We start from the raw sequence: 55,273 nt of genomic DNA, 5'->3' as shown, positions 1-55,273 counted from the left end.
CGCCTCTACCGGCTGGGCTCCCTGAACGTCCCCGACGTGCCGGGCCACGGCCGGCCCGCCGTCGAGGGCGATCTGCCCGTGCTGGTGAGCTGGATGTACGCCTTCTTCGACGAGGTGAAGCTCGGCGCGGGCGAGGACGCGGCGCAGCGGACCGCGCAGCGGCTGGCCCACGGCGAGCTGTTCGTGTGGGAGTCGGGCGGCGCGCCGGTCTCGTTCGCCGCGCTGTCACCCGCCGCCGGCGGCGTCTGCCGCATCGGCCCCGTCTACACGCCGCATTCGCAGCGCAGGAGAGGCTACGGCGCCGCCGTCACCGCGTTCGCCAGCCGGGTAGGCCTGGACGAGCGCTGCGACCAGGTCGTGCTCTTCACCGACCTGGCCAACCCGACGAGCAACGCGATCTACCAGTCGATCGGCTACGAGCCCGTGTCCGACTACGCCCAGGTGACCTTCCGCCGCTGAGGGCCTTACTCTTGGCGTATGCCGCGTTACGACTACCGCTGCCGCGCCTGCGGCTCCACGTTCGAGCTGTCCCGCCCCATGTCGGCGTCGAGTGACCCGGCGTCCTGCCCGGAGGGCCACGACGACACGGTCAAGCTGCTGTCCACGGTCGCCATGACCGGCTCCGCCGCCGCGCCCCGGCCCGCCGGCGGCGGTGGCGGTGGCTGCTGCGGCGGAGGATGCTGCGGCTAGCCGTGCTAGCCGTGCTAGCCGTGCTGGCCGGCGAAGGCCCGCACGGCGAGCCGGGCGACCTGCTCCACGGTGGCCACACCGGTGCTCATGGCCGGGCTGCGCTCTGACAGCACGGCGACGAGCAGCTCGTGCCCGGTGACGGTCAGCCGGCCCACGCTGTTGACCGTCCACCTGCCGTCGTGCTCCTCGGCGGGCAGCCAGCCGTTCTTGACCGCCACCTGTCCGCCCACCGCGCCGACCCCCCAGTCCTGCGCGGGGTGGACCGTGGACATCAGGTCCAGCGCGTAGCGGCGGTTGGCCGCCGACACCGGGCCGCCCGGGTCGGTGAGCCACTCCAGCACCCTGACCTGGTCCGAAGGCCGGCTGCGCGTCGTGCCCCAATACAGGCCGCCGCCCGGCCGGGTGTGCTGAGCGCCCACCCGGTGCAGCACCTCGGTGAGCCCGCGCCTGCCGCCGACCGTCATGTAGAGCTCGTGGGCGCAGTCGTTGTCGCTGTAGCGGATCATCCGGGAGGCCAGAGTGCGCTCGTAGCCGTCCAGCCCCCGCCGCTCCTCCTGCGCCCGCAGCAGCAGTGCCAGCAGGATGTCCATCTTCGCGACGCTGGCCAGCATGAACGGCTCCCGCTCGCGGAAGGCGTAGCGGGTGGAGGTGGTCCTGTCGTAGACGGCCACGGCCACCCGGCCGGGCCGCTGGTCCAGATAGCGGGCCAGCGCCCGGTCGAGCCGCTGCCGCCGCGCCGCGGGCAGCGCCCGCTCCTCCCGCCTCGCGACCGCCTCCGGGCCAGGCCCGGGAGGCTGCTGGGCCACCACGTCACGCCCGGACGGGTGCACCGTCGCCGCTGTTTCTCCGGCGCAGCCGGACACGGCGACCAGCACGACGCCCATGAGCCAGATCCTCCGAACGCGCATGCCCGCGAGCCTGGCACCCGGCATCCCAATGGGCGGGGGCACGGGAGGTAAAGCGACGGTCAGATTCCGGGCCCGCCGCGCGTCGCTCCCGTGCCGGGCCTCAGGCGACGACCCTGGTGCGCTTGCGGCGCTGGAAGGGCAGGAAGCGGTCGGCCAGATGCGGGCGGGACGGGGTCAGCGTGGGCTCGACCGCGAGGATCCGGTCGAACCGGAAGGCCCTGATCGCGCGGCGCATCCTGCACACGCCGACCAGATACCAGTATTCGCGGTGGACCAGGCAGGTGACCGGCTCCACCTCCCGGCTGCTGACATTGCCGGCGGCGTCGCGGTAGTGGAGGCGGACCATCATGCGGCTGGTGATGGCGTCGGCGATGAGCCGGGCCCGGGATGCCACGTCGACCGGCAGCGGCTCGGTCAGCGTGGTGAGCGTGGCGGCGATGACGTCGTCGTCGAGGTCCAGATGGTCGAAGGCGTGCTGCAGGCCGCGCCTCGCGGTGACGGCCTGGGGGCCGGAGCCCAGATGGGCGAGGGACAGGGCGAGGGCGGCGATCTCGGCGGTCGTCAGCGGGCGGGTCTGGGGCTTCACGACTGTAGCCATACCCCAAGAATAGGTAACGCCACCGACAGTTTTTCGAATACCTGTACGGCAGGCGACGTGGTCATCGCCCGCCGTGCGGGGTCGTACAGATCAGCGGGAGAGCTGCGACAGGTCGCGGGAGGCGCCCGTGGAGGCCGACGTGGTCATGGCCGCGTAGGCCTGCAGCGCGGCGCTCACGGGCCGGTCACGGTCGCGCGGCCGGTAGCGGCCCAGGTCGGCGAACAGACGCTCTCTACGTGCGGCCAGCTCGGCCTCCGAGACGCGCAGCTCCAGCTTGCGGCCGGGGATGTCGATCTCGATGAGGTCGCCGTCCTCGACCAGCGCGATCGCCCCTCCCTCGCCCGCCTCGGGGGAGGCGTGCCCGATCGACAGGCCGGACGTGCCGCCCGAGAAGCGGCCGTCGGTGACCAGCGCGCACGCCTTGCCGAGGCCCCTGCCCTTGAGGAACGAGGTCGGGTAGAGCATCTCCTGCATGCCGGGACCGCCCTTCGGGCCCTCGTAGCGGATGACCACCACGTCGCCCTCCTTGACCCGGTCGCCGAGGATGCCCTCTACAGCCTGCTCCTGCGACTCGAACACCACCGCGGGCCCGGTGAACTTCCAGATCGACTCGTCGACCCCGGCGGTCTTCACCACCGCGCCGTCGCGCGCGATGTTGCCGTAGAGGACGGCCAGGCCGCCGTCGGCGGAGTAGGCGTGTTCCAGGTCGCGCACGCATCCGTCGGCGCGGTCGAGGTCGAGGTCGTCCCAGCGGTTGTCCTGGGAGTAGGGCTTGACCGTGCGGACGTTGCCCGGAGCCGCGTGCCACAGCTCGACGGCCTCGGGCAGCACCGAGGGCGAGACCGGGTCCCAGGCGGTGATCATGTCACCGAGGCTGCCCCCGTTGACCGTCGGCACGTCGCGGTGCAGCAGCCCGGCGCGGTCGAGCTCGCCCAGGAGGGCGGGGATGCCGCCGGCCCGGTGCACGTCCTCGACGTGATACTTGCTCGTGGCCGGGGCCACCTTGCACAGGCAGGGCACGCGCAGCGAGATCTCGTTGATCTCCTTCAGCCCGAAGTCGACCTCGGCCTCGCGGGCGGCGGCCAGGATGTGCAGGATCGTGTTGGTGGAGCCGCCCATCGCCACGTCGAGCGTCATCGCGTTCTCGAAGGCGTCGCTGGTGGCGATCGAGCGCGGCAGCACCGACTCGTCGCCGTCCTCGTAGTAGCGGCGGGTGATCTCCACGAGCTGGCGGCCGGCGTCCTCGAACAGCTTCTTGCGGGACTTGTGCGTGGCCAGGATCGTGCCGTTGCCGGGCAGCGCCAGGCCGATGGCCTCGGCCAGGCAGTTCATGGAGTTGGCGGTGAACATGCCCGAGCATGAGCCGCAGGTCGGGCAGGCGTTCTCCTCCATCTCCAGCAGATCGGCGTCGGACACCGACTCGTCGGCCGCGGCGACCATCGGGTCGACCAGGTCGAGCTTGCGGCCCGGGATCTTGCCTGCCTCCATCGGGCCGCCGGAGACGAAGATCGTGGGGATGTTGAGCCTGAAGGCGGCCAGCAGCATGCCAGGCGTGATCTTGTCGCAGTTGGAGACGCAGATCATCGCGTCGGCGCAGTGGGCGTTGACCATGTACTCGACCGCGTCGGCGATCAGCTCGCGCGACGGCAGGGAGTAGAGCATTCCGCCGTGGCCCATCGCGATGCCGTCGTCGACGGCGATCGTGTTGAACTCTCGCGGGATCGCCCCCGCCTCGCGGATCGCCCCGGCCACCACGTCACCGACCTCGCGCAGGTGCACATGGCCGGGCACGAACTGGGTGAAGCTGTTGGCCACGGCGATGATGGGCTTGCCGAAGTCGCCGCCGGCTACGCCGGTCGCCCGGAGGAGGGCCCGGGCACCGACCATGTTCCTGCCGTGGGTGACCGTACGTGACCTGAGGGCGGGCATGGCGTTTCTCCCATCGCTAGCGTCCTCACATGGTACGACCCTTCGCCCGGTAGCTGAGACGCTTGTCCACAGCCCGGACAGGGGGCCGCCCGCGCGAGGACGCGCGCGGGGATCGGGCGGAGCGGGTCAGCCCTCGCCGTAGCGCGCGGGCAGCACCTGCGCGGCGATCTCGTAGATCCGGTCGATCTCGGTGTCGGTCAGGGCCCGCTCCCGCTTGGTGATCCACCTGCGGGCACGGCCGCCCTCGTAGACGTCCACGCCGCGGATCGTCATGATCTTCCAGGGCACCGGCGGCCCGTAGATGGCCAGCGATGGCACCACCGAGATCTCGCGCCCGTAGGACTTGCTGATCAGCTCGCTGGCCTGGGAGGCCTCCCACTTGGCCTCGGTGATGCGGGGCTTCATGTCGAACGGCCCGTGGAAGAGCTTCTTGCCCATCTGCACCCGCACCGGCAGCCGCTTGTCCCACTTCTCGGAGTCGACCGCGTAGACGCCCGTCGGCCCCACCACGAGATGGTCGATCTGGGCCTCGCTGCCCGGGATCGCCCTGGCGTGGAGCGTGCGGTAGCCGCCGCGCTCCAGCTTGCGCAGCTGCGCCTCGGTGCGGCGCTCGGCGATCGAGGCGCGCCTCCAGGCGGGCACCGTCGAGTTGGAGCGGGCGCGATAGACGGTGTCCAGGATCGCGGCCAGGATCGCCGCGCTCACGCCCACGCGCGCGTCGGCGACCAGGAAGCCCACGGCCACGCCGACGGCGATCGCCACCAGCGCGCGGTTGCGCAGCCGGCGAAAGCGCGGCTGCTGCATGAGGCCACGCACGGACGCGCGCTCTATCGGCGCGTACGTGGTGGTGGGCGCCGATGGCTTGGCGGCAGTGGCGGTCTGCTCACTCTCGGATCTGTCGCTCACCCAGATCGGCGAAGTGCTGTGACCGTCTTCACGCTGATGGTCGGAGTCCACGCAACTCACCGTAGCCCGCTGGTTCGATCGATTCCTAGTGTTGCCCTGTCCATAGTTTTATGGCCCAGCTCACTGTGTTCCACGCCCGATTTCCGGGTACTTATTACGTTCTTCTCTAGAGATGTCTAGGGTGCGAAGGCGTGGCAGAACTTCATGAGCTTTCGGCTCTAGAGCAGGCGCGCGCCATCCGTGACCGCGAGCTCTCGCCGGTCGAGCTCACCCAGCACTACCTGGACCGGATCGAACGCATCGATCCGGACGTGGGCGCCTTCGTGACCGTGACCGCGGAGAGGGCGCTGCAGCAGGCCCGCCGCCTGGAGAAGGACCTCCCGGACGGATCGCTCGCCGGAGTGCCGATCCCCATCAAGGATCTTAACCTGGTGAAGGACGTCCCGATCATGTTCGGCTCGGCGGCGTACCGCGGTTTCGTCTCGCCGGTGGACGACACGGTGGTCGAGCGGCTGCGCGAGGCGGGCACCGTCATGCTCGGCAAGACCGCCACGCCGGAGTTCGGACTGCCCTGCTACACCGAGACCAGTCTCTCGCCGCCCGCGCGTTCGCCCTGGGATCCCAGCACGTCCGCGGGCGGCTCCAGCGGGGGCGCCGCGGCGGCGGTCGCCGCCGGCCTCGCGCCCGCCGCGCAGGGCAGCGACGGCGCGGGCTCCATCCGCATCCCCGCCTCGGTCTGCGGCCTGTACGGCATCAAGCCCACCCGCGGCCGCATCAGCTTCGCCCCGATCATCCCGGACCTGGCGGGCATGTCCACGAACGGCCCGATCGCCAGGACGGTGGCCGACGCGGCGGCGCTGCTCGACGTCATGGCGCACAACCGCCCGGGTGACCTCTACCTGGCGCCGCACCACGACGGCACGTTCCTCCAGCACGCCGGACGCGAACCCGGCCGGCTGCGCGTCGCCCGCTACGCCGACCCCGTGGTGCCGGGCACCGAGGTCCACCCCGACGTGCTGGCCGCCTACGAGGCCGCCGCCGGCGTGCTGGGCGCGCTCGGCCACGAGGTCGTGGAGATCGAGCGGCCGTTCGGCGCCGACCTGGTGCCGAGCTTCGTCACCATGTGGTCCGTCTTCGCGTGCATGCATCCGGTCGCCGACGACCGGCTGGAGCTGCTGCGGCCGATCACCACGTGGCTGCGTGAGCGCGGCCACGCCACACCCGCCCCGGACTTCCTGCAGGCCCAGGCCGCGCTCCAGCTCGCCACCAGGCAGGCCCTCGCCGTCACCGACGCCTACGACGCCGTGCTCACCCCCACGGTGACCCAGCCGCCGCGTCCCGTGGGCTGGTTCGAGGACGTGACCGGCCCCGAGGAGACGTTCGAGCGGATGAAGCACTTCGCCGCCTTCCCCGCCATCTACAACGTGTCGGGACAGCCGGCGGTCAACCTGCCGCTGCACTGGAACGCCGCCGGGCAGCCGATCGGCGTCATGCTGGCCGGCAGGGTCGGCGGCGAGGGCACGCTGATCTCGCTGTCGGCACAGGTGGAGGCCGCCAGGGGCGGCTTCTGGGGGCAGCGCCGGCCGCCGCTGTGGTGATCCCTGGAAGGTTACAGGTGGCTCGGCCGCGACAGGAGGGCGTACAACCATGCGCATGCGTACGGTGCTCATCCAGACGGACACGGCCGTGGCGGGCCGGAGCCCAGGGGGCGCTCGACGGGATACCGGCCGATCGACTCTGGAACACGCACGGTTCTTGTTGACCTCGTCTTGGGGATCTTGAGTCAAGACTCTCATGACGGGGGTCTGGCCGGACAGGCAAACCAGGATTACGTTCTTGGTGTGGACAGCGCGCTGGAGATCCTGCTCTTCCTCGTCGGGGTGTCGCTGGGACTGTTCGTGCTGATCAGTCTGCTGGTCATGCTGCCGGGCCGGGGCTCGGCACGCAGGGCGGAGGCGGGCCCCGTGTGGATCGGTGGCCCCGCCCGCAGCGAGCGCGGCGTGAGCACGTCCGGCCTGGTGCTGGTCGACATCCCGCCACGCTGGGCCCCGCCGCCGGTCGTGGACTGGGTGGCCGCAGCCGAGACGGCCGAGCCCGGCAGGCGGGTCGGCGGCGCGTCGGCGGGATGGTGATCGGTGATGCGAACCCTCACGGCCGCGCAGGCGGACGACGTCAGGCAGGCGCTGGTGAGCGCGGAGCACCGCAGCGGGCTGCGGTTCGGCCTCTTCCTCGGCGAGCCGGTCGGCGGCCGGAGACACTTCGCCGAAAAGCTGCACGCCGCGCTGGGCGATGAGGCCGGTCGCGCGGTCGTGCTCCTCGTCGACGTCCAGGGCCGCGCCCTGGAGATCGTCACCGGCGAGGAAGCCCGGCGCAGGCTCGCCGACCCGGCGTGCAGGCTGACGGCGATGTCGATGGCCACCGCGTTCGGCGCCGGCGACCTGGTGGGCGGGCTGCTCTACGGCATAGGCGCGCTGGCCGAGCAGGCCACAGCGCGGCGGTAGGGCGTCGCCTGCGCCCCCGCGGTGGGCGACACCCTTTCCCCCTAAGTGACATTCCTAGAGGAAACGGGCGACGCGGTCAGCCTGGAGGCTTACAGGGACCTACCGCTCGATCAGCGCGACGATGTGCCGGCTGACGCCTTCGAGCAGGGTCGCCGGGGCGATCGGCGCGTCGGCCACGGCCGCGAACAGCGACGGCAGGCCCGGCAGCGGGAAGCCGTCGTCCTTCGTCGCCGCCGCGCCCACCGGGTTCTTGTCGAGCGCGGCCCGGCTGCGCTCCCAGGCTTCGAGCACCTCCTCGGGCGAGGGCACGCCGAAGCCATGGCCCACGGGCGCCGCGTGGCGCAGGCGTACCAGAGGGGTGTCGGCGAAGGCGAGCGCGGTGCGGGCGCGCACCTGAAGGTCGGCGCGCGGCTCGGGAGCGATCCAGTCCATGGCGGTGCACGGGTTGCGGCAGGTGGCCACGCAGACCGCCAGCGCGCCGGCCACCTGGCTGTGCTGCCGGTCGAAGTAGGCGCGCCAGCCCTCCGGCGGCTCGCCCGCCACCCGCAGCGTCCGGTTGGTGGCCGACTGCTCGGACTTGGTGTGGTCGCACTCGCGGTCGCCGATCACGCCGAACCTGCTCCCGGGCGCGCTCAGCCCCTCCGGCCAGCGCGCGGGGTCTCCGGCGTGGCCCACCTGCGGCTCGTACGCGAGCAGCGGCAGGTATTCGCCGGCGATGTGCACCGCGGCGATCATCGGGCTCAGCTCGCGGCGGTGCCAGCGGATGGCGATGACCTCCAGCAGCAGCTCGTAGGCGGGCCGCAGCGACTCCAGCGCGCCCCGGGGCTGCTCGCGCGGCGTCTGCGGCATGTGGCAGGCCCGCGCCTGCCGCCTCAGGCCCGCGGGCACGGCCTTGTTGTCGACGGCGAAGTCCTCCGCGTCGAGCGAGAGCAGCCGCTGCCCGAACTCGCATGCCTCGGCGATCTGCGGACTCGGGGTCAGCGCACCGAGATCGGCGAAGGCGTAGCGCCGGGCCAGGGCGACGAACAGGTCACGAGTCGTTTCCACCCGATCACCCTCTCACGGCCGGTGCCGCCCGGGCCCGGCGCGTGACCCCTGCGCGCCCGTGCCCCGGGCGGACACGCGCGGGACGGCGGCGAGGGCTCGGACGGCTCATGATGATCGCCGCGTAGTGTTGACGGATGTCCGTCGCGCGCCGTGGTGTCCTGCTCGGCGCGGTGGCGTACGTGCTGTGGGGGCTGTCCGCCCTCTACTGGCCGCTGGTGGAGCCCACCGGCCCGGTCGAGATCCTGGCGCTGCGCGTGCTCTGGTCGCCGGTGGCGATCGGACTCCTGGTGCTGGCGCTGGGCCGCCGCCGGCAGGTGGCCGCGATCTTACGCCGGCCGCGCGACCTGGCGCTGCTCTGCCTGGGCAGCGTGCTCACCTCGGTCAACTGGGCGCTGTTCATCTGGGCGACGATGAGCGGGCACGTGGTCGACGCCTCGCTGGGCTACTTCATCACGCCCCTGGTCAGCATCGCCTTCGGCGTGGCGGTCTTCAGGGAGCGGCTGCGCGGCCCGCAGTGGGCCGCGATCGCGCTGGCCGCCGTCACGGTGCTCGTCCTCACGATCGAGTACGGCGGGCCGCCGTGGATCGCGCTGGGCCTGGCCGTGACGTTCGGGAGCTACGGGCTGATCAAGAAGCGGGTGGACGTCGGCGCCGTCGAGGGGCTGATGGTGGAGACGGCGGTGCTGTTCCCACCGGCGCTGATCTACACCGTGGTGCTGCAGGTGAGCGGCCAGGCGACGTTCGGGCACGTGTCGGTGGGCAACACGCTGCTCGGCATCGGCTCCGGGTTCGTGATGATGGTACCGATGCTGCTCTTCAGCGCCGCCGCGACGAAGATCCCGCTCAGCGTGACCGGCATGCTGCAGTACATCGAGCCGATCGTGCAGTTCCTCGCCGGGCTGCTCGTCTTCCGCGAGGCCATGCCCGCGACCCGGTGGCTCGCGTTCGGGCTGCTGTGGGTGGCTCTCGTGGTGCTGACGGCCGACGGCTTCAGAGCGCGGGGTCGGAAGCGCGCGGCTCGTCCAGCTCCACCGCGCTCCGCTCGATCATCTCGAACTGCCTCATCAGACGTTCGAGATCCGGAGGGGACACGGTGAAGGTGTCGTAGACGGCCTCTCCGGCCGCCGTGTAGTTGAGCTCGTGCCCGCAGGTGCCGTCCCACAGTCCGCTGATCACCCGCATCGGCGGGGGCAGCCGGTCGGCCGACACACGGCGCACCTTCACCCCGGCCTCGGCCTGCTCCCGGGCCAGCGCGTCGAGGTCGTCGCTCCACTCGTGGTAGATGAACACGCGGCGGATCACCACGCCCCGCGCCAGCGCGTCGAGCTGCGCCCGCCAGTACTGCCTGCCGACGGGCTCGCGCCACCACTTCAGGTCGACGACGGGCACGCTGGTGACGCACATCTTGTCCCGCGCCTGCTCGATGAGGCGCAGGAACACCTCGTTGTCGCCGTAAGGCGCGCGGAAATGGCCCCGTTCGAGGTCGGCCAGCGTGCGCAGGCACTCCTCGAAGGCGCGGCGGCAGGCGTCCTCGGCGGGGGTGTCCCCGTAGTCGCGCTCGACGTGCTTGGCCGCGCGCAGCATGGGCTCCATCAGGTCGGGCAGCCAGGGGATCTTCTCGATGGTGGAGACCATGTGGCCGACCCTGGTCTCGTGGTCGATCCTGCGCTTCTCCTTGAGCAGGGTCTGGACCTGGAGGGTGATGACGCCGCCGATGAGTCCGGCCACGGTGCCGAGGGCCTGGGCGGTGTCCTCGTGCACGTAGAAGATCACCGCTAACAGGACCGAGAGGCCCGTGCCGATGATCAGGACGGGGTCGACGATGACGGAGTGCTTCTTGGCGGGCCTGTTCAAAGGGGCTCCCAGGCGCAGTCGGGGGGTGACAGTGCGCAAGAGTAGTCGATCTTGCCCTGTCTCACCCGCCGGGGCAGGGCGCCTTGATGCACTGGATGTCGCCGGGCGGCTCGGTGACCGTGGGCTCCACGGTCGGCTCCTGCGGGCCGGGCGTGCTGGGCTCCTCGGTCGGCTCCGGCTCCTTCGTGGGCTCGGAGGTGGGTGTGGTGACCGTGGGCGCCACGGTCGGGGTGACGGTGACCGTCGTGGTGGGCGTCGGGGTCGGCGTCCCGGCGCCCGGCGACGTGGGCGGCGCGGACTTCGTCGGCGGCGCGAGCCTGCTGGTCGCGGGCGGGCCGCTCGTGGTGGTGCGTGACTCCTGCTCCGTGACCGGCGGGACCACGCTGCCCTGGTCGGCGGTCTCGGCCGGGCGCATCCAGACGATCCCGGCGACGCCCGCGGTCACGGCGACGGCGGTGGCCATGGCCAGGACCGCCGCCAGCGTGCGGCGGCGGCGCGGGGCCGTCACCGAGCCGGGGGAGTCCACGGCCTTCCTGGCGGCCTGCGCCATCGCCGCGGCCGACGGCCAGCGCCGGTCGGACGTCTTCTCCATGGCCCTGGTCACCACCTGCCGTGGCCCCGGCGGCACCTCGGCGGGCAGGGCGGGGACGGGTGAGTGCAGGTGCTTGAAAATGATCTGCACGGGTGTGTCGCCCTGGAACGGCAGGTGGCCGGTCAGGCACTCGTAGGCCACCACGCCGAGTGCGTAGACGTCGACGGCGGGTGTCACCTCGCTGGCCGTGGCCATCTCGGGCGCGCAGTAGCCGGCCGAGCAGAGCATCGCCCCGGTGGCGGTGAGCTGGCCCGCCGACGCCGAGTGGGCGATGCCGAAGTCGGTCAGCGCGACCGAGCCGTCAAGCTTGATCATGAGATTGGCGGGCTTGACGTCGCGGTGCACGATGCCCTGCTCGTGGGCGGCGGCGAGCGCGTCGGCCACCTCGGCGACCAGCCGCATGGTGTCGGCCGGGCCGAGCGCGCCGCGGCGCAGCACGCGGTCGAGCGACTCGCCCTCGACGAACTGCATCACCAGGAAGCTCACCCGGCGCTCGCCGACCTCGCAGCTGCCGTAGTCGTAGACGTCGACCACGCCGGGGTGGCGGAGCGTGGCCATGGCCCTGGCCTCGTTCTGGAACCGCTGGAGGAACCTGGGATCTTCGGACAGGGCGGGCATGAGCACCTTGACCGCCACGGTGCGCCCGAGGACGGTGTCGTCGGCGCGCCAGACCTCGCCCATGCCGCCGCCGCCGACCCGGCTGGTCAGAAGGTAGCGGCCGTTGAGCGTGATCCCGGATTCGAGCACGTCATCGAGGCTAACACCGTGGCTCGGGTGCCCGAGGACAGAACGTGCGGCTGCTGATCCCTCAGAGGGCGAACACGGGGGAGAGGCGAGGCCAGTGCTCGGCCGTGCACAGGACCGGCGGGCGGTCGAGAAGGGCGGCCAGCGCGACCTCGCGGCCGCCGCCCAGCGGTCGGCCGGTCCAGACGTCGACCCAGTCGCCCTCAGGGAGATAGACGGAAATTTCTGAAATATCGGGATCGGTCACCGGGGCTACCAGCAGCGCGTCCCCCAGCTTGTACTGCAGCGGATACCGCCAGATGGCCGGATCGTCCGGATGGTCGAAGAACAGCCCGCGCATCAGCGGGGCGCCGCCGAGCGCCTGGCGGGCCTGCTCGGCGAGGTACGGCACCAGCCGTTCACGCAGCTCGGCCAGCCGCCTGAACACCGGGATCACCCGCTCGTCGCCGGTCTGCTCGGCGACGTTCCACGGGGTGCGGTCCCTGAGCGGTGTGCGGTGATGGTTGAACTCCGAGTGATACTGCATGATCGGCATGAACGCCGCCGCCCCGGCCGCCCGCAGATAGAGCTCCGCGCCGGGCACCTCGCCTGAAAACCCGGCCAGATCCCACCCCCAGTAGACGATGCCGCAGGCGGAAGCGGTGATCCCGGCCCTGATCGAGGACCGGAACGCCTCCCAGGTGGAGTCCTCGTCGCCCGCCCAGAAGGCGCCGTGCGGCTGGGATCCGGCGAACCCGGCCCGGCTGAACGTCACGGGCGCCTTGCCGTGGCGCCGCAGCAGGTCGCCGAAGGCGCGGGCGTAGTGCACCGGGAACAGCCCGTTGCCGTCCGCGCCCCCGCGGCCGTCGGCGTAGCGCAGGTCGTGGCCCCACGCGTGCTCGCCGCCGTCGGTCTTGAATCCGTCCACGCCCACCTCCTCCACCAGGTAGGCGCGCTTGGCCGTCCACCACTCCCGGACCTCCGCCGAGGAAAGGTCGGGCATCAGCGCCAGCGGGAACCACCAGCCCCGGTTCCGGTACGGCCTGCCGTCGGCCTGCCTGACCCCGTAGCCCCGCTCGACGAGCTGCCGGGCGTCCACGGCGGCCTGGTGGCGGGGGTGCGGCCGCATCTTCTGCAGCGGGATCTGCCACAGCAGCACCTTGACGCCCCGCTCGTGCAGCTCGTCCACCATGCCTTTGGGATCCGGCCACGGCCCGTCGGCGGGGAAGGCGTAGTCGGCCAGCCGGTGCGGCTCCTGCGACGCCTCGTACTCGGCGCCCCGGAACGCCGTGAACGTCGTCTCGTCGCTCCACGCCTCGATGACCAGCGCGCCGACGGGGATGCCGTGCTCGCGGTGCCGGTCCATCTCGGCCATCACGCGCTCCTGCGTGTTCCACTCGTTGCCGCTGGCCCAGAGCCTGAACACCCAGTCGGGAAGCTCCTCGGGCCGCCCCACGTCGTCGAGGAAGCGCCGCAGCACCCCGGCGGGCGCCTCCGCCTCGTACAGGTCGACGGCCAGCTCCCCGTCGGGGCCCACCTCGGCCTCGACCCGCAGCCGGTCAGGTGCGCCCGCGCCCACGTCGTACCAGGTCCGCCGCGAGGTACCGATCCGGAACCCCCAGGCGGCGGGCCCGCCCACGACCATCGCGAACGGCATCGGCAGGTACGTCCGCCCGTGCGCGCCCTGCGCCTTGTACTGCTCGAACACCACCGCGTCGAGCTCCCGCCCGCGCTGGTCCACCGCGTCGAACCGCTCGCCGAACCCCACGACGTGCTCGCCGTCGCCCAGGCTCAGGTCGAATCGCACCCGCAGCGGCCCGTCCCCGTCGGCCAGCCACCGCACGCTCCCCGGCACCACCCGGTCGCCGCCGCGCACGTCCAGCTTCCCGCCGGTCGCGGACCAGACCGCCGCCGTCACCTCGAACCACCGGCTGGTACGGCTCCCGCCGGTCCCCGTCGTGGCCCGGAACCGGTAGGCGTAACGGTGCCCGGCACGCAGGACAGGGGTACGCACGGCCCACGCCCCGGCGGCCGCCCGTTCGGCCCGGGCCTGCGCGGCGGCCAGATGCCCCCCGTCGGTCACCTCCGCCGACCGCGGCCCGGCGAGCGTGGTGAGCCGGAGCTCCACCGGCGGGCCGCCGTCGGTGACCCATTCGCACACGACCGCCGTGACCCCGGGCGAGGCCCGTACCCGCAGTTCCACCGCCTCGCCGTCCAGCGGCCGCGCGGGGACCCGCTGGTCCTCGGTGGCCGCGTACGGGTGCCCGGACCCGTGAGGCCGATGCCGGATCATTACCGCACCTCCAGCTCGTCGGCGAGGATCAGGTACATCCCGTGCGACCACAGCAGGGGCGTCGCCACCGGCCCCCACCGCTCCTGCCACTCCCGCAGCCGGTCCGGCGCGAGCAGCACGCCGGACACCTGCTCGGGCAGGTCGCCTTCGGGGGTCGCCTGGGCCGCCATCCAGTCGAGATGGCGCAGCGCCTCCGCCCGGTTCCCGGCCCGCGCGTGGTTCCAGCCGAGGAAGCCGGCCAGCAGCACCCACCGGCCGCCCCCGTAGAAGGTGTCGGCCAGATACCGGTGGACGCCACCGTCCGCCGCCAGCTGCCACTCCACCTCGGCCACGGTGGCCACACCCACCGGATGATCGGCCGCGTACAGCCCGAACGGCTCGACGCACGCCAGCAGGCTGGCATCCACGGCGTCCGTCCCCAGCCACTTCGTCAGATGCCCGGCCCCGGGCGCGGGACCTGCGACGCCCTCGGCGGCGACGAGGCCGGTGATGCCGTCCACCGCCGCGGCCGCCGCCTCGGACTCGGCCGGGCTCAGCAGGCCCAGCCCGATGGCCGCGCGCAACCCGGCGTGGACCGCGCCCAGCGTGGCCACGTGCCGCTGCTCGACGTGCTCCTCCCACCAGTCGTAACAGGGCAGGTGCCAGAACGCCGTCAGGTAGCGGGTGGCGGCCCGCACCCCCTTCTCCACGCCCGGCACCGCCCGGCCGTGCCGGAAGGCGTGCTCGCGCAGCGCCCACAGCCACGTGCCGTACCCGTCGAGCTGGAAGTCCCACCAGTCATCCGTGCCGTCGGCCCCGTCCAGGGTGAACCGGGTGGGCAGCATCTGCGCCGGTGGGACGGCCTCTCCGCGGCCGGCGCGGGCGACGAGGGAGTCCACCTGCCCGGCCCGGTCGCCGATCACCCTGGCGCACCAGGTGTGGAAGGCGTCCGCGCCGGCCAGGTCGCCGTGCCTGCTCACCCCTTCGGCGATGAACGCCCCGTCGCGCAGCCACGAGTAGCCGCGGTAGGCGGAGAAGGTGGGCGAGGCGGGGTAGGCGCCGGTGGGGGACTGAAGCCTGCGGATCAACTCGAGGCTGTGCGACACGAGGGTCACTGGAACTGTTCTCCTGAGTGTTCGGGGACTAGCCGAGCAGGGCGTCGACCTCGGACGCGGCGGCCTTGAGCGCGTCCCGCACCGACTTGCGGCCGGAGGCGGCCTCGCTCAGCTCCTTGGTAACCGCGTCCTGCATCTCCTGCTGGCGCTTGATGACCGGCGGGAGCGCGATCGACTCGAGCGAGTCGAACACGGCCTGGCGGTTGGCGGGCTCGGGGTCTTTGAGGTAGCCGGACAGCACCTGCTGGTCGGCCACCGGCGGCAGCTCCCACGACGAGCTGATGCGGGTGGTCGCGGCGGTGTCCGACGACGACAGGAAGCGGGCCCAGGCGTAGGCCTGCTTGCCCTGCTGGGTGGTGGACGAGACGGCCACGGCGTTGTGGAAGACGGCGCTGGCCTTGGCCTTGTCGCCGGGCTCGACGACCACGTCCCAGTCGAACGGCACGTCCTTGAGCCCGGCGAACTGCCAGATGCCGTTGTGCCACATGGCGAGCTTGCCGGACTTGAACAGGTTGGTGTCGTAGTCGGCGGTGCCGCCGATCTCCGCCTCGGTCGGCATCGTCTTGCCGACCTTGGAGACCAGCCACTCGGCGGCCTCCACGCCTTCGGGCCCGTCGAACGCCGACTTCTTGCCGTCGGCCGTCAGGAACTCGCCGCCCGCCTGCTTGAGGGTCTTGTAGAACTCGAAGAACTGCACCGGCTGGAAGTCGCCGTACACGCCCTTGTCCCTGTCGGTCAGCTTGGCGGCGGCGGCCCGCTCGTCGGCCCAGGTCCAGTCGGCGGTCGGCGGGGCCACGCCCGCCTTGTCGAACAGGTCCTTGTTGTAGAAGAGCACGACCGTCGAGAAGGAGGCGGGCAGCGCGTACTGCTTGTCGTCGCGCTGGAAGGCGTTCAGCGACTCCTTGGCGTACACCGAGGTGTCGCCGTCGCCCGACACGGTGCCGAGGTCCAGCAGGGAGCCGGCGTCGGCGTAGGTGACGAAGTTCTCGTAGTTGAGCTCGAAGGCGTCCGGTGCCGTGCCGCCCGCGATGCTGGTCTGGAGCTTGGTGAAGTACTCCTCGAAGGGGGCGGTCTCGACGACCACGTCGATCGCCGGGTTCTCCTTCTCGAACGCGGCCACGATCGTGTCGAGGTCCTTGACATGGTCCGGTGCCGCCGAGAACGTGAAGTAGCGCAGCGTCGTCCTGCCGCCCTCGCCGGAGGGTGCCTTGGTCGCCGAGCCCTGCGAGCAGGCGGAGGCGAGCAGTGCGGCCGCCAGGAGAGTGGCGACTCGGGTGCTTGTGGTCATGGGGGGTTCCTTTACTTGAGCCCGCTTTGCGCGACGCTGGCGATCACGTGTTTCTGTGCGAAGACGTAGAGGATGAGGATCGGGACCACGCTGACCACCGAGCCGGCCATGACCACGTCCCATTCGGTGGTGAACTGGCCGTGCAGCGTGGCCAGCCCCAGGGGCAGCGTCATGAACTCCGGCGACTTGATGATGATCAGCGGCCACAGATAGCTGTTCCAGCTGGCCATGAAGCCGAAGATGGCGAACGTCGCCAGGGCCGGCCTGATCAACGGAAGCACCACGTACAGAAAAATCCGGAAATGCCCCGCGCCGTCCAGCACGGCCGCCTCGTCGAACTCCTTCGGCACCTGCCTGATGGCCTGCCGCAGCAGGAACACCCCGAACGCCGAGGCGATCGTCGGCGCGAGCAGCGCGAAGTAGGTGTCGACCAGATTGAACATGCGCATCTCGATGAACAGCGGCACGACCAGAACGGGCAGCGGCATCATCAGCGTCGCGAGATAGACCGCGAACAGCGCGCCCCTGCCGGGGAACGGCAGCCTGGCGAACGCGTAGGCGGCCATCGCGCTGGTGACGAGCTGCAGCGCGGTGGACGCCGCGCCGATCCAGGCGCTGTTGGCCACGATCCGCCAGAACGGCAGCGTCTCCAGCAGCTTGCCGTAGGCCGCGAGACCGGCGCCGTCGGGCGTGAAGTCAGGCGGCGTGGCCAGCACCGCGTCGCTCGGCGTGATCGAGGTGATCACCGCCCAGGCGAACGGGAACAGCATCACCAGGGCGCCGAGGCCCACCAGCAGGTAGCGCAGCGTCCGATTCAGCAGGGCCTTACCCATAGGTCACCCACCGCTTCTGGCCACGGATCTGGACGATCGTCACCAGCAGCACGAGCGCGAACAGCAGCCACGACAGCGCCGAGGCCGCCCCGGCCCTGCCGTACCTGAAGGTCAGGTCGTAGATCTGCGAGACCACCACCTGCGTCGCCCCGCCCGGCCCCCCACCCGTCATGATCTTCACCTGGTCGAACACCTGGAAGCCGTTGATCAGGGAGATCACCACCACGAAGAACGACGACGGCGACAGCAGCGGCAGCGTGATGTGCCGGAACCTGCGCAGCGCGCCGGCCCCGTCGACCATGGCGGCCTCCTGGAACTCCTTCGGGATCGCCTGCAGCCCCGCCAGCAGGATGATCATCACGAACCCGAGGTCCTTCCAGGCGGACGCCAGGATGACCGACGGCATCGCCCAGTCCGGGTCGGTCCACCAGCCCGGCCCGCTGATCCCGACCAGCCCGAGCGCCCAGTTGACGAGTCCGCTGGCCGGGTTGAGCAGCCACTTCCACATGAGGGCGACGACGACCCAGCTCGTGATGACGGGCAGGAAGTAGATGCCCCGCAGCAGGCCGCGCCCCGCCATGGCCCGGTCGAGCAGCATCGCCAGCCCGAGCCCGCCCAGATAGACCAGGGGCAGGTAACCGGCGATGAAGTACAGCGTGTGCCCGAACGCCGCGCGCGTCCCGGCGTCGCCGATCAGCTCGGCGTAGTTGGCGAGCCCGACCCAGCGCATCTCGGTGATGAGGTCCCACTCGTGCAGGCTCGTCCACAGGGAGGCGAGCATCGGCGCCAGCGTGTAGAGGGTCAGCGGGATCAGGCTCGGCAGCAGGAACACGGCGACGGTGGCGGCGTGACGCCACCGCCGCCGCGGCGCCCGCCCCACGTGCGCGGCCCGCTCCCGCGGCGGGGCCGTGGTGAGGGTCATCCGGTCGCTCCCGAACAGCTGCGGCGGGCCGTCATGGCTTGGTCCCGATGAGGCGGGCACGCACCAGGCGACCCTGCTCCCCGGCGGCGCCGGCCGCGTCGAACGGGGTGGCCAGCACGAGCGCGGCGGCCCCCTGCGCCCAGCTCGTCTCGTCCCAGCCCTCGACCTCGATCGCGATGTCGCGCCGCCCCGGATAGAGCTGGGCCCGCAGCGCGAGGTCGAAGCCCTCCTGCCAGAACGGCCAGTCCGCGGTGCCCTCGCCGAGCACGACCACGACCTCGGGGTCCACCACGTTGACCAGCCCCGCGGTGGCCCGGCCGAGGACCTCGCCGGCCTCGGCGAACACCCTGCTCGCCACCCGGTCGCCCGCGGTGGCGGCCCTGCCGAGATCCGCCACCGACCCGAGCCGGTCGGCCGCGGGGGATCCGGCGGCCCGGGCCGCCGCGAGCAGGCCGGCGGAGCCGACGAACGCCTCCAGGCACCCGCGCGCCCCGCAGCCGCACAGAGGCCCCTGGGGATCGACGCACAGGTGGCCGAACTCGCCGGCTCCGCCCCTCGCGCCCCGATAGACCCGGCCGTCGGCCACGATCGCCGCGCCGACACCCCGTCCGATCGTCAGCACGAGGAAGTCCCGGTGGGTGCGCCCTCTGCCGTAGATCCGCTCGGCCGCGGCCAGCGCGTTCACGTCGTTCTCGACCAGCACGGGCAGGTTGAGCCGGCGCCGCAACCGCTCGCCGACCGGCATCGCCTGCCAGCCGAGCGTCGGCGCGTTGACCGTGCCCACGGCCTGGTCGTCCACGCTTCCCGGAACCCCGACGCCCACGCCCAGCAGGGGCGGCACGCCGGTGATCGTGGACAGCGTCGACTCGACCGCGTCGGCCAGGTCGCCGGCGGCGTCGGGGGAGCCGGGGTCGAACGGCCGCTCCCACGATCCGAGCACCACCCCGTCGAGCCGGACGTCGACCAGTACGAGGTGGTCGGCGGTCACCTTCACGCCGAGCGCCCGGCCCGCGCTGCCGACCAGGCCGAGCCGCTGGGCGGGCCGGCCGCCGCGCGACGGCTTGAGGTCGAGCTCCTCGACCATGCCGTGCCCGATGAGCTCGCGGGTCAGCTGGGTGACGGTGGCAGGGCTGACGTCCAGCTCGCGTGCGATCTCGGTGCGGCTGAGCGGCCCCACCGTGCCCAGCAGGGCGAGGATCGCGGTCCTGGTGAGATCTCCGCGGTCGCTTCCGGCCATGCCCACACTTTCTTTAGAGATAAAGTTAGTGGTGAAAATATGGCCGCCCACAGTCCCCCGTCAAGGGTGTGAAGTGACGCGGAGCACAAAAAAGCCATGCTCGGCGGGCGAGCATGGCTCTGACGCGGCCCGGCTCCGTACGGCGGGGAATCCCGCCTTACGGAGCCGGCTCGACGCTGCCCCGAAGGGGCGATCCTCAGGCGGAGGCGGCGTCCTTGGCGCGGTTGCGCAGGGCGCGGCTGACGCCGTCGGCGCCTTCCAGGATCAGCCGGCGCAGCGCCTGCGGCGGCTGATCGGCCGCCAGATAGTCCTGCGCGGCCCGCACGGTCTCCTCCTCGATCACCAGTGAGGGGAAGCAGCCGACCGCGAACGTCGAGGCCTGGTCGAACGTCCACTCGTGGTAGATCCGGCCCACTTCGGCGAAGTATCTATCCAGGTAGGGCTTGAGCAACTCGGGGTGCTGCGGGTCCTGGAAGCCGGTGATCGTGGTGCGGGCGATGTGGTTGGCGAGCTTGCCGCCCACGATCCGGTCCCACGCCGCCGCCTTGGCCTCGGCCGTCGGGACGGCCGCCCGGCACTGCGCCGCCGACCTCTCGCCGGTGGCCGTCGGGTCGCGCTCCAGCTCGGCCTCGATCTCGGCCTCACCCAGCTTGCCGCCCACGACCAGCGCGTGCACGAGCGTCCAGCGCAGGTCGGCGTCCACCGACAGCCCGTCGGGCACCTCGGTGCCGTCCAGGATCGCCCGCAGCAGCGCCAGGTCCTCCTCGGAGGTGGCGACCGGCGCGAACGCCTGCAGGTAGGCGAGCTGGTGGTCGGAGCCGGGCGGGGCGGCGGCGACCAGCGAGCGCAGCTCCCCGGCCAGCAGCGCCAGACCCTCGGCCCGCCACGCCGGGTCGGCGTACTGCTGGGCGGCCTGCCGCGCCTGGCGCAGCACCGCCTGCAGCACGGTCAGGTCCTTGACCGTGGCGATGCCCGAGATGACCAGCCTGATGTAGTCGCGGGTGGACATCTCGCCGTCACGGGTCATGTCCCAGGCCGCCGACCAGCACAGCGCGCGGGGCAGCGACTCGGTGAACGCCGCGATGCCGCCGTTGACCAGCGTGCGCAGCGAGCGCTCGTCCAGCCGGATCTTGGCGTACGTCAGGTCGTCGTCGTTGACCAGCACCAGGTCGGGCTGCTCCTCGCCGACCAGCTCGGCGACCGCCGTGCGGCCGCCCACCACGTCGAGCTCGACCCGCTTGGTGCGCGTCAGAGCGCCGTCCACGAGGGAGTAGAGGCCGATCGCGACCCGGTGCGAGCGCAGCGTCGGGTAGTCCGCCGGAGCCTCCTGCAGCACCTCGAACGAGGTGAACCTGCCATCGGCCACCTCGAACGACGGGCGCAGCGTGTTGACCCACGAGGTCTCCAGCCACTCCTTGGACCACGACGACAGGTCGCGGCCCGAGGTGCGCTCCAGCGCGCCGAGCAGATCCTTCAGCTCGGTGTTGCCCCACGCGTGCTCGTTGAAGTAGTCGCGCACGCCGGCCAGGAAGTTGTCCAGCCCGACGTAGGCGACGAGCTGCTTGAGCACCGAAGCGCCCTTGGCGTAGGTGATCCCGTCGAAGTTGACCTCGACCGCCTGCATGTCCGGGATGTCGGCGGCGATCGGGTGGGTGGAGGGAAGCTGGTCCTGGCGGTAGGCCCAGGACTTCTCCACGTTGGCGAACGTCGTCCAGGCGCCCTTGCCCCAGCGGGTGGCCTCGGCCTGGGCGAGCACCGACATGTAGGTGGCGAACGACTCGTTCAGCCACAGGTCGTCCCACCAGCGCATGGTCACGAGGTCGCCGAACCACATGTGCGCCATCTCGTGCAGGATCGTCTCCGCGCGCCGCTCGACCACGGCGTCGGTGACCCGGGAGCGGAAGACGTAGTCCTCCAGGAACGTCACGCAGCCGGCGTTCTCCATCGCCCCGGCGTTGAACTCCGGCACGAAGAGCTGGTCGTACTTGCCGAACGGGTAGCGGACGCCGAACACCTGGTGGAAGAAGTCGAAGCCCTGCCGGGTGACCTCGAGGATGTTGTCGGCGTCGAGGTGCGGGGCCAGCGAGGCGCGGCAGTAGATGCCCAGCGGGATCCCGTCGTGCTCGGCGGTCACCTTGTGGTACGGGCCGGCCACCAGCGCGGTGATGTAGGTGGACATGACCGGGGTCGCGGGGAAGGTCCAGCGCCTGGCGGCGGCCACGGTGCCGTGCTTGCCGGGCTGCTCGGGCAGCTTCTGCACCCCGGAGGCGGCGGCGTTGGAGACGACCTCCCAGTCGTCCGGCGCGAGCACGGTGAGCTGGAAGGTGGCCTTGAGGTCGGGCTGGTCGAAGCAGGCGTACATGCGGTGCGCGTCGGCGGTCTCGAACTGGCTGTGCAGGTAGACCTTCTGGTCCACCGGGTCGACGAAGCGGTGCAGCCCCTCGCCGGTGCGCATGTAGGCGCAGTCGGCGTCGATGAACAGCTCGTTGGACTCGGCGAGGGAGGGCAGCGGGAAGCGTCCCTTGGCCTCGTCGTAGCCGTCGAGGTCGAGGTCTTGGCCGTTGAGCGTGACCTTGCGCACGCGCGCGCCGTGCAGGTCGATGAAGGTGGAAGCGCCAGGCCGGGTGCTGGTGAAGCGGACCGTGGTCACGCTTTCGAAGCGTTCGTCGCCCTCGGTGAGGTCGAGTGCCACCTCGTACGACTCGACCTTCAACAGCCGGGCCCGCTCACGAGCCTCGTCCCGGGTCAGGTTGCCTGCCAAGTTGCGCTCCTTTTCACCACTTCATTGGGGTTTGTCGGTATCCTGCCACGCCAGGAATAGGACACGGACCTCTCCAGGTTATGACCCCACATGACTGAGAAGACTCCTGTGAGCCTCTGGTTCGATCCTTTCTGTCCTTTCGCCTGGGTGACGTCACGATGGCTGCTCGAAGTCGAGAAGGTTCGGCCCATCGAGGCGCGCTGGCACATCATGAGCCTGCAGGTCCTCAACGAGGGCAAGGACGTCCCGGAGGAGTACCGGGAGCGCATCGCCAAGACCGTCGGCCCGGGCAGGGTGGTGGCCGCCGCCGCGGCCAAGTACGGCGAGCAGGTCGTCGGCCCCCTCTACACCGAGCTCGGCACCCGCCTGCACAACGAGGGCAGGGGCAAGCAGCTCGACGGCCTGCGTGAGATCGTCGAGGAGTCGCTCGTGGCCGCCGGTCTCGACAGTGACCTGATCGGCGCGATGGATTCCGCCGAGTACGACGAGGCCGTCCGGCGCTCGCACGACGAGGGCATCGACCTGGTCGGCCAGGAAGTCGGCACGCCCGTGATCCGCGTCGGCGCCAACGCGTTCTTCGGTCCGGTGATCACCTCCATCCCCAGGGGAGAGGACGCCGGCCGGCTGTGGGACGGCGTGCTGCTGGTCACCGAGTTCGACGACTTCTTCGAGCTCAAGCGCACCCGCACCGGATCCCCTCGGTTCGACTGAGACGCGAGCTTTCCCCCTCGGGCGGTAGAAGTTGCCGCGCTCGCGGGGGAGAGTGCTCAACCCGTGGCGGGCGACGGCCTCGCAAAGTGGCCGCCGGCACGCCAGGATGAGGACTATGCGTCAGCTTTACATCGGCGGTGCCTGGACCGCCTCCGTCTCGGGAGAGGCGATCGAGGTCGTCAATCCGGCCACCGAGGAGATCATCGACCGCGTGCCCGCAGGGGCGCCGGCGGACGTCCAGGCAGCGGTGAAAGCGGCTCGGCAAGCCTTCACCACCTGGTCCGCCACGGCTCCCTCGGATCGGGCCAAGCTGCTGGCCGCCGCGGCCGAGCTGCTGAAACAGCGCGCCGACGACATCGCCAGGACCATCGCCACCGACATGGGCTCGCCGCTGGGGTTCGCGCTCAAGGTGCAGACCCTGATGCCCGCGGGCGTGCTGGCCTCCTACGCCCAGCTCGCCGAGAGCCACCCGCGTGAGCGGCGGGTCGGCAACTCCCTGATCGTCAAGGAGCCGGTCGGCGTCGTCGCCGCCATCACGCCCTGGAACTATCCGCTGCACCAGATCGTCGCCAAGGTCGCCCCCGCGCTCGCCGCCGGGTGCACGGTCGTGCTCAAGCCGAGCGAGGTGGCGCCGCTCGCCGCCTACGCGCTGGCCGACATCTTCCACGAGGTGGGGCTGCCCCCCGGCGTCTTCAACCTCGTCAGCGGGCGCGGGCCGGTCGTCGGCGAGGCCATGGCGGCGCACCCCGACGTGGACATGATCTCCTTCACCGGCTCCACCACGGCCGGTCGCAGGGTCGCGGAGCTGGCCGCGGAGAGCGTCAAGCGGGTCGCCCTGGAGCTCGGCGGCAAGTCCGCGAACGTCATCCTGCCCGACGCCGACCTCGGCGTCGCGGTCAAGGTGGGCGTCGCCAACTGCTTCGTCAACGCCGGACAGACCTGCTCCGCCTGGACCCGCATGATCGTGCATCGCGACCAGTACGACGACGCGGTCCGGCTGGCCGTCGAGGCCACGCGCAAGTACACCGTGGGCGACCCGTTCGACGAGGCCACCCGCGTCGGCCCGCTCGTCTCCCAGGTGCAGCGCGACCGCGTCGTCCGCTACATCAACCGCGGCCAGGAGGAAGGCGCCAGGCTGGTGGCGGGTGGCACCGACCGTCCGCTGCCGCGCGGCTACTACGTCGAGCCGACCGTCTTCGCGGGGGTCGAGCCGGGCATGGCGATCGAGCAGGAGGAGATCTTCGGTCCCGTCCTGTCGATCATCCCCTACACCACCGAGGACCAGGCCGTGCAGATCGCCGACGGCACCCCGTACGGTCTGGCGGGCGCGGTCTGGGCCGGTACCGAGGAGCGCGCCGTCGCGCTGGCGCGCAGGCTGCGCACCGGCCAGGTGGCCATCAACGGCGGCGGGTTCAACCCGCTGGCCCCCTTCGGCGGCTACAAGCGTTCAGGCATCGGTCGCGAGCTCGGCGAGCACGGCCTCGAAGAATTCTTCGAGATCAAGTCTCTGCAGCTTTGACGAGCGAGCGTGTCAGTACATGTGACCGATTGGGGATGGGAGGACGCGCCGGAGGACTACCGCGGGCCGGCCGGGGAGCCGCTGATGATCGCCGCCGAGCACCTGCGCGTCCCCGGCTTCCACGGCCCGACCACGTCAAGCTCTGGAGCAGCTAGAGGAGCAGCCCGCCGGTGGCCCGGACGCTCTCCCCGGTGATCCACTGCGAGTCCGGCCCGGCCAGGAAGGCGACCACGGCCGCGATGTCCGCCGGCCGGCCGAGCCGCCGCAGCGCGGTGAGACCGGGCACCCGCTCGAGCGCCTCGGGCGGGTTGCCCGCCCGCAGCATGTCGGTGTCGGTGGTCCCGGGCAGCACGTTGTTGGCGGTGATGCCACGCCCGCCGAGCTCGCGCGCCGCCACCTTGGCGAACTGCTCGACCGCCGCCTTGCTCGCGCTGTAGAGAGCGGTGGCGGGGGCGGGCAGCTCGGTGTTGAGGGTGGACAGGTTGATGATCCGGCCGCCGTCGCGCATGACTCGCGCCGCCCACTGGATCGCCAGGAACGTGGCACGGGTGTTGACCGCGAAGGCCCGCTCGTACTCCTCGTCCGTGACGTCGGCGATGAGCCCCCGCAGAGTCTCGGCGGCGTTGTTGACCAGGATGTCGACCCCGGGCAGCCGCGCCTCGGCCTCGGCGAACAGCCGGTCGAGATCCTGCCTGCTTCCCTGGTCGGCCCGCACGGCCAGCGCGCCGGTCTCCTTGGCGACCCGCTCGGCCGCCTCGCTGTCCTGGAGGTAGCTGAAGACCACGTCGGCGCCGTCGCCCGCCAGCCGCTCGACGACGGCCCTGCCGATGCCGCGCGAGCCGCCGGTCACCAAGGCGCCCTTTCCGGAAAGTGAGGTCATCACCTCAACCTATACCTGGAAAAGGATCTTCCGGGCTTGGCTCTTCGGCAGGCGGTCCACGTACAGCTTGCCGTCGAGATGCTCGGCCTCGTGCTGGAAGCAGCGTGCGAGCGAGCCGCGGGCCTTGACGCGCACCGGGCGCTGCAGCCGGTCGAGGCCCTCGACCGTCACGCCCGCCGCCCGCGCCACCGGGGCGAACTGCGGCCGGCCCGTCGAGCGGTCGGGCACCGACAGGCAGCCCTCCTCGTCGAGGATCTCCTCCGGGTCGTCCACGGTGAGCGTGGGATTGACCACGTGCCCCTTGCGGCCGCTGATGTCGTAGACGAACAGGCGCCGCGACACGCCGATCTGCGGACCGGCCAGGCCCACCCCGTCCACCGCGTACATCGCCTGGAACATCTCGTCGATGAGCCGGCGCAGCTCCCGGTCGAAGCCCTCGACCGGCTCGGCGGGCGTGCGCAGGACCGGGTCGCCGAGCACGCGGATCTCGCGCATGGACGCTCCCATTCTCGTAAGGGCCGGATGGCGTTTGCAGCCCTTACTCTAGCCAGAGAGAGCGGCACCGGAGCCGGGTGGGCGGGGCTGTGGAAGACTGGGCTGGTGCGTGTCTACATCGGTGCCGACCATGCCGGCTATGAGCTCAAAAACCACCTGGTGTCCTGGCTGAAGGACCACGGGCACGAGGTGACCGACTGCGGTCCCTCGGTCTACGACGCGGAGGACGACTATCCCGCGTTCTGCCTGCGCGCGGCCGAAGGCGTGGCGGGCGACCCGGGCAGCCTGGGGATCGTCATCGGCGGATCGGGCAACGGCGAGCAGATCTCCGCCAACAAGGTGCGCGGCATCCGCGCCGCCCTGGCCTGGAGCGAGGAGACGGCCCAGCTCTCACGCGAGCACAACAACGCCAACGTGGTCGCCATCGGCGCGCGCATGCACCCCACCGAGGACGCCACCAGGTTCGTCGAGGTCTTCCTCAGCACCGCGTTCTCCGGCAGCGAGCGGCACAGCAGACGCATCGCCCAGCTGCAGGCCTACGAGACCATCGGCCAGCTCCCCTCGCTGCCCTAGCTCCTGCGCTTGGAATCGCGTTTGGGCATCTCGTCACGCAGGGGCCGCCTGTCGGCGGCCTCCTGCTGCTCCTTCGACGGCCGCGAGACGTCCCGCGCGCGCATCGCCGTGATCGCAGTGATCTGCAAGCTCTGCAGGGCCATGCCCCGACTCTACGTCAGAACGTCAGGCCGCCCCAGGGCCTGGGACTCCATGACATGGCCGTGGCCAGCGCGCCGACGGCGCCCGGCGTGCGCTCGCCGAGGAGTCCGGCGCCGAGTTGCTCGACAAGCATCCCGTCGCCCAGATAGGCCGACCCGAGCGAGGCCGCCTTCAGCGTGATGTCCGGCTCGTCGTCGACCGGCTTGCACTCCGCGCCCGTGGTGTCGGCGCTGAGCCGCCAGCGGCGGGAGTTCCAGGGGCACACGTCGTCCTCGACCTCCAGCACCACGTCCACCGGCGCCGCGTAGGAGCGCGAGGTCAGCGCCGTGTCCACCTCGACCAGGCGCACCCAGAGCTCGTCGGACCAGCGGGCGCGCAGATGGCGGGGGTTGGCGACCAGCGCGAACAGCGGGTCGTCCACCGGCCGGCCGTAGGTGACGACCTTGGTGACCAGGTCACGGTCCAGAACACCGCGCCAGAGCAGCGCGTAGGCGGCCGGATCCGCCGCGAACAGCTCGTTCAGCCTCAGCTCGCCGGCGGGCAGGCCGCTCGAGTCCCACTCCGGCTTGATCCTGAACAACGCGTAGCCACGCACGCCGTGGTCGTCCTCGGCGATCACCGAGCGGAGCACGCCCGCGCCCCGCTGGTCGAACTCCTCGTCGGCCAGGACGTTGTCCCAGAATTCCTTCTTGCGCTCGTACAGGCCGGGACGCCGGCTCACGACGGTGGCGAACAACCGCTCGAACTCGCCGCGCGCCTCGGCCGGCTTGACGACCCTGAGTCTCAGCGCCGGATCCACGGGCGCGTCCTTGACGAAGCCGGCGCCGTGCTTGTCGATGGTGAACGCCATCTCGCCGGCGGCCCTGCCGTACCCGAACCTGCCGTAGATCGGCGCCTCCGACGCGTACAGCGCCGCCACCGCCTCCCCGCGCTCGCGGATGTCGGTGAGTTGCCTGCGCATCAGCGCCGACAGCACGCCCCGGCGGCGGTGCGAGGGCAGCACGCTGACGGCCGTCACACCCGCGACGGGAATCGGCCCGCCCGGCACCGTCATCCGGAGGCTGTAGATTGAGGTGCACCCGACGATGGTGTCGCCGTCGAAAGCGGCGAGGGTGCGGTCGAACTCGGTCTCTGCCTTGTAGCGCTCGGCCTGGACGGGATGCGGAGAGGAGGCGAACCCCTCGGCCAGCACGTCGCCGAACGATCTCCACTCGGCTTCGACAATAGGACGGATCGGGTACGTCATCCTTCCAAGGTACGTACGGACCAAGCGGGACGGCCACTGAATATCGGTGCTTAATGATCAAGGTATTGGTCAAGTGGGCTGCCCAAAGATGGCTCAGACCGATACAGTCAGGCGCATCATGAGTTCCCGTCCGGCGCCGCTGATCCCACCACGGCTCCGCGCGCTGCTCGTGCGGGTGCCTCTCCTGGTGCAGGCCGTACGATTCCTCCGGCGCGGGCCTTTCGCCCGTGAGCGCAACCTGCTGGTCACGCTCACCACGCTGTCACTCGTCATCGGCCTGCTGGCCGCGCGGGTGTCGACGGAGTGGTTCTCCCCCTCCCTGCTCATCCTGGTCACCCTGGTGGGCGGGCTTCAGCTGCGGGTGCGCAGCCTGATCAAGCTGCTGGCGGCGGTCGCCGTCGCGCTCGGCTACATCGCCCTCACGCTCGGCATGGGCCGCGTCGGGCTCGGCCTGATGGTGACGATCGGCTTCACCACGGTGCTGGCCGTGCTCATGGCCCGCACCCGCGGCAAGCTCGGCGTGCAGGGTCTGCGCGGCGACGCGATGCTGCTGGAGCTGCGCGACCGGCTGAGAAGCCAGGGCGAGCTGCCCCCGCTGCCCAAGGACTGGGGCGGCAAGGTGGTGCTCAAGCAGGCGGGCGGCTCCTCCTTCGGCGGTGACTTCCTCGTCTCCATGCGCGACGGGGACCAGGTGGACATCGCGCTGGTCGACGTGTCCGGCAAGGGCGTCGACGCCGGCACCAGGGCGCTGCTGCTGTCGGGCACCTTCGGCGGGCTGCTGGGCTCGGTCGACGACTTCCTGCCCGCCTGCAACGCCTACCTGCACCGCCAGCGCGGCGACGAGGGGTTCGTCACCGCCGTCCACGTCAGGCTGGATCTGGCCACGGGCGACTACACGATCACGTCGGCGGGTCACCCGCCGGTGGTGAAGTTCGACGCGGGCACGGGCAACTGGGAGGTCGCCTCGGCCAAGGGTGTGGTCCTCGGCGTCGTGCCCGATCTTCACTGCGAGCCCGACAGCGGCACCCTGCACAAGGGCGACGCGCTGCTGCTCTACACCGACGGGCTGATCGAGCAGCCGGGGCGCGACATCGACGCCGGACTCGACAGGCTGCTGGGCGAGGCCGAGCGGCTGCTGCCGTCGGGATTCCGCGACGGAGCCCGCGCCCTGGTCAACGCCATGGCCTCGGGCCACAACGACGACTGCGCGCTGGTGCTCATCTGGCGCCCGTAGTGACGAATCACATGGGTCGGCACGTGATCGCGGTCACTGGCAGCGGGCAGGGCCACCTGAGATTCTCGTAGTGCCGCCGCAGGACCCGGGCCCCGGTGGAGCGGCGCGGCTCTTCCGGGTCCCGCCTTCACAGCCAGCCGGAGTCGCTGGCGATGCGCACCGCGTCGAGACGGTTGCGGGCGCCGGTCTTGCACATGATCCGCGACAGGTGATTACGTACGGTGCCGACCGACAGGAAGAGCTGGTCGGCGATCTCCGTCGAGCGGGCCCCGCCCGCCGCGATGCGCAGCACGTCGAGCTCGCGCCTGGTCAGCGGGTTCGCGGCCGACTGCAGGGCGGCGACGGCCATTTCCGGGTCGATCGCGCGCCGGCCCGCGGCGATCTGCCTCAGCCCTTCGGCGAGCCGCTCCGGCGCCACATCGAGGCTCATGAAGCCCAGCGCGTGCGCGGCCAGGGCGTTGCGCACCTGGCCGGGGGTCGGCTGGGCGGAAAGGATCAGCACTCCGCAGCCCGGCGCCAGGTCGCGCAGGGCCGCGGTGGCGGGCAGCGCACCCGCGCCGGGCAGGTCCAGATCGACGACCGCCGCGTCGGGCTCGTGCGCCAAGGCCTCCGGCAGCACCTCCTCGGCGCTGGCGACCTCGGCGACCACCCTCAGGTCCGGCTCCGCCTCCAGTGAGGCCACCAGGCCCCGCCGCACCAGAGCCAGGTGCTCGGCGACCAAGATCCGGATCAAGACGCTCCCTCCGTCACGTCCCAGGGTGATCGTCCGGTCGCGGACTGTCAACGCGATGCCAGGATTCGTCAAAGCAGGCGCAAGCCATCCAGGTGTGGAGAGTTCGACTAGTCTGTGCCTGTCGAGACTTTCCGCCGGCCTGGAGCGCGCGTATATGGATTGGCTCTTCCTCGCGGGGATCGCCATCTTCTTCATCGGACTGATGGTGTCCATCGCGTTGCACGAGATCGGTCATCTCGTGCCCGCCAAGATCTTCGGCGTCCGGGTGACGCAGTACATGGTGGGGTTCGGCTCGACCGCGTGGTCCCGACGCAGGGGCGAGACGGAGTACGGCATCAAGTGGCTGCCCCTGGGCGGTTACATCCGCATGATCGGCATGCTGCCGCCCCGGCCCGGCGACGACCCGACCAAGCTGCGGGGCAGCTCGACCGGGCCGTTCCAGAGCCTGATCGAGACCGCCCGCGAGGCGGCGCAGGAAGAGGTGCGGCCTGGCGACGAGGACCGGGTCTTCTACCGCAAGAAGTGGTGGCAGAAGGTCATCATCATGTCCGGCGGTCCGGCGATGAACTTCGTGCTGGCATTCATCCTCTACACGATCCTGCTCGTCGGCATCGGCCTGCCGACGTACGCCCCCATCGTGTCGCCCGAGACCAACACGTGCGTGATCCCGGTCAGCGAGCAGCGCACGGCGTGCCGCTCCGGCGACCAGCCGACCCCGGCCTCCAAGGCGGGCCTGAAGCCGGGTGACACCATCGTCTCCCTCGACAACCAGAAGATCGAGACGTGGGAGGACGCCACCCGCCTGATCCGCTCGCACGGAGCCGGCGACATCGCGCTCGGCATCGTCCGGGACGGCAAGCCCATGACGCTGAACGTCACGCTCATCGCCCAGGATCGGCCCAAGCCCGACGACCCCAAGGTCATCGAGCGCAACGTCGGCTTCCTCGGCGTGCTGCCCACGCAGGTCATGCAGCAGCAGGGCATCGGCGAGGTAGTGGGCTACATGGCCGACCTCACCGGCAGGGTGGCGCAGTCGCTGCTGAACCTGCCGGAGAAGATGGTCGGCGTCTGGCACGCCGCCTTCTCCGGCGAGGAGCGCGATCCGGAGGGGCCGGTCGGCGTCGTAGGAGCGGGACGCATGGGCGGCGAGATCCTCGCCTCGGACATGACCGGCACACAGAAGCTGGCCATCTTTATCAACCTGCTGGCCGGCTTCAACCTGGCGATCGGTATGTTCAACCTGATCCCGCTGCTGCCGCTCGACGGCGGACACATCGCCGGCGGGCTGTGGGAGGGCCTCAAGCGCGGCTACGCCCGCGTCATGCGCCGTCCCGAGCCCAAATACGTCGACATCGCCAAGGTGCTGCCGCTCACCTACGCGCTGGCGCTGGTCATGATCATAATGGCCGGTCTGCTCGTCTACGCCGACCTGATCAACCCGCTCAGGCTCACGGGCTGACGTCCCCGTCGCCGGTCATCCCGTCGACCCGCTCGCGCAGCAGGTCGGCGTGGCCGTTGTGGCGCGCGTACTCCTCGATCATGTGAGTCATGATCCACCGCAGTGACAGGGCCTGGCCCTCCCGGCCGCGCTTGGCGAGCGTGTCCAGCGACACGCACCTGGCCAGCTTGCGGGCCCGCGTCACCTCCTCGCGCCACTGCCCGCACGCCTCCTCCCAGGTGGCCGTCTCCGGTACGGCGAACTCCTCCAGGTCGGAGAACAGGTGCGGGATGTCCTCGCCCGCCAGGTGGCGGCGGAACCAGGAGCGCTCCACGTTGGCCATGTGCCGCACCAGCCCGAGCAGCGACAGCGTCGACGGTGGCACCGGCCTCCGGCGCAGCTGCTCGTCGCTGAGCCCCTGGCACTTGAGCAACAGCGTCTCGCGATGCCAGTCCAGCCACTCGTCCAGCATCTCGCGTTCGCCGGCTATGTAGGCCGGATAGGGATTCTCCCGCATAGTGTCCGATTATGGACCCTCTGGATGCGCTGCGAGTGATCTGCCTCGCCCTACCCGAGACCACGGAACGGATCAGCCACGGTGAGCCCACCTGGTTCGTCCGGGGCAAGAAGACGTTCGTCACCTACGCCGACCACCACCACGACGACCGGCTCGCCTTCTGGTGCGCGGCCCCTCCGGGGGCGCAGGAGGAGCTGGTGGCCGGGGACCCGGCGCGCTTCTTCCGCCCGCCGTACGTGGGTCACCGCGGCTGGCTGGGCGTCTACCTGGACGTCGACGACGTGGACTGGGCGGAGATCTCGGAGATCGTCGCGGACGCCTACCGCCAGATCGCGCCCAAGTCCCTCGTCGAACGCATGCCCTCCCCGTGACCGAGGGCAGGAGCTCGCTCCGGCCATGCGTGGCCGCGATGGACAGATGCGATGTTGACAGGATTTATCCTGCTACCGGGGTGTTTCGATGATTCGTGTGCTGTTGGCGGAGGATGTGCGGATCCTGCGGGAGGCGTTGGCCGGGCTGCTGCGGTTGGAGGACGACATGGAGGTCGTCGCCGAGGTCGCGGACGGCGACGGCATCGTGCCCGCCGCTCTGGATCACCGGCCCGACGTCGCCGTCCTCGACATCGAGATGCCCAAGATGAGCGGTCTGGACGCCGCGGCCGAGCTGACCCGGCGGCTCCCCACTTGCAAGACGCTGATCCTGACCGCCGTCGGCCGGCCGGGCAACCTGCGCCGCGGGATCAGCGCGCAGGTGTCCGGCTTCATCCTCAAGGACTCGCGCCCCGAAGATCTCGTCTCCGCGATCCGTATCGTGGCCGCGGGCGGCCGCGTCATCGATCCGCAGCTCGCCTACGCGGCTCTCGACGCATCGGGGAACCCGCTCACCGACCGCGAGCTGGACGTCCTCCGCCTCACGGCGGCCGGCGCGTCCCCTCGGGAGGTGGCCGCACGGCTCCACCTGACCTACGGCACCGTCCGCAACTACCTGGCCTCGGCGGTGTCCAAGCTCAGCGCGCGCAACCGGGTGGACGCCATCCGCATCGCCACCGAGGCCGGCTGGCTCTAGACGGGCACCTCGGCGGTCAGCACGAACAGGTTGCCCACCGGCCCGGCCACCAGCCGCCCGCCCGCCTCCGCGGCACGCTCGGCCAGATTGTCCAGCCCAGTACCTCGTCGGGGGGAGGGGGCAGGTCCGTCGTCGAGGCCGTCATTGGACACCCGGAGCCGTGCCACGCCGTCCTCCAGCACGGTCTCGACGCTGGTGAGCCCGGCGCGGGAGTGGCGCACGACATTGGTCGTGGCCTCGCGCAGCACGGTGGCCAGCAGCGTCTCGGTCTCGGCCGGGAAGCAGGGCATCGCCGCGTCGACCGCCAGCCGGATCCCGGCGGCCTCCAGCAGGGAGCGGGCGGCGGCCAGCTCGTCGGTGAAGGCGAGCCTGGCGGGAAGGCCCGTGACGGCCCTCACCTCGCCCAGGGTGCGCTGGGCGATGGGGGAGAGCTCGCGCACCTCCTGGAAGGCCTTGTCCGGGTCGGAGCTGATGAGCCTGGCGGCGAGCTCGCCCTTGAGGACGATCGCTGACAGGCCGGATCCGAGGAAGTCGTGGACGTCCCTGGCGACCCGCAGGCGGGCCTGCAGCACCGCCATCCGGGCGAGCCGGTCCCTGGTCTCGTTCAGATGCCTTGTGACCTCGGGCAGGCGGCAGAGAGAGTAGACGCTGGTCACTCCCATGACCGCTCCGGAGAGCCAGTAGAGGCGGCTGGTGAGATAGTCGGGGTCCGGTACGAACGCCAGGCCCGCCAGGAACAGGCCGCCGGCGGCCAGGGACCATGGCGGCCGCACCCGCACCGTCACGGCGCCGACGGCCAGGAACACGGGCGGCAGCATGGCCGTGCCGTACAGGAGCAGCCCACAGGCCAGGACGACCGCGTGTGCCGCGAGGGTCCACGGCCAGACGCGCGGGCTCGGCGCGGTACGGCGAGGCGCGCCGTGATAGAGCTGCAGCCCGCTGGAGACGACCAGGACGGCGAGCGCCGCGGCCCATCCGGCCGCATCGGGGGACTGGCGCTCGTCCACGTTGACGAGCGTGACGGCGGAGACATTGATCACCACGAGGAGCAGGATCCACCAGGCGAATCTGAACATGACCGGGACCGGCACGCTCTGCGTGGGCTCGGCGGGCGCGGCGGCCTGCCGGTGCGTGTCGGCGATCTCACGGGCCGCGGAAAGGGCCCGCCGGGCGCGCTCCACGATCTCTGCCAGGCTCGCCCGGGCATCGTCCAGGCGGCGCCCCGGATCGGGCCCGGTGCCATCGCCGAGGCGGCGGGCCGTGCCGACGATGGCGGAAAGCTCCGTTCCGATGGTCGCCTGCAGGTGATGGGCGGTGCCAAGGCGGTCTCTGGCGACGGCGAGCCCGGCGAGCTGCTGCCGGTGCGCGTTCGCCAGCCGGACCCGTTCGGCGAGCCGGACCACCGCGAAGAGGCTGAGCCCGACGTTCAGGCAGGTCACCGCCCGCGCGGCGATGACCGCGGGGGAGTCCCAGTAGTACAGGCAGGAGACACCGGTGTCGGCGACCATGATCAGTGCGAACAGCAGCCAGGACGTGGGTGCCGCCAGGGCCAGCAGGACGGCCGAGCCGAGGACGCCCGCGATCGGCCCCCACGTGCCGCCGACGACGAGGTAGGGGCCGAAGGTCAGCAATGCCGTCACGGTCATCGGCAGGCCGGAGCCGAGCCGGTCGCGGAACACCATCAGCCCGTACACCGTGATCAGGGCGACGACCATCGGGATGGCGATCATCCTGTGCGGCAGGGGGCCGGCGCCGGGATGGAGGAGCTGGCCGACCCTGGCCGCGAGCAGGGCAAGGAGCGAGGCCGCGACCAAGGCCCGCGCGACCTGCGGTTTCAGCTCCATATGCCCTCCATGTGCAAAATGCATACGAAGGATACGCAAGCAGGCGGTCGGTCAGCTCGCCCGGATCACGGAGTGCGCCATCCGCCGCTTCGCCGGACGCGATCTCCCGACGTGGCCCGACGCCCCGCGGGGCTCACTGCATGGAGACGTGTACGTGGTCGTAGTGGTTCTCGGTGACGCTGCCGCGGTCCGACATCGCGCTCCAGCCGGAGCCGTGGTTGATCCGCTGCTTCCAGATGACGTACTTGACGCCGAGCTTGTCGCGGTTCTGGAGGGTCCAGGCGGCGATGCTGTCGCCCAGGACGTTGTTGACGGCACTGGGCATGCTGCCGCCGGTGCTCATCATGAAGTCGCACGCCCGGCCCAGGGGGTGCTCGCCACCGCCGCCGGAACGGAAGCAGCCCACCGAGAACGGCAGCCTGAAGTTCTTCTGGATCTGCTCGCGCATCGCCCGGGTGCGGCCGGTGATGTTGTCGGCGCCTGAGGGGAGCTGGGGGGCCCAGCTGCCGTCGGAGCGGCGGCCGGTGCTGAACGGGACGAGCTCCTGCAGCTTCTTCTGGATGTCCCCGATGACGTCCTTGGCGTCGTCGCGCTGCTTGGCCACCTCGGCGGTGTCGGCGCTGATGTCGCGGGCGAGCGCCGCCGCGTCGTCGGCGGCCTTCTTCTTCTCATCGCGCGCGTCGGCCACGCCCTGCACCACGGCCGTCTGATTGGCGGTGAGCTGCTCCAGCACGGCGGCGGCGGCGCCGTCGGGCGGCATCACGATGGTCGGCAGGGGCATGCCGCCGTTCTGATAGCGCAGCGAGGCCAGCTCGGCGACGCGCCGCTGGGCCGTGGTCAGCGCCTCGTCGGCCGTGTCCAGGCGCTTCTTGGCCGCTTCGGCGGCCTTCTGGGCCTCGGCCAGCTCGACGCGCTTGAGGTTGTAGCGCTCGATGAGTTTGTCGACCTTCTGGTTCAGCGCCTTGAGCTCGGCCCGGAGCCGGCTTTCGGTGGGCTTGGGGTCCGCGGTGGTGGTCGCCGCCGCTGGGCCGGAGACGGCGGCGGAGCCGGTCGCCGGGATGAGGGCCACCGCTGCCGCGGTGATGACGCCGATGGCCAGTTGCGCGGGGGACGCTGCCGCCACGTACGGGTTCCTCTCCCTCTGCCGGCCGGGTTAGCTGACGGGTTCGGGCAAGAGAGCTCCCTGCCACCGAAGCGGCTTCACCCCAAGTGCGGTGGGTCCCCGGCTCCCGGGCAACTCGCCCGGGATTAGGCGTTACACGACGTTACGGCCGTGCTTGAAGGGATATTAGTGGTAGATCACGAGTAATGCGACTCCAACCAGAAATCAATTAGTGATCTACCTGTGATCGAAGCATGCGCGCAGCCTCTTCCGGGAGCACGTCGTTGACGAAGGCGCCCATGGCCGACTCCGATCCTGCCAGGAACTTCAGCTTGCCGGGAGCCCGCCGGATGGAGAACAGCTCCAGGTGCAGGTAGCCCAGCTCGCGGTCCTGCCGTACCGGCGCCTGGTGCCAGGCCGAGATGTACGGCATCGCGACGTCGAACAGGCCGTCGAGCGCCCGCAGGACCGAGGTGTAGAGCGGTGCGAACGCCGCACGCTCCGCCTCCGACAGCGCCGCAAGGTCCGGCACCTGCCGGTGCGGATAGAGGTGCACCTCGAACGGCCAGCGGGCGGCGGCGGGCACGAAGGCCGTCCACAGCTCGTTGGCGGCCACCACCCGGGGCCCGGCCCGCTCGGCGTCCAGCACGTCGGCGTAGAGGTTGCGGCCGGGGTGGCGCTCGGCATAACGCCTGGCGGCGCCGAGCTGCAGCCTGGTCTTGGGGGTGACGTAGGGGTAGGCGTAGATCTGGCCGTGCGGGTGGAAGATCGTGATACCGATCTCCTCGCCCCGGTTCTCGAAGCAGAAGACCTGCTCCACGCCCTCGATCGCGGACAGCTCGGCCGTGCGGTCCGCCCAGGCCTCCATGACCAGCTCGACCTGCTCGTCGGAGAGCCGGGAGAACGAGGAGGAGTGCTCGGACGTGAAGCACACCACCTCGCACCGCCCTGCGCCCGGACGGACCTCACTCAGCCCACCAGGGTCCTGGTAAGAGCCGAAATTTCCGGAAAAGGAGGGGAATCGGTTCTCGAACACCACGACGTCGTAGTCGTGAGCCGGGATCTCCGAAGCCCTCGTGTCGGACGACGGGCACAGCGGGCACTCGTCGGCCGGAGGCAGGAACGTCCGGGTCTGCCGGTGCCCCGCCATCGCGATCCACTCGTCGGTCAGCGGGTCGTAGCGCAGCTCGGACGCCACCGGCCGGGGATCGAGCGGCCGGCGGTCGATCGCGCTCCGGTCGGCGTCGTCGCGCCGATCGAAGTAGATCAGTTCACGGCCGTCGGCCAGATGGGTGATGGTGCGCTTCACTGCGAGTCCTCCGCGATGATCAGTTCTCCGGCCCGTTCGACCAGCTCCATGCGTGCTTCCTCGGGCAACCCCGGGTCGCTGATGACGACGTCGGCCTCGGTCAGCTCGGCGATCGTGCTGATGCCGACCGTGTTCCACTTGGTGTGGTCCGCGGGCACGACCAGCCGGTGCGCGGCGCTCACCAGCTCCCTGTCAGTCTCGGATTCGAGCAGGTTGGGCGTGGTGAAGCCGGCGCGCACGCTCATCCCGTGCACGCCCAGGAAGAGGGTGTCCACGTGCAGCCGTCGGATCGCCGCCACGGCCACCGGGCCGACCAGCGCGTCGGAGGGGGTGCGGACGCCGCCGGTGAGCACGACGGTGCGGTCGGCGCGTGGGTTGCGGTGGAAGACGTCGGCGACGGGCACCGAATTGGTGATCACCGTGAGCTCGGGCACGCCGATCAGGTGGTGGGCCATCGCCCACGTGGTGGTGCCCGCCGACAGCGCGACCGCCGTGCCCGGCCGCACGAGCTGGGCGGCGCGGCGCGCGATCGCCTCTTTCTCCTGCTGCTGGCGGGCGGACTTGGCGGTGAAGCCGGGCTCCTCGGTGGAACCGGGGCCGAGCGCCGTCGCGCCGCCGTGCACCTTCTCCAGCAGCCCGCGCTCGGCGAGCACCTCGAGGTCGCGGCGGATCGTCATGTCGGAAACGCCGAGCTCGCGGACGAGATCGGCCACCCGGACGCCGCCGGCGCTGCGGACGCGTTCGAGAATCGCCTGCTGACGCTGCTGTGCGAGCACGCCCCCGCTCCTTCCAACAGATTCCACCAAATTATGACACGAATTTGTTGGGGAATGTTAGGTCATCGGAATGGCTTGTGCACAGCCGGCCGGGAAGGGAAGTTGGGGACACACGCCGTACCCCGATCATCGGAGGAGGAGCCATGGCCAAGCGAGCCCGCAAAGGCAAGGCGCGCAAGAAGAAGAAGGCCAACCACGGCAGGCGCCCCAACGCCAACTGACGGTTCAGCCGCCCGCGGTGAGCTCCCTCACCACGGGCGAGACCGCCCGGTGGAAGGCCGGATACGCGTAGATCATCTCGTCGAGCCTGCTCAGCGGGATCCGGGCGTGCACGGCCAGCGTCAGCATGCCGAGCACCTCACCGCCTGACGGCCCCGCGAACGTCGCCCCGACCAGGACACCGTCGGCCGCCACCAGCTTGACGAAGCCCTCGGCCTGCGCGATCCAGCCTCTGGTGCCCAGATCACCCACGGCCGTGCGTACGTCCAGGCCTCGCTCGCGGGCCTGCGCCTCCGTCAACCCGACGGAGCCGATCTCCGGATCGGTGAACGTCGCCCTCGGCACCGCGTGATACTCCGCGGGATGCACCGGCTCGCCCAGGATCTCCTTGACGATGATGTTCGCGTGATACGTCGCCATGTGCGTGAACGCCCCCTTGCCGACCGCGTCGCCCAGCGCCCACACCCCGTCCGTCACGCGCATCCGCTCGTCCGCGGGCACGGCGCGGGCGCTCTCGTCCAGCCCGAGCGCGCCCACTCCGAGCGCCCTGAGGTCGACCCGGCGCCCGGTCGCGACCAGCAGTTTCTCCGCCCGCACCCCGCCGAGCTCGAACAGCCCGCCGGCATGCGACACCGTCGACACCTTGGCGCCTGTCATGACCGTGATGCCCTCGTTCGCGAACACCTTGGCGAGCAGCTCGCCGGCCTCCGGCTCCTCCAGCGCGACCAGGCGCTCGGCCGCCTCGACCACCGTCACCTCGGTGCCGAACCGGGAGAACACCTGCGCCAGCTCCACCCCGATGGCCCCGCCGCCCAGCACGATGAGAGAGGCGGGCAGGATGTCGGCCTCGATCGTCTGATGGTTGGTCCAGTACGGCGTCCGGGCCAGTCCGTCGATCGGCGGTACCGCGGGCTCCGAGCCGGAGGCGATCACGATCCCCCGGCGTGCCCGAAGCACCTGGTCGCCGACCGTCACCTCGCGCGGGCCGGTGATCCGGCCGTGCCCCCGGACGAGGTGGCCGCCCTTTCCGGTGAACCGGTCGGCCGCCGTCTTGTCGTCCCAGCTGTCGGTCGCCTCGCGGATCCGCCCCACCAGCGCCTGCCAGTCGGGCTCGGCCGCGGCCGCGGCATGGATCATGATCTTCGAGGGGATGCAGCCCCAGTAGGGGCACTCACCACCGACCAGGTTCGCCTCGACCCCGGCGACCTCCAGCCCGGCCTCCGCGAGCCGCCCCGCGACGTCCTCGCCGCCCGGTCCCAGCCCCAGCACGATCACATCGACATCCATACCTCAACCTAACCCGGCAGTTCGCTGAGAGCCTCGTCGATCCGCTCCTGCGGCAGCGCGAAGTCCTCCATCCGCCCCGACAGGTAGCGGTCGTAGGCTGCCAGGTCGAAGTGGCCGTGCCCGCACAGCGCCGTGAGGATCACCTTCTCCTCGCCGCTCTGCTTGCAGCGCAGCGCCTCGGCGATGGTCTCGGCCAGCGCGTGCGTCGGCTCCGGCGCGGGCAGGATGCCCTCGGTCCTGGCGAACCGCACACCCGCCTCGAAACACTCCGACTGCGACCTGGTGACCGCCTCGAACATGCCCAGCTCGTACAGGTGCGACAGCAACGGTGACATGCCGTGATAGCGCAGCCCGCCCGCGTGGATGGGGTCCGGCACGAAGCCGTGGCCGAGCGTGTGCATCTTCAGCAGCGGCGTGAGCCCCGCCGTGTCGCCGAAGTCGTAGGCGTAACGGCCACGCGTGAAAGACGGGCAGGCGGCCGGCTCGACGGCGCGCAGCGTGGGGTTGATCTTCCCGGCCAGCTTCTCGCGCAGGAACGGGAAGACCAGCCCGGCGAAGTTCGACCCGCCGCCGGTGCAGCCGATGATCAGGTCCGGCATCTCGTCGAGCTGTCCCAGCGCCTCCTCGCCGATCACCGTCTGGTGCATGAGGACGTGGTTCAGCACCGAGCCGAGCGCGTAGCGGGTGTCCTGCGCGGCGGCGGCCACCTCGACCGCCTCGCTGATCGCGATCCCGAGGCTGCCGGGCGAGTCGGGCTCCTCGGCCAGCACCTTGCTGCCCGACATCGTCACGGGCGACGGGCTCGCGTGCACGGTCGCGCCGTACACCTGCATGAGCGAGCGCCGGTAGGGCTTGTGCTCATAGGAGGTCCGTACCATCCAGACCTCGCACTCGAGGTCGAACTGGGAGCAGGCGAAGGCCAGCGCGCTGCCCCACTGTCCCGCTCCGGTCTCCGTGGTCAGCTTGCGCACGCCCTCGCGGGCGTTGTAGTACGCCTGCGGCACGGCGGTGTTCGGCTTGTGCGAGCCGGCCGGTGAGCCGCCCTCGTACTTGTAGTAGATGCGGGCCGGTGTGCCGAGCGCCTTCTCCAGCCTGCGCGCCCGCATCAGCGGGGTGGGTCGCCAGAGCCGGTAGACGTCGAGCACCTCCTGCGGAACGGCGACGAAGCGCTCCTGGCTCACCTCCTGCCGGATGAGCTCCATGGGGAACAGCGGAGCGAGATCGTCCGGCCCCACCGGCTGCCTGGTGCCGGGATGCAGCGGTGGCGGCGGCGGAGCGGGCAGGTCGGGAACGATGTTGTACCAGTGACTGGGAACCATCACCTCAGTCTGCGCCGGTCTGCCGCCGCGTTCCAGGTCCGCCGTCAGGTGTCGCGCTCACTCCTGACGGTCTTCACGACGAGTCCCAGCTGACCGCGAGCCGGCGCGGGTGATCGGCCCGCACCACCACATCTGCGACCTCCTGCGGCCGCACCTCCCTCTCGTACCGCTCATACGCGGGCAACCGCCACCGCTCATCCTCCGCCGTCCGCCGAGCCAGCGCCGCCCCGGACAGCCACACATGCACGCTCATCTCGACCGGCAGCCCCCTGCCGAGCAGCAGCGTCCCGTCGAGCAGCAACACCCCGCCCGGCGGCAACGTCTCGTACGGCACCCGGAACGCCCGATCCACCCGGCTGTCCCACAGGGCGGGCAGCACCTTCCCCGACCGACCGGGCTCCAGCGGCTCCAGCACCTCCCGCACCAGCGCCGCCGTGTCGAGCCACTCGTCGTAGAACACGTCCGGATCCGCCCGCCCGAACTCCAGGCGCAGCGACGCGGGCCGAAGGAAGTCCGCCGCGGACACCCGCAGCACCGTCCGCCCCCGCACCCGCAGGGGCGCGACCAGCCGGTCGGCCAGCTCCTCGCCGCCCGCGACCGGCGCCCCATCCACGGCCACCCGCACCCACCCGTCACGCGGCCGCCCCGAGATCGACTCGGCCAGCTCGTCAACCAGCGATTCCATGGAGATCGGTCGCGTGCGCATCCCCACGAGCCTACGAGACGACGGGAACCGAACCCGTGCAGCCGGTCGGGAAGCGATCGGGCACACAGGCCCAGGTGAAACTCGAAGGCCAGGTCCCTCATGCGAGGTGACCTGGCCTTCAGCAGGTGGAGCGGACGACGGGAATCGAACCCGCGTAGCTAGTTTGGAAGACTAGGGCTCTACCATTGAGCTACGTCCGCGCGAACCGGTCGAACTCTGGTCTAGACTTCATCCGGTCGTCAGGGCGTAAGCGTACCGGAGTCCCGGAGCGTGTGCGTACCCGGCGCAACGGGGCGTGGCGCAGCTTGGCAGCGCGCTTGCTTTGGGAGCAAGAAGTCGCAGGTTCAAATCCTGTCGCCCCGACCAGCCCAAAGGCCCCTTCCGAATGGGAAGGGGCCTTCTGCGTGACCAACGCTCCGCAAAGATGCGGTCCATCGCCACCGCACCGGCCTGCGGGACGGGCCGGATCCGCCTCCTGTAGACGGTGAGCCGGGACTTGCGTGTCTTGGTGTCCCCGCCTGCCCGTACGGAACGCCGAACCGCCCCGGCCTTGGTGGCGTACTCGGCGAAGGAGATCCGTACGGTCTCGTTGCAGGTCCTGCGGGTCAGGCCAGCGGCGGCGGCCAAGTGCCGGCGCAGGTACGGTTGCCCGCTCAGCGGTCGCGGTCCTGACCGTCGCGGCCATCTCGCCTGGACTTATGCGTCCTGCTTGAACTGGATGATCTGGAGGTAGTTCCCATCAGGGTCTGCGAACGTCCCGAAGCGGCCGGAGGGGCGATCCGCGACGGGAACGAGCCAGTCCACGCCCGCCGCCCGCAGCTGCGCCTCGACGGCGTCGAAGTCGTCGACGTGAAAGTTGAGGATCATTCGGCCGGGCTCGTTGTTCTTCGCGTCGATGTCGTCGCGCTGCTCGATGACCAGCAGGAAGCCGCCGAGGTCGATCGGCCCTTCGCCCTCATGTCCCGGTGCGAGCGCGCTGCGGTACCAGGCCCGCAGTTCCGCGGGCTGGGTGGTGCCAAGAAGGATGCTGCCGGGCATCGGCGTGATCATTTCAAATCTCCTTGTCGTTGTACGCGTCGTTGTACGCGAATGGCTGCAGCGTTCGGCGTCGCCACGCAGGGCCGTGGCCAATCGGGCCTGGCCACCTCGCTGAGGCAAGGGGGCCAGGACGCGCCGATCCCCACGTCGGGCGCCACCTGCCACGTCATGATCGTGAAAGCGGGAGAGGGGCTGCTCGCTCGCCGTCGAGCAGGAACCCGCCGGTGTGGCCCCAAGAGGTGAGGGAGATGCGGCGGGACGCTGATCGAATCCTCATCCCGCGCCAGGCCGGAGCGTGACAGTCCACGGGCGGCGCCGGCTCGCGGACCGATGATTCACGTGTGGGACTTGGCACGCTCGGCTGCCGCGATTGCTGGTGGGCCGGGGCGTTCCCGTTCTCTTTCGGGTTGGGCCGGCCTTCCCCTGTGTTGATCAGGTTCCGCAGGCTGCCGCCGAGGTAGCCGCCAGGACGAGCCATGCGACCTTCCGGCCGGGCACGAGTTCCGTGACGCGGATCGTGCAGCGGTGGACGTCCTTGTAGTGGTAATCGAACTCGCCCCCGACCTGGTCGGTGAGGCCCTCGACCTCTTGCGACCACCAACCGCGGACGTTGGCGATGGCCTCGAATGCTTCATGGGGAGTCCGGTCCACCGAGAAGGTGGCGGTGAAGTCCTGGCCTGCTTGCATCATGCAAGCACCGTAGTTCAGGCGCTTTCATGATGCAAGCACCTTAGATAAGATCGGGTGCATGCTGGGGAAGACCTACGAATCACAAGTGTGTTCGATCGCACGCTCGCTGGAGGTGATCGGCGAGCGCTGGAGCCTGTTGATCGTTCGCGACGCCCTGTTCGGGGGAGCGACCCGCTACAGCGACTTCCAGCGCAACCTGGGCATCGCGACCAACATCCTCAAGGCCCGGCTCGACGGCTTCGTCGAGGCCGGGATCATGCGGCGCCACAGATACTCCGAGCAACCCGAACTGTATGAGTACCTGCCTACCGACAAGGGGCGAGCGCTCGCGCCCGCGCTGGTCGCGCTCTCCGAATGGGGCGACATGTGGGCGACCGACGGGGAGCCGCCGATCCTCTACACCCACTCGGTGTGCGGCGCCGGAGTCACCCAGCAGACGGTCTGCGCCCACTGCGGTCGCGTGGACGACCCCGCCGAGATCCAGGCCACGATCGGGCCTGGCATGCCCCCCGGACGCACACCACGGGATGAGTGAAGGGCTTTCCGATCTTCTTGGCGCATGGCGGCCAGCAGAGTCGAGGCTTGACAACCCGCGACGCACTGCGGCTTTCCCAGACAACACAGGCGTCACGCGGTGTCGCTGTTGCCAGGGTCACTGCGGCGGTCTCGGCGGTGGACAGGCCGGGCTCTCCAGGATGAGCTGGGAAGAGGTCAGGAGTGGGAGTGGCCAGGCTGAGTCGGCCGGGAGACCAGCCGGCCGTCATCGGGCGCCACGGGTCCGCTCCAGCAGCGGCCAGGGCGCGGGCATTGTCGGGACGGTTGGCGAAGACGGCGAGCCAGAGCGCGGTGCGACCGTCATGCTCCGCATCCACGTCGTCGACGCGTCGGACCAGTTCCTCGACCACATCCGGCGAGCCGTGCCCGGCCGCTTCGTGCAGCGGCGGTCCGTTGTGGCGCGTGCCTGCATCGGGGTCGGCGCCCGCATCGAGGCGGGCGCGGATCAGAGTCAGGTTCGTCCAGGCCTTCCAGCCAAGGTCGGACCACCCGGCTCCGTCGGCGACAGTCACGGCACTCCTTGAGGATCTCCTGCATGTCTGGGCGCCGATCATGGCGCGTCGGACTGACAGATTCCGGTCAGTGCGGCCGAGGCCGACACTGTCCCGTCAGTTCCAGCGGAGCCGCTCGTGCAGCAGCGCCTGCTGCGCCGGGTTGGCGGTCTGGGCCAGCGCCCGCTCGTCGGCCTGCCGGGCCTCCTGAGGGCGTCCCAGATCGCGCAGCAGTTCAGCCAGGGTGGCGTGGAACAGCGGGTAGCGATCCAGTGCCTGGTCCAGGTCTTTCAGCTCGGCCAGCGCCGCCTCGGCTCCCTTGGCGTACCGGAGGGCGATGGCCCGGTGCAGCCGGGTGACCGGCGAAGGCGCCAGATGCAGCAGCATGTCGTACAGCACCAGGATCTGCGCCCAGTCGGTGTGCTCGAAGCTGCCTGCCTCGGCATGGCAGGCCACGATCGCCGCCTGTAGCTGGTACGGCCCCGGTCGGTGATGGGTCTTCGCCGTCCGGACCAGCAGCGCGGTGGCCTCCTCGATGGCCTGCCGGTCCCACAGGCCGCGATCCTGGTCTGCCAGGAGGACCAGCCGGTCGCCCGCGTCGAAGCGGGCCGCGCCGCGCGCCCGATGCAGCCGGATCAACGCCAGCAGGCCGGCCGCCTCCGGCTCCCTCGGCATCAGCTCGGCCAGCAGCGCGGCCAGCCATTCGGCGTCCTCCACCAGGTCACGCGCCTGTGCCCGCTCGGCCGTACTCGACAGGTAGCCCTCGTTGAACAGCAGATAGATGACTGCCAGCACCTCGTCCAGGCGGGCCGGCAGGTCATCCGCGGCCGGTATCCGGTAGGGGATGCCCGCCTCGCCGATCTTCCGTTTGGCGCGTGTGATCCGCTGCGCCACTGTGACCTCCGGCACCACGAACGCCGAGGCGATCTGCGCGGTGCTCAGCCCGCACACCACCCGCAGCGTGAGCGCGATCTGCGCCGCACGCGACAGTGCCGGGTGGCAGCAGGTGAAGACCAGACGTAGCCGGTCGTCCCCCGCGGCGGGCTCCGGCCAGGTGAGCAGGGCGAGCTTGGCCCGGTAGTTCGACTCGCGCCGCAGCACGTCCAGCCCACGCCGCCGGGCCACCGTGAACAACCAGGCGTCCGGCCGATCCGGTACGCCTTCGACCGGCCAGCGGCGCAGCGCCGTCTCGACCGCGTCCTGGACCAGATCCTCGGCGGTGGAGAAGTCGCCCAGTAACGACACCAGAGAGGCGGCCAGCCGGCCCGCGTGCTCGCGCACCACCCGGGCCAGCGTCTCACCTACGGGCCCGGTCATGATGCGGGGCGTATCTCCACGACCGGGCACGCCGGCCACGAGCGGGCCAGCCTCAGCGCCTCGTCCAGGTCGGCCACCTCGACCTCGGCGAAACCGCTGACCACCTCCTTGCCCTCGACGAACGGTCCGTCGGTGACCACCGGGTCGTCGCGGTCCAGCCGCACCGTGGTCGCGGTGTGCACCGGAGCCAGATGCGTGTGGTGGGTGATCTTGTCGGCGTGCTCGGCGAACCAGCGGCCCACCGCCTCGTAGGCGGCCTCGCGCTCCAGCTGGCCCATCGCCTCCAGCTCCTTGGCGAACCGCTCGGTCTCGACGAACATCAGCACGTACTTCACGCCTGTCCTCCTCTGTGTGGTCCGCTGCCAGCGGACCACACGGTCTCAGCCTGCCGGAAGCGGGAGCGTAGCCCGGTCACCGCGCTCACCAGGAAGACGATCGGCGAAGTCCGCCACACGACAGTGCGGCGGAGAAACCTTGCTCCCGAGGTGGTCAGCGGATGAGGAGGAGGTCGTGACCGGCAGAGGGTGTGTGGATCTCGCCGAGCGCACGCAGGAAACGAAGGCCGTGCGAACAGTCGGTGGGAAGCCAGCCAGTGCTGCGAGCGATGCCGGCGGCCCGCAGGTCGTGGCGGTTGATCACGTACACACTGGACCGCCTCAAGATCGACGGATGCGATCATAGCGATCGACGAGGCCATCGGGGGCCGTCAGGCTCGGGGCGTCAGGGATGGGCGGGATCCGGCAGAATGCACTCTGTGATGCGTGCCTCCACGATGGCCGCCGGCGCGGCGGCGGTGTCCCTGTTCGCGGCCTTCCTGGTGTCCTCGCCGATCCTGGTCGCGATCTTCTGCGTGTTCACGCTGCTCTGCCTGCTCGCGTGGTTCGTCCTGGAACGCCGCGGCAGCTGACTCTCCTGGGATTACGGCTCGGTGCGGAAGAGCGCCCACACGGCCTTGCCACCGCGCGCGAGCGGGTCCCAGCCCCAGCATTGACTGTAGGTTTCGACGATATAAAGGCCGCGCCCATTCTCGGAGACGAAGTCCGGCTCCTTGGGACGCGGCACGTCGTCGCTCGGGTCGGCGACCGCCAGCAGCACGTGGGGCACCACCCGCATCAGCAGCAGGGTGATCTCGCGCCGGCCGCGGGCGTACATCGAATACCTGACGGCGTTGGTCACCAGCTCCGACACCACGAGCGCGGCGTCGTCGCCCAGCTCCGGCAGGCCCCAGCCCCTCAGGGTGGAGCGCGTCACGTCCCTTGCGGTCTTGACCGAGTCGGCCTGGAAAGGCAGGGGACACGCGGTGGTGTACGGCTTGCCCGAGGTGAGGAGGTGGTCGAAACCCACCTCACGGGTGATCTGCAGGCAGTCGGCAGTGGCCAGAGGGTCCTCCACCATCCCGCCTGTACCTCCCAGTTGCCATCGGTTTAGTGCATGTTTGGCCCAGAATGCACTAGCCCATCATGGGACACCATCACGTGTCGCTGCAAGACCCAAATGCACGTGCATGTGCATTGTGCAGCCGCATGGGCGGTAACCGATTACGTATCCGAATCGGACACCAGGTTGAGACCTTGTCATACCCGGCGATGTGGTGTCACTGTGTGTGCGGACCTTGATAGGAGGCAACGTGACGCAGAACCAGCCGGGTTCCGGGCCGACGGCGTTGCGGATCCTCCTGGGCTCCCAGCTGCGCAGGCTGAGGGAAAGCCGGGGCGTCACCCGCGAGGAGGCCGGCCACCTCATCAGGGGCTCCGAGTCCAAGATCAGCCGCATGGAGCTCGGCCGCGTCGGCTTCAAGGAGCGCGACGTAGCCGACCTGCTGACTCTTTACGGAGTCGTCGACAACCAGGCCCGCGCCGCCGTGCTCGACCTGGTCGTCACGGCGAACGAGCCCGGCTGGTGGCACCGGTTCAACGACATCCTCCCCACCTGGTTCCAGGCGTACGTAGGCCTGGAGGAGGCGGCTGTCCGGATCAGGACGTACGAGGTCCAGTTCGTGCCGGGCTTGCTGCAGACCAAGGAGTACGCGCGCGCGGTCGTCACGGCGGGAGCCGCCGGACTCGGCGCAGAAGAGATATCCCGGCGCGTGGACCTGCGTCTTGAGCGCCAGCGCGTGTTCGACAAGCCCGACGGCCCGGTCTTCTGGGCGGTCATCGACGAGGCGGCGCTGCGCCGTCCCATCGGCGGCGCCGAGGTCATGCGTGCCCAGCTCGAGCACCTGATCGACCTCATGCGCCAGTCGAACATCACGATCCAGGTCATGCCGTTCAGCTTCGGCGGCCACAGCGCGGAGGGCGGCGCGTTCAGCATCCTGCGCTTCCCCGACAACGACCTGCCCGACGTGATCTACGTAGAGCAGCTCGCCAGCGCCCTCTACCTGGACAAGCGCGAGGATGTGGATCGCTACACCGAGGTGATGGAGCGGCTCTGCGCCGTTAGCACCACCCCGGACGAGACCGTCGAGCTGCTGCGCGCCGTCGCGGAAGAGTTCTGAGAGCTGCCGGGTCTGCCCTAGACTGACAAATGGCGCTTGGATCCCGCCGTGGCGGAGCATGCCCAGCGCAGATCACGTGGGCGCGGCGCGCGAGCCGTAACCGAATGGACGTGCCCGCTATCACTCGAAGCTTGATCAAGGAGACCACCCCGTGAAGACCGCTGTCGAGGAGCTCAGCCCGACCCGGGTCAAGCTCACTGTCGAGGTGCCGTTCGACGAGCTGCGCCCGAGCATGGATGCGGCATACAAGAAGGTCGCGCAGCAGGTGCGCGTCCCCGGGTTCCGTCCTGGCAAGGTCCCGGCCCGCATCATCGAGCAGCGCTTCGGCCGGGCGGTGGTGCTGGAGGAGACCCTCAACGACGCGGTGCCCAAGCTCTACGGGCAGGCCGTCGACGAGGTCGACGTGTTCCCGGTCAGCCAGCCTGACATCGAGGTCACGAAGATCGACGACGGTGAGCAGATCGAGTTCACCGCCGAGGTCGACATCCGGCCCAACTTCGACGTGCCCGACTACCAGGGCCTCGAGATCACCGTCGAGTCCGCCGAGGTCTCCGACGCCGACATCGACACCCAGCTCGACGCGCTGCGCCAGCGCTTCGCCACGCTGACCGGTGTCGAGCGCGCGGCCACGGCCTCCGACTTCGTCGTGATGGACCTGCGTGCCGAGATCGACGGCAAGAACATCGAGGAGCAGCAGGCCAACGAGGTCTCCTACGAGGTCGGCGCCGGCTCCGTGCTGCAGGGCCTCGACGACGCCCTCGAGGGCATGTCGGCGGGCGAGGAGAAGAGCTTCAAGACCGAGCTCGTCGGCGGCGAGAACGCCGGCGAGGAGGCCGACGTGATCATCACTGTCAAGTCGGTCAAGGAGAAGGTCCTGCCCGAGCTCGACGACGAGTTCGCCCAGCTCGCCAGCGAGTTCGACACGCTGGAGGAGCTCAAGGACAGCATCCGCGAGCAGGCCCGCCGCAACAAGCTCATCGAGCAGGTCGTCCAGACCCGCGAGAAGGCGCTCGACACGCTGCTGGACAAGATCGAGATCCCGATCCCCGACAGCGCGCTCAAGGCCGAGATCGACGCCCGTACGCACAACCTCGAGCACCAGATCGCCGAGAGCGGTCTGAGCCGCGAGGCGTACTTCCGTCTCTACCAGACGACGGAGGAGGAGCGCCTGGCCGAGTTCGAGACCAGCGCCGCCAAGGCGATCAAGGTCGGCTTCGTGCTCGACAAGATCGTCAAGGCCGAGGAGCTGGGCGTCTCGGAGCAGGAGCTGACCAACTTCGTCGTCCGCCGCGCCATGGAGATGGGCGTCCAGCCCAACCAGCTCGCGCAGCACCTGGCCGACAACGACCAGCTCACGCTGGCCATGGTCGAGATCGTCCGTGACAAGGCCAAGTCCGTGATCGGCGACGCTGCCAAGGTCGTCGACGGCGAGGGCAACGAGGTCGACCTCAAGGCCATCTACACCGAGATCAACGGTGAAGAGGTCGTCGAGGAGGATGCTGAGGAGCCCGCCGAGGAGAAGAACGAGGCGTAACCTCACCCAGGCACACCAGCCCCCAGCCGCCCTGGCCTGGGGGCTTCGTGCATACCTGGAGGTAACCTCCGTTGACCCGAACCTGCGCCGTCAGCGAACAGTACGTGGACCGGGCATGACCTGTGGGCGGCGCGCGTTAGGGTCACAAGCAAAGCCAATCGATTACGACGCATCGGAAGGTGACGCTGTGACCAGCCCGCCGACCTCCTTTCAGCCTGAGTCGCGAGGCCGTGAGAACGGCACGTCCTTCCGGCTTGAGGACCAGCTTTACCAGCGCCTGCTGCGCGAGCGCATCATCGTGCTCGGACAGGAGGTCAATGACGAGATCGCCAACCGGATCTGCGCCGAGCTGCTGCTGCTGGCAGCTGACGACCCGGAGCGCGACATCACGCTCTACATCAACTCGCCGGGCGGCTCCGTGAGTGCCGGCATGGCGATTTACGACATGATGGAGTATGTGCCCAACGACGTCTCCACGGTCGTCATGGGTATGGCGGCCTCCATGGGGCAGTTCCTGCTCTCGGCAGGCGCGCGGGGCAAGCGCTATGGCCTTCCGCATGCCCGCGTCATGATGCACCAGCCTTCTGGCGGCATCGGGGGCACCGCGGCGGACATCGCCATCCAGGCCGAGCAGATGCTCTACGTGAAGAAGACGCTGGCCGAGCGGATCGCAGTCCACACCGGTCAGCCGCTGGAGCAGATCGAGGCGGATTCCGACCGCGACCGCTGGTTCACGGCCGACGAGGCCAAGGACTACGGCTTCATCGACCACGTCGTGCGAAGCGCGCGGCAGGTGCCCTCGCAGGGCCCCGTCTCCTAGGGGGAGCTAAAGTGAACATCCAAAGCCGCTACGTTCTCCCCTCCTTCGTCGAGCGCACGTCCTACGGCGTGAAGGAGATGAACCCGTACAACAAGCTCTTCGAGGACCGCATCATCTTCCTCGGAGTGCAGATCGACGACGCCTCGGCCAACGACGTCATGGCCCAGTTGCTGACGCTCGAATCGCTCGACCCCGACCGTGACATCAGCATCTACATCAACTCGCCCGGCGGGTCGTTCACCGCCATGACGGCGATTTACGACACGATGCAGTTCGTCAGGCCGGAAATCCAGACCGTCTGCCTCGGCCAGGCGGCCTCCGCCGCGGCCGTGCTGCTGGCCGGCGGCACCCCGGGCAAGCGCTTCGCGCTTCCCAACGCCAGGGTGCTGATCCACCAGCCGTCCACCGAGGGCGGCGGCCAGGGAAGCGACATCGAGATCCAGGCCCGAGAGATCCTTCGCATGCGGAGCCTCCTTGAGGACATCGTGGCGAAGCACTCCGGGAAGGCCTCCGCCGAAGTCCGCAAGGACATCGAACGCGACAAAATTCTCAACGCGGACGAGGCAAAGGCGTATGGTCTGATCGATGACATTATCCCGTCCAGGAAGAAGCGAGCTCAGGCCGTGGCTTCCTAGACGAGACGTGAGGCACCGGAGCGCTGCCCAATAGGGCACGTTCCGGTGCGACTCGCCGCTAGGGGGCTCACTGAGGGCCCAGAAGACGGTAACGTCGAAACCTGAGCGGTTCGGACCGGGTCCGGAGGATACGGATCGCGGGAGCAGGACGGTCCCACGCAAAGGAGTATCTGGGGTGGCACGCATCGGCGACGGGGGAGACCTGCTGAAGTGCTCTTTCTGCGGGAAGAGTCAGAAGCAAGTCAAAAAGCTCATTGCCGGTCCAGGCGTCTACATCTGCGATGAGTGCATCGATCTCTGCAACGAGATCATCGAGGAGGAGCTCTCCGAGTCCTCCGAGCTCAAGTGGGACAACCTGCCCAAGCCGAGGGAGATCTACGAGTTCCTCGACGCCTACGTCATCGGTCAGGACTCGGCGAAGAAGGCTCTCTCGGTGGCGGTCTACAACCACTACAAGCGGGTGCAGTCGGGCGACCGAGGCAGAGACGACGGTCTCGAGCTGGCGAAGAGCAACATCCTGCTGCTCGGCCCTACGGGCTCGGGCAAGACGTTGCTGGCGCAGACACTGGCGAAGATGCTCAACGTGCCCTTCGCCATCGCCGACGCCACCGCCCTCACAGAGGCGGGCTACGTCGGCGAGGACGTCGAGAACATTCTTCTCAAGCTCATCCAGGCCGCCGACTACGACGTCAAGAAGGCCGAGACCGGCATCATCTACATCGACGAGGTCGACAAGATCGCTCGTAAGAGCGAAAATCCATCGATCACTCGCGACGTCTCCGGTGAGGGTGTGCAGCAGGCGCTGCTGAAGATACTCGAGGGCACCACGGCCTCGGTTCCTCCGCAGGGCGGCCGCAAACATCCGCATCAGGAGTTCATCCAGATCGACACCACCAACGTGCTGTTCATCTGCGGTGGCGCCTTCGCGGGCCTCGAAAAGATCATCGAGTCGCGCATCGGCAAGAAGGGCATCGGCTTCAACGCCATCATCCGCTCGAAGGAAGAGGTCGACACGGCCGACATCTTCGGCGACGTGATGCCCGAGGACCTGCTCAAGTTCGGCATGATCCCCGAGTTCGTGGGCCGCCTGCCGGTCATCACCTCGGTGCACAACCTCGACCGCGAGGCGCTCATCCAGATCCTCACCGAGCCCCGCAACGCGCTGGTCAAGCAGTATCGCAAGCTGCTGGAGCTCGACGGCGTGGAGCTGGAGTTCACCGACGGCGCGCTCGAGGCCATCGCCGACCAGGCGATCCTGCGCGGCACCGGTGCCCGTGGACTGCGCGCCATCCTGGAGGAGGTGCTTCAGTCCGTGATGTACGAAGTACCCTCCCGGCAAGACGTCGCCCGCGTGGTCATCACCCGCGAGTCGGTGCTTGAGCACGCGATCCCGACGCTCGTCCCGCGCGACCAGCTCGCCGCCAAGCAGCAGCGCACGCCGCGCGAGAAGTCGGCCTGAGCCGACCCCGACAGCGAGAGCGCCCCGTGGATGCACTCCATGGGGCGTTTCCCTTTCCCGCCTTCCCTAGAATTGGTCACTGTGACAACGCCAGAGCTGCCTACCCAGTACACCCCGGCCGACGTCGAGACCCGTAGCTACGAGCGATGGGTGTCCGAAGGCTACTTCCACGCCGACCCGGGCAGCTCCCGCGTGCCGTACAGCATCGTTCTCCCCCCGCCGAACGTCACCGGTGTCCTGCACATCGGGCACGCGCTCGACCACTCCGTCCAGGACGCGCTCACCCGCCGGGCCCGCATGCTGGGCCACGAGACGTTGTGGCTGCCCGGCATGGACCACGCCGGCATCGCCACCCAGAACGTCGTCGAGCGAGAGCTGGCCAAGCACGGGCAGTCCCGCCACGACCTGGGCCGCGAGGCGTTCATCGAGCGGGTCTGGGAGTGGAAGGAGGAGTCCGGCGGCAAGATCCTCGGGCAGATGCGCAAGCTCGGCGACGGCGTCGACTGGTCGCGCGAGCGCTTCACCATGGACGAGGGCCTCTCGCGGGCCGTCCAGACGATGTTCAAGAAGCTCTTCGACGAGGGACTGATCTACCGCGCCGAGCGCATCATCAACTGGTGCCCGCGCTGCCTGACCGCCCTGTCGGACATCGAGGTGGAGCACAGCGAGGACGAGGGCGAGCTGGTCTCGATCCGCTACTCCGACGAGATAGTCGTCGCCACCACGCGAGCCGAGACCATGCTCGGCGACACCGCCGTGGCCGTCCACCCCTCCGACGAGCGCTACGCGCACCTGATCGGCACGCTGGTGGAGGTGCCGCTCACCGGGCGCATGATCCCCGTGGTGGCAGACGATCACGTCGATCCGTCCTTCGGCACCGGCGCGGTCAAGGTGACGCCCGCCCACGACCCGAACGACTTCGAGATCGGCCGCCGCCATTCGCTGCCGTCGCTGACCGTCATGGACGAGCGCGGCGTCATCACGGCGCACGGGCCCTTCGAAGGGCTCGACCGGTTCGAGGCGCGGCCCGCGGTGGTCGCCGCCCTGCGCGCCGATGGGCGCATCGTCGCCGAGAAGCGCCCGTACGTCCACTCGGTCGGCCACTGCTCGCGCTGCAAGACCGTCGTGGAGCCGAGACTGTCACTGCAGTGGTTCGTCAACGTCGCGCCGCTGGCCAAGGAGGCCGGCGACGCGGTGCGCGACGGCCGCACCCGCATCCACCCGCCGGAGCTGGCCAAGCGCTACTTCGACTGGGTCGACGACATGCACGACTGGTGCATCTCCCGGCAGCTGTGGTGGGGACACCGCATCCCGGTCTGGTACGGCCCGGCCGGCGAGGTCGTCTGCGTGGGCCCGGACGAGACCCCGCCCGAGGGTTACATCCAGGACCAGGACGTGCTGGACACCTGGTTCTCCTCCGGGCTGTGGCCGTTCTCGACGCTCGGCTGGCCCGACGCCACGCCGGAGCTCGCGCGCTTCTACCCGACCTCCGTGCTGGTGACGGGCTACGACATCCTGTTCTTCTGGGTGGCCCGGATGATGATGTTCGGGCTGTACGCGATGGACGGCGAGCCTCCGTTCCGCGTCGTGGCCCTGCACGGGATGGTCCGAGACCAGTACGGCAAGAAGATGTCCAAGTCGTTCGGCAACGTGGTCGACCCGCTGGACTGGGTCGAACGTTTCGGTGCCGACGCCACCCGCTTCACACTGCTGCGCGGCGCCAACCCCGGCGCCGACGTGGCGGTCAGCGAGGAGTGGGCGGCCGGCTCCCGCAACTTCTGCAACAAGATCTGGAACGCCACCCGCTTCGCGTTGATGAACGGCGCGGCGGTCGGATCACTCGAAGGGCTGGAGCTGACGGCCGCCGACAGGTGGATCCTGTCCCGCCTGCAGACAGTGATCACGCAGGCGGACGCGGCTTTCGAGGACTTCGAGTTCGCCAAGGCCTCCGACCTGCTCTACCACTTCGCCTGGGACGAGGTCTGCGACTGGTACCTCGAGCTGGCCAAGATCCAGCTCGGTGAGGGGATCGAGCACACCCGGCTGGTGCTGGGGCATGTGCTCGACTCGCTGCTTCGGCTCATGCACCCGCTCGTCCCCTTCGTCACCGAGGAGCTGTGGCGGGCCGTCACCGGCGGCGAATCCATCGTCGTGGCGGCGTGGCCGGCGGTCGATCGCCGCTACACCGATCCTGAGGCGGAGGCGGAGATCGTCGCGCTGCAGGAGCTGGTGACCGAGGTGCGCAGGTTCAGGTCCGATCAGGGACTCAAGCCCGGGCAGAAGGTCGCCGCGCGGCTGGCGCTGGCCGGCACCGCACTCGCTGGGCAGGAGGCGGCGATCCGCTCGCTGCTGCGCCTCACGGAGCCGTCAGAGGCGTTCTCCGCCACGGCCCGGTTCATCGTGGGCGCCGTCGGCGTGGAGATCGACACGGCCGGCGCCATCGATGTGGCGGCCGAGCGCAAGCGGCTGGAGAAGGACCTGGCGACCGCGCGTAAGGAGGCGGCGCAGGTGGCCGCCAAGCTCGGCAACGAACAGTTCATGGCCAAGGCGCCCGCAGACGTGGTGACCAAGGTCAGGGGGCGTGCTGACCAGGCCGCCGCCGACATCGAGCGACTCGAGAGCCAACTCGCCGCGCTTGGTTTGAGCTAGCCGCAGTCGGGGAAGGCTCATTCGTTACAGAGTTATGGGCCTTCCCCGTCTCCGGGGCTGCTACAGTTTTCAACGCGGGGCCAGTCGGCCCCGACACCCCTTCAGATGGACCCCGATCTTCGGGCCGTGTTCGCGCGTGATTGGACACGGGTTGAAAGTTCGGGTAAGTTTAGAGGGTTGCCTCGGAAGGGGCGTCCGGAAGCTCCCGGATCGGGCGGTTTGACAAGAATCGTCCGGATCTGATAGTCTTCGGAAGACGAAACGACCGCCTCCGACGCAGGTCTGGGAGATCAGATGCTGC

General features: G+C 70.1%; 56 protein-coding genes, 2 tRNA genes and 1 riboswitch (1 of these 59 cut by a window edge). Of the genes, 23 read left to right on the top strand and 35 right to left on the bottom strand.

Going from position 1 to position 55,273, the window contains the following annotated elements:
* Positions 1–459, top strand: partial view of a GNAT family N-acetyltransferase gene (locus tag V5E28_RS26010; RefSeq protein ID WP_336209970.1) — the 3' portion only. It extends 345 nt beyond the left edge of the window; the window shows 459 of its 804 coding nt (coding positions 346–804); its start codon lies beyond the left edge, outside the window; the stop codon is at positions 457–459.
* Between the two features lie 18 nt (positions 460–477).
* Entirely contained in the window at positions 478–690 is a 213-nt protein-coding gene (locus V5E28_RS26005; RefSeq protein WP_336209968.1) for an FmdB family zinc ribbon protein, read from the top strand.
* Positions 691–704: 14 nt separating this feature from the next.
* On the opposite strand, the gene V5E28_RS26000 is transcribed toward V5E28_RS26005, so the two are convergent.
* The 4 genes from V5E28_RS26000 to V5E28_RS25985 form a co-directional block, all read right to left on the bottom strand.
* Positions 705–1,598 carry a serine hydrolase gene (locus V5E28_RS26000; RefSeq protein WP_336209965.1) on the bottom strand — a complete coding sequence of 298 codons (894 nt, stop codon included), beginning with the start codon at positions 1,596–1,598 and terminating at the stop codon, positions 705–707.
* A gap of 100 nt (positions 1,599–1,698) precedes the next feature.
* Positions 1,699–2,196 carry a helix-turn-helix transcriptional regulator gene (locus V5E28_RS25995; RefSeq protein WP_336209963.1) on the bottom strand — a complete coding sequence of 166 codons (498 nt, stop codon included), beginning with the start codon at positions 2,194–2,196 and terminating at the stop codon, positions 1,699–1,701.
* Between the two features lie 90 nt (positions 2,197–2,286).
* On the bottom strand, positions 2,287–4,125 hold the full coding sequence (gene ilvD, locus V5E28_RS25990; protein WP_336209959.1) for a dihydroxy-acid dehydratase: 1,839 nt from the start codon (positions 4,123–4,125) through the stop codon (positions 2,287–2,289).
* 126 nt (positions 4,126–4,251) lie between these two features.
* Positions 4,252–5,082: a nuclease-related domain-containing protein gene (locus V5E28_RS25985; protein WP_336209957.1), complete on the bottom strand. Its 831-nt coding sequence runs from the start codon at positions 5,080–5,082 to the stop codon at positions 4,252–4,254.
* 140 nt (positions 5,083–5,222) lie between these two features.
* On the opposite strand from V5E28_RS25985, the gene V5E28_RS25980 reads away from it, so the two are divergent.
* From V5E28_RS25980 to V5E28_RS25970, 3 genes are all read left to right on the top strand, one after another.
* The gene (locus tag V5E28_RS25980; RefSeq protein ID WP_336209954.1) at positions 5,223–6,629 is read left to right on the top strand and encodes an amidase; all 1,407 of its coding nucleotides are present in this window, start codon (positions 5,223–5,225) and stop codon (positions 6,627–6,629) included.
* Positions 6,630–6,872: 243 nt separating this feature from the next.
* Positions 6,873–7,163 (top strand): hypothetical protein, encoded by a 291-nt coding sequence (locus V5E28_RS25975; protein ID WP_336209952.1) that lies wholly within the window; start codon positions 6,873–6,875, stop codon positions 7,161–7,163.
* 6 nt (positions 7,164–7,169) lie between these two features.
* Positions 7,170–7,532, top strand: a complete 363-nt coding sequence (locus tag V5E28_RS25970) for a DUF5130 family protein (RefSeq protein WP_336209950.1) — start codon at positions 7,170–7,172, stop codon at positions 7,530–7,532.
* Between the two features lie 99 nt (positions 7,533–7,631).
* On the opposite strand, the gene V5E28_RS25965 is transcribed toward V5E28_RS25970, so the two are convergent.
* Positions 7,632–8,579: a hypothetical protein gene (locus V5E28_RS25965; RefSeq protein WP_336209948.1), complete on the bottom strand. Its 948-nt coding sequence runs from the start codon at positions 8,577–8,579 to the stop codon at positions 7,632–7,634.
* 134 nt (positions 8,580–8,713) lie between these two features.
* Between V5E28_RS25965 and rarD the strand changes: the two genes are divergently transcribed.
* Positions 8,714–9,676 (top strand): EamA family transporter RarD, encoded by a 963-nt coding sequence (gene rarD, locus V5E28_RS25960; protein ID WP_336209946.1) that lies wholly within the window; start codon positions 8,714–8,716, stop codon positions 9,674–9,676.
* On the opposite strand, the gene V5E28_RS25955 is transcribed toward rarD, so the two are convergent.
* From V5E28_RS25955 to pepN, 9 genes are all read right to left on the bottom strand, one after another.
* Positions 9,570–10,433 (bottom strand): hypothetical protein, encoded by an 864-nt coding sequence (locus V5E28_RS25955; protein WP_336209943.1) that lies wholly within the window; start codon positions 10,431–10,433, stop codon positions 9,570–9,572. The genes rarD and V5E28_RS25955 overlap by 107 nt on opposite strands.
* Positions 10,434–10,494: 61 nt before the next feature.
* Positions 10,495–11,772 carry a serine/threonine-protein kinase gene (locus tag V5E28_RS25950; RefSeq protein WP_336209941.1) on the bottom strand — a complete coding sequence of 426 codons (1,278 nt, stop codon included), beginning with the start codon at positions 11,770–11,772 and terminating at the stop codon, positions 10,495–10,497.
* Positions 11,773–11,833: 61 nt separating this feature from the next.
* Positions 11,834–14,041 (bottom strand): glycoside hydrolase family 31 protein, encoded by a 2,208-nt coding sequence (locus V5E28_RS25945; protein WP_336209938.1) that lies wholly within the window; start codon positions 14,039–14,041, stop codon positions 11,834–11,836.
* Positions 14,041–15,126: a glycoside hydrolase family 15 protein gene (locus V5E28_RS25940; RefSeq protein ID WP_336209937.1), complete on the bottom strand. Its 1,086-nt coding sequence runs from the start codon at positions 15,124–15,126 to the stop codon at positions 14,041–14,043. The genes V5E28_RS25945 and V5E28_RS25940 overlap by 1 nt, the downstream gene beginning before the upstream one ends.
* 37 nt (positions 15,127–15,163) lie before the next feature.
* The gene (locus tag V5E28_RS25935) at positions 15,164–16,423 is read right to left on the bottom strand and encodes an ABC transporter substrate-binding protein (RefSeq protein WP_336209935.1); all 1,260 of its coding nucleotides are present in this window, start codon (positions 16,421–16,423) and stop codon (positions 15,164–15,166) included.
* Between the two features lie 11 nt (positions 16,424–16,434).
* Positions 16,435–17,256: a carbohydrate ABC transporter permease gene (locus V5E28_RS25930; RefSeq protein ID WP_336209934.1), complete on the bottom strand. Its 822-nt coding sequence runs from the start codon at positions 17,254–17,256 to the stop codon at positions 16,435–16,437.
* Complete coding sequence (locus V5E28_RS25925; protein ID WP_336209931.1) at positions 17,249–18,178, bottom strand: carbohydrate ABC transporter permease; 930 nt, start codon at positions 18,176–18,178, stop codon at positions 17,249–17,251. Before V5E28_RS25925 ends, V5E28_RS25930 begins: the two co-directional genes overlap by 8 nt.
* 31 nt (positions 18,179–18,209) lie before the next feature.
* Positions 18,210–19,415 carry an ROK family transcriptional regulator gene (locus tag V5E28_RS25920; RefSeq protein ID WP_336209928.1) on the bottom strand — a complete coding sequence of 402 codons (1,206 nt, stop codon included), beginning with the start codon at positions 19,413–19,415 and terminating at the stop codon, positions 18,210–18,212.
* A 196-nt stretch (positions 19,416–19,611) separates the two neighbouring features.
* Positions 19,612–22,176, bottom strand: coding sequence for an aminopeptidase N (gene pepN, locus V5E28_RS25915; protein ID WP_336209926.1), 2,565 nt, complete (start codon positions 22,174–22,176; stop codon positions 19,612–19,614).
* A gap of 90 nt (positions 22,177–22,266) precedes the next feature.
* Here pepN and V5E28_RS25910 point away from each other — a divergent pair, with 90 nt between their 5' ends.
* Both V5E28_RS25910 and V5E28_RS25905 read left to right on the top strand, forming a co-directional pair.
* Positions 22,267–22,887 carry a mycothiol-dependent nitroreductase Rv2466c family protein gene (locus V5E28_RS25910; RefSeq protein ID WP_336209924.1) on the top strand — a complete coding sequence of 207 codons (621 nt, stop codon included), beginning with the start codon at positions 22,267–22,269 and terminating at the stop codon, positions 22,885–22,887.
* Between the two features lie 115 nt (positions 22,888–23,002).
* Positions 23,003–24,406 (top strand): aldehyde dehydrogenase family protein, encoded by a 1,404-nt coding sequence (locus tag V5E28_RS25905; protein ID WP_336209921.1) that lies wholly within the window; start codon positions 23,003–23,005, stop codon positions 24,404–24,406.
* 151 nt (positions 24,407–24,557) lie between these two features.
* Here the strand turns inward: V5E28_RS25905 and V5E28_RS25900 are convergent, their stop codons facing one another.
* Both V5E28_RS25900 and def read right to left on the bottom strand, forming a co-directional pair.
* Complete coding sequence (locus V5E28_RS25900; protein WP_336209918.1) at positions 24,558–25,286, bottom strand: SDR family oxidoreductase; 729 nt, start codon at positions 25,284–25,286, stop codon at positions 24,558–24,560.
* 9 nt (positions 25,287–25,295) lie between these two features.
* On the bottom strand, positions 25,296–25,781 hold the full coding sequence (def, locus tag V5E28_RS25895; RefSeq protein ID WP_336209915.1) for a peptide deformylase: 486 nt from the start codon (positions 25,779–25,781) through the stop codon (positions 25,296–25,298).
* A gap of 105 nt (positions 25,782–25,886) precedes the next feature.
* On the opposite strand from def, the gene V5E28_RS25890 reads away from it, so the two are divergent.
* Entirely contained in the window at positions 25,887–26,354 is a 468-nt protein-coding gene (locus V5E28_RS25890; RefSeq protein WP_336209911.1) for a ribose-5-phosphate isomerase, read from the top strand.
* Here V5E28_RS25890 and V5E28_RS25885 read toward each other — a convergent pair.
* Positions 26,351–26,497 (bottom strand): hypothetical protein, encoded by a 147-nt coding sequence (locus tag V5E28_RS25885; protein ID WP_336209908.1) that lies wholly within the window; start codon positions 26,495–26,497, stop codon positions 26,351–26,353. The two genes, V5E28_RS25890 and V5E28_RS25885, sit on opposite strands and share 4 nt — an antisense overlap.
* Before the next feature lie 14 nt (positions 26,498–26,511).
* Positions 26,512–27,741: a GNAT family N-acetyltransferase gene (locus tag V5E28_RS25880; RefSeq protein ID WP_336209907.1), complete on the bottom strand. Its 1,230-nt coding sequence runs from the start codon at positions 27,739–27,741 to the stop codon at positions 26,512–26,514.
* A 118-nt stretch (positions 27,742–27,859) separates the two neighbouring features.
* Here V5E28_RS25880 and V5E28_RS25875 point away from each other — a divergent pair, with 118 nt between their 5' ends.
* The gene (locus tag V5E28_RS25875; RefSeq protein WP_336209905.1) at positions 27,860–28,975 is read left to right on the top strand and encodes a PP2C family protein-serine/threonine phosphatase; all 1,116 of its coding nucleotides are present in this window, start codon (positions 27,860–27,862) and stop codon (positions 28,973–28,975) included.
* 127 nt (positions 28,976–29,102) lie between these two features.
* Here V5E28_RS25875 and V5E28_RS25870 read toward each other — a convergent pair whose 3' ends face one another.
* Positions 29,103–29,708, bottom strand: coding sequence for a response regulator transcription factor (locus tag V5E28_RS25870; RefSeq protein ID WP_336209904.1), 606 nt, complete (start codon positions 29,706–29,708; stop codon positions 29,103–29,105).
* 154 nt (positions 29,709–29,862) lie between these two features.
* Between V5E28_RS25870 and V5E28_RS25865 the strand changes: the two genes are divergently transcribed.
* On the top strand, positions 29,863–31,167 hold the full coding sequence (locus V5E28_RS25865; protein WP_336209902.1) for a M50 family metallopeptidase: 1,305 nt from the start codon (positions 29,863–29,865) through the stop codon (positions 31,165–31,167).
* On the opposite strand, the gene V5E28_RS25860 is transcribed toward V5E28_RS25865, so the two are convergent.
* Entirely contained in the window at positions 31,157–31,663 is a 507-nt protein-coding gene (locus V5E28_RS25860) for a DinB family protein (RefSeq protein ID WP_336209900.1), read from the bottom strand. The genes V5E28_RS25865 and V5E28_RS25860 overlap by 11 nt on opposite strands.
* An 11-nt stretch (positions 31,664–31,674) precedes the next feature.
* On the opposite strand from V5E28_RS25860, the gene V5E28_RS25855 reads away from it, so the two are divergent.
* Positions 31,675–32,034 carry an MmcQ/YjbR family DNA-binding protein gene (locus tag V5E28_RS25855; protein WP_336209899.1) on the top strand — a complete coding sequence of 120 codons (360 nt, stop codon included), beginning with the start codon at positions 31,675–31,677 and terminating at the stop codon, positions 32,032–32,034.
* A gap of 88 nt (positions 32,035–32,122) precedes the next feature.
* Positions 32,123–32,728 carry a response regulator transcription factor gene (locus tag V5E28_RS25850; protein ID WP_336209895.1) on the top strand — a complete coding sequence of 202 codons (606 nt, stop codon included), beginning with the start codon at positions 32,123–32,125 and terminating at the stop codon, positions 32,726–32,728.
* Here V5E28_RS25850 and V5E28_RS25845 read toward each other — a convergent pair.
* From V5E28_RS25845 to V5E28_RS25830, 4 genes are all read right to left on the bottom strand, one after another.
* Positions 32,725–34,572 carry a sensor histidine kinase gene (locus V5E28_RS25845; protein WP_336209892.1) on the bottom strand — a complete coding sequence of 616 codons (1,848 nt, stop codon included), beginning with the start codon at positions 34,570–34,572 and terminating at the stop codon, positions 32,725–32,727. The genes V5E28_RS25850 and V5E28_RS25845 overlap by 4 nt on opposite strands.
* Before the next feature lie 133 nt (positions 34,573–34,705).
* Entirely contained in the window at positions 34,706–35,695 is a 990-nt protein-coding gene (locus V5E28_RS25840) for a coiled-coil domain-containing protein (protein WP_336209890.1), read from the bottom strand.
* Positions 35,696–35,700: 5 nt separating this feature from the next.
* Positions 35,701–35,837: riboswitch (cyclic di-AMP (ydaO/yuaA leader) on the bottom strand.
* A gap of 66 nt (positions 35,838–35,903) precedes the next feature.
* A complete protein-coding gene (gene galT, locus V5E28_RS25835) occupies positions 35,904–36,983 on the bottom strand; it encodes a galactose-1-phosphate uridylyltransferase (protein ID WP_336209887.1) in 1,080 nt (359 codons plus the stop codon).
* Positions 36,980–37,759: a DeoR/GlpR family DNA-binding transcription regulator gene (locus tag V5E28_RS25830; RefSeq protein WP_336209885.1), complete on the bottom strand. Its 780-nt coding sequence runs from the start codon at positions 37,757–37,759 to the stop codon at positions 36,980–36,982. The genes galT and V5E28_RS25830 overlap by 4 nt, the downstream gene beginning before the upstream one ends.
* A 143-nt stretch (positions 37,760–37,902) precedes the next feature.
* Here V5E28_RS25830 and V5E28_RS49615 point away from each other — a divergent pair, with 143 nt between their 5' ends.
* A complete protein-coding gene (locus tag V5E28_RS49615) occupies positions 37,903–37,980 on the top strand; it encodes a 50S ribosomal protein bL37 (protein ID WP_442945871.1) in 78 nt (25 codons plus the stop codon).
* Between the two features lie 4 nt (positions 37,981–37,984).
* Here the strand turns inward: V5E28_RS49615 and V5E28_RS25825 are convergent, their stop codons facing one another.
* From V5E28_RS25825 to V5E28_RS25810, 4 genes are all read right to left on the bottom strand, one after another.
* Positions 37,985–39,265 (bottom strand): dihydrolipoyl dehydrogenase family protein, encoded by a 1,281-nt coding sequence (locus tag V5E28_RS25825; protein ID WP_336209884.1) that lies wholly within the window; start codon positions 39,263–39,265, stop codon positions 37,985–37,987.
* An 8-nt stretch (positions 39,266–39,273) separates the two neighbouring features.
* Positions 39,274–40,584: a TrpB-like pyridoxal phosphate-dependent enzyme gene (locus V5E28_RS25820; protein WP_336209883.1), complete on the bottom strand. Its 1,311-nt coding sequence runs from the start codon at positions 40,582–40,584 to the stop codon at positions 39,274–39,276.
* A 73-nt stretch (positions 40,585–40,657) separates the two neighbouring features.
* Positions 40,658–41,290, bottom strand: a complete 633-nt coding sequence (locus V5E28_RS25815) for a uridine kinase (protein WP_336209881.1) — start codon at positions 41,288–41,290, stop codon at positions 40,658–40,660.
* A 126-nt stretch (positions 41,291–41,416) separates the two neighbouring features.
* Positions 41,417–41,490: transfer RNA gene (locus V5E28_RS25810), tRNA-Gly, on the bottom strand.
* A gap of 89 nt (positions 41,491–41,579) precedes the next feature.
* Here V5E28_RS25810 and V5E28_RS25805 point away from each other — a divergent pair.
* Positions 41,580–41,656, top strand: a tRNA-Pro gene (locus tag V5E28_RS25805).
* A gap of 330 nt (positions 41,657–41,986) precedes the next feature.
* Here V5E28_RS25805 and V5E28_RS25800 read toward each other — a convergent pair.
* Positions 41,987–42,340, bottom strand: coding sequence for a VOC family protein (locus V5E28_RS25800; protein ID WP_336209879.1), 354 nt, complete (start codon positions 42,338–42,340; stop codon positions 41,987–41,989).
* Between the two features lie 420 nt (positions 42,341–42,760).
* A complete protein-coding gene (locus tag V5E28_RS25795; protein ID WP_336209877.1) occupies positions 42,761–43,018 on the bottom strand; it encodes a hypothetical protein in 258 nt (85 codons plus the stop codon).
* An 85-nt stretch (positions 43,019–43,103) separates the two neighbouring features.
* Between V5E28_RS25795 and V5E28_RS25790 the strand changes: the two genes are divergently transcribed.
* A complete protein-coding gene (locus tag V5E28_RS25790; protein ID WP_336210243.1) occupies positions 43,104–43,553 on the top strand; it encodes a winged helix-turn-helix transcriptional regulator in 450 nt (149 codons plus the stop codon).
* Here V5E28_RS25790 and V5E28_RS25785 read toward each other — a convergent pair.
* The 4 genes from V5E28_RS25785 to V5E28_RS25770 form a co-directional block, all read right to left on the bottom strand.
* Entirely contained in the window at positions 43,444–44,127 is a 684-nt protein-coding gene (locus V5E28_RS25785) for an ankyrin repeat domain-containing protein (protein WP_336209875.1), read from the bottom strand. The genes V5E28_RS25790 and V5E28_RS25785 overlap by 110 nt on opposite strands.
* A 54-nt stretch (positions 44,128–44,181) precedes the next feature.
* Positions 44,182–45,381: an RNA polymerase sigma factor gene (locus V5E28_RS25780; RefSeq protein WP_336209872.1), complete on the bottom strand. Its 1,200-nt coding sequence runs from the start codon at positions 45,379–45,381 to the stop codon at positions 44,182–44,184.
* Entirely contained in the window at positions 45,378–45,716 is a 339-nt protein-coding gene (locus tag V5E28_RS25775; protein ID WP_336209871.1) for a YciI family protein, read from the bottom strand. Before V5E28_RS25775 ends, V5E28_RS25780 begins: the two co-directional genes overlap by 4 nt.
* Before the next feature lie 154 nt (positions 45,717–45,870).
* Positions 45,871–46,026, bottom strand: a complete 156-nt coding sequence (locus tag V5E28_RS25770; RefSeq protein ID WP_336209869.1) for a hypothetical protein — start codon at positions 46,024–46,026, stop codon at positions 45,871–45,873.
* A 112-nt stretch (positions 46,027–46,138) separates the two neighbouring features.
* Here V5E28_RS25770 and V5E28_RS25765 point away from each other — a divergent pair, with 112 nt between their 5' ends.
* Entirely contained in the window at positions 46,139–46,288 is a 150-nt protein-coding gene (locus V5E28_RS25765; protein ID WP_336209868.1) for a hypothetical protein, read from the top strand.
* An 11-nt stretch (positions 46,289–46,299) separates the two neighbouring features.
* On the opposite strand, the gene V5E28_RS25760 is transcribed toward V5E28_RS25765, so the two are convergent.
* Entirely contained in the window at positions 46,300–46,776 is a 477-nt protein-coding gene (locus tag V5E28_RS25760) for an ATP-binding protein (RefSeq protein WP_336209866.1), read from the bottom strand.
* A gap of 232 nt (positions 46,777–47,008) precedes the next feature.
* Between V5E28_RS25760 and V5E28_RS25755 the strand changes: the two genes are divergently transcribed.
* The 6 genes from V5E28_RS25755 (at position 47,009) to V5E28_RS25730 (ending at position 54,972) form a co-directional block, all read left to right on the top strand.
* Positions 47,009–47,875 (top strand): helix-turn-helix domain-containing protein, encoded by an 867-nt coding sequence (locus V5E28_RS25755; RefSeq protein WP_336209864.1) that lies wholly within the window; start codon positions 47,009–47,011, stop codon positions 47,873–47,875.
* A gap of 151 nt (positions 47,876–48,026) precedes the next feature.
* Positions 48,027–49,409, top strand: a complete 1,383-nt coding sequence (tig, locus tag V5E28_RS25750; RefSeq protein ID WP_336209862.1) for a trigger factor — start codon at positions 48,027–48,029, stop codon at positions 49,407–49,409.
* Positions 49,410–49,596: 187 nt separating this feature from the next.
* Positions 49,597–50,229 carry a ClpP family protease gene (locus tag V5E28_RS25745; RefSeq protein WP_336209860.1) on the top strand — a complete coding sequence of 211 codons (633 nt, stop codon included), beginning with the start codon at positions 49,597–49,599 and terminating at the stop codon, positions 50,227–50,229.
* An 11-nt stretch (positions 50,230–50,240) separates the two neighbouring features.
* Complete coding sequence (locus V5E28_RS25740; RefSeq protein ID WP_336209857.1) at positions 50,241–50,864, top strand: ATP-dependent Clp protease proteolytic subunit; 624 nt, start codon at positions 50,241–50,243, stop codon at positions 50,862–50,864.
* A 175-nt stretch (positions 50,865–51,039) separates the two neighbouring features.
* Positions 51,040–52,323 (top strand): ATP-dependent Clp protease ATP-binding subunit ClpX, encoded by a 1,284-nt coding sequence (gene clpX / locus V5E28_RS25735; RefSeq protein WP_336209854.1) that lies wholly within the window; start codon positions 51,040–51,042, stop codon positions 52,321–52,323.
* Positions 52,324–52,362: 39 nt separating this feature from the next.
* Positions 52,363–54,972, top strand: a complete 2,610-nt coding sequence (locus tag V5E28_RS25730) for a valine--tRNA ligase (protein ID WP_336209852.1) — start codon at positions 52,363–52,365, stop codon at positions 54,970–54,972.
* The last annotated feature ends 301 nt before the right edge of the window (positions 54,973–55,273 follow it).

It is taken from the genome of Nonomuraea sp. LPB2021202275-12-8 (assembly GCF_037044575.1).
Taxonomy (GTDB): domain Bacteria; phylum Actinomycetota; class Actinomycetes; order Streptosporangiales; family Streptosporangiaceae; genus Nonomuraea.
The sequence above is the reverse complement of the archived record's forward strand: the minus strand, read 5'-3'. Positions and strand labels throughout refer to the sequence as shown.

Excerpts from the sequence above, each read along its gene's own strand:
- V5E28_RS26005 (WP_336209968.1), top strand. The coding sequence starts at position 478 with ATGCCGCGTTACGACTACCGCTGCCGCGCCTGCGGCTCCACGTTCGAG.
- V5E28_RS26000 (WP_336209965.1), bottom strand. The coding sequence starts at position 1,598 with ATGCGCGTTCGGAGGATCTGGCTCATGGGCGTCGTGCTGGTCGCCGTG.
- V5E28_RS25995 (WP_336209963.1), bottom strand. The coding sequence starts at position 2,196 with ATGGCTACAGTCGTGAAGCCCCAGACCCGCCCGCTGACGACCGCCGAG.
- ilvD (WP_336209959.1), bottom strand. The coding sequence starts at position 4,125 with ATGCCCGCCCTCAGGTCACGTACGGTCACCCACGGCAGGAACATGGTC.
- V5E28_RS25970 (WP_336209950.1), top strand. The coding sequence starts at position 7,170 with ATGCGAACCCTCACGGCCGCGCAGGCGGACGACGTCAGGCAGGCGCTG.
- rarD (WP_336209946.1), top strand. The coding sequence starts at position 8,714 with ATGTCCGTCGCGCGCCGTGGTGTCCTGCTCGGCGCGGTGGCGTACGTG.
- V5E28_RS25945 (WP_336209938.1), bottom strand. The coding sequence starts at position 14,041 with ATGATCCGGCATCGGCCTCACGGGTCCGGGCACCCGTACGCGGCCACC.
- V5E28_RS25935 (WP_336209935.1), bottom strand. The coding sequence starts at position 16,423 with ATGACCACAAGCACCCGAGTCGCCACTCTCCTGGCGGCCGCACTGCTC.
- V5E28_RS25930 (WP_336209934.1), bottom strand. The coding sequence starts at position 17,256 with ATGGGTAAGGCCCTGCTGAATCGGACGCTGCGCTACCTGCTGGTGGGC.
- V5E28_RS25925 (WP_336209931.1), bottom strand. The coding sequence starts at position 18,178 with ATGACCCTCACCACGGCCCCGCCGCGGGAGCGGGCCGCGCACGTGGGG.
- V5E28_RS25920 (WP_336209928.1), bottom strand. The coding sequence starts at position 19,415 with ATGGCCGGAAGCGACCGCGGAGATCTCACCAGGACCGCGATCCTCGCC.
- V5E28_RS25910 (WP_336209924.1), top strand. The coding sequence starts at position 22,267 with ATGACTGAGAAGACTCCTGTGAGCCTCTGGTTCGATCCTTTCTGTCCT.
- V5E28_RS25905 (WP_336209921.1), top strand. The coding sequence starts at position 23,003 with ATGCGTCAGCTTTACATCGGCGGTGCCTGGACCGCCTCCGTCTCGGGA.
- V5E28_RS25900 (WP_336209918.1), bottom strand. The coding sequence starts at position 25,286 with ATGACCTCACTTTCCGGAAAGGGCGCCTTGGTGACCGGCGGCTCGCGC.
- def (WP_336209915.1), bottom strand. The coding sequence starts at position 25,781 with ATGCGCGAGATCCGCGTGCTCGGCGACCCGGTCCTGCGCACGCCCGCC.
- V5E28_RS25885 (WP_336209908.1), bottom strand. The coding sequence starts at position 26,497 with ATGGCCCTGCAGAGCTTGCAGATCACTGCGATCACGGCGATGCGCGCG.
- V5E28_RS25880 (WP_336209907.1), bottom strand. The coding sequence starts at position 27,741 with ATGACGTACCCGATCCGTCCTATTGTCGAAGCCGAGTGGAGATCGTTC.
- V5E28_RS25875 (WP_336209905.1), top strand. The coding sequence starts at position 27,860 with ATGAGTTCCCGTCCGGCGCCGCTGATCCCACCACGGCTCCGCGCGCTG.
- V5E28_RS25865 (WP_336209902.1), top strand. The coding sequence starts at position 29,863 with ATGGATTGGCTCTTCCTCGCGGGGATCGCCATCTTCTTCATCGGACTG.
- V5E28_RS25860 (WP_336209900.1), bottom strand. The coding sequence starts at position 31,663 with ATGCGGGAGAATCCCTATCCGGCCTACATAGCCGGCGAACGCGAGATG.
- V5E28_RS25855 (WP_336209899.1), top strand. The coding sequence starts at position 31,675 with ATGGACCCTCTGGATGCGCTGCGAGTGATCTGCCTCGCCCTACCCGAG.
- V5E28_RS25850 (WP_336209895.1), top strand. The coding sequence starts at position 32,123 with ATGATTCGTGTGCTGTTGGCGGAGGATGTGCGGATCCTGCGGGAGGCG.
- V5E28_RS25845 (WP_336209892.1), bottom strand. The coding sequence starts at position 34,572 with ATGGAGCTGAAACCGCAGGTCGCGCGGGCCTTGGTCGCGGCCTCGCTC.
- V5E28_RS49615 (WP_442945871.1), top strand. The coding sequence starts at position 37,903 with ATGGCCAAGCGAGCCCGCAAAGGCAAGGCGCGCAAGAAGAAGAAGGCC.
- V5E28_RS25825 (WP_336209884.1), bottom strand. The coding sequence starts at position 39,265 with ATGGATGTCGATGTGATCGTGCTGGGGCTGGGACCGGGCGGCGAGGAC.
- V5E28_RS25820 (WP_336209883.1), bottom strand. The coding sequence starts at position 40,584 with ATGGTTCCCAGTCACTGGTACAACATCGTTCCCGACCTGCCCGCTCCG.
- V5E28_RS25815 (WP_336209881.1), bottom strand. The coding sequence starts at position 41,290 with ATGCGCACGCGACCGATCTCCATGGAATCGCTGGTTGACGAGCTGGCC.
- V5E28_RS25800 (WP_336209879.1), bottom strand. The coding sequence starts at position 42,340 with ATGATCACGCCGATGCCCGGCAGCATCCTTCTTGGCACCACCCAGCCC.
- V5E28_RS25795 (WP_336209877.1), bottom strand. The coding sequence starts at position 43,018 with ATGATGCAAGCAGGCCAGGACTTCACCGCCACCTTCTCGGTGGACCGG.
- V5E28_RS25785 (WP_336209875.1), bottom strand. The coding sequence starts at position 44,127 with ATGATCGGCGCCCAGACATGCAGGAGATCCTCAAGGAGTGCCGTGACT.
- V5E28_RS25780 (WP_336209872.1), bottom strand. The coding sequence starts at position 45,381 with ATGACCGGGCCCGTAGGTGAGACGCTGGCCCGGGTGGTGCGCGAGCAC.
- V5E28_RS25765 (WP_336209868.1), top strand. The coding sequence starts at position 46,139 with ATGCGTGCCTCCACGATGGCCGCCGGCGCGGCGGCGGTGTCCCTGTTC.
- V5E28_RS25760 (WP_336209866.1), bottom strand. The coding sequence starts at position 46,776 with ATGGTGGAGGACCCTCTGGCCACTGCCGACTGCCTGCAGATCACCCGT.
- V5E28_RS25730 (WP_336209852.1), top strand. The coding sequence starts at position 52,363 with ATGGGGCGTTTCCCTTTCCCGCCTTCCCTAGAATTGGTCACTGTGACA.